This window comes from Pedococcus sp. P3_C7, assembly GCF_056402615.1.
Genome location: NZ_JBFUHC010000014.1, coordinates 1 through 53,978 on the forward strand (window position 1 = coordinate 1; position 53,978 = coordinate 53,978).

The 53,978-nt window shown below is 69.9% G+C and carries 63 protein-coding genes and 1 tRNA gene (1 of these 64 running past the window's edge); 39 read left to right on the forward strand and 25 right to left on the reverse strand.

The features are described from left to right. Positions 1-155: 155 nt before the first annotated feature. A tRNA-Lys gene (locus tag AC1DS4_RS18445) sits at positions 156-228 on the reverse strand. A 102-nt stretch (positions 229-330) separates the two neighbouring features. Next, positions 331-717 (reverse strand): hypothetical protein, encoded by a 387-nt coding sequence (locus AC1DS4_RS18450; RefSeq protein WP_477633648.1) that lies wholly within the window; start codon positions 715-717, stop codon positions 331-333. A gap of 110 nt (positions 718-827) precedes the next feature. On the opposite strand from AC1DS4_RS18450, the gene AC1DS4_RS18455 reads away from it, so the two are divergent. From AC1DS4_RS18455 to AC1DS4_RS18480, 6 genes are all read left to right on the forward strand, one after another. Further along, the gene (locus tag AC1DS4_RS18455) at positions 828-1,190 is read left to right on the forward strand and encodes a TFIIB-type zinc ribbon-containing protein (RefSeq protein ID WP_477633647.1); all 363 of its coding nucleotides are present in this window, start codon (positions 828-830) and stop codon (positions 1,188-1,190) included. 41 nt (positions 1,191-1,231) lie between these two features. Further along, complete coding sequence (locus AC1DS4_RS18460; RefSeq protein ID WP_477633646.1) at positions 1,232-1,879, forward strand: hypothetical protein; 648 nt, start codon at positions 1,232-1,234, stop codon at positions 1,877-1,879. A 566-nt stretch (positions 1,880-2,445) separates the two neighbouring features. Continuing rightward, entirely contained in the window at positions 2,446-2,664 is a 219-nt protein-coding gene (locus AC1DS4_RS18465) for a hypothetical protein (protein WP_477614001.1), read from the forward strand. A gap of 109 nt (positions 2,665-2,773) precedes the next feature. After that, positions 2,774-3,400, forward strand: coding sequence for a DUF47 domain-containing protein (locus AC1DS4_RS18470; protein ID WP_477614000.1), 627 nt, complete (start codon positions 2,774-2,776; stop codon positions 3,398-3,400). 8 nt (positions 3,401-3,408) lie between these two features. Further along, positions 3,409-4,401, forward strand: coding sequence for an inorganic phosphate transporter (locus AC1DS4_RS18475; RefSeq protein ID WP_477613999.1), 993 nt, complete (start codon positions 3,409-3,411; stop codon positions 4,399-4,401). A 651-nt stretch (positions 4,402-5,052) separates the two neighbouring features. After that, on the forward strand, positions 5,053-5,820 hold the full coding sequence (locus tag AC1DS4_RS18480) for a hypothetical protein (protein ID WP_477646099.1): 768 nt from the start codon (positions 5,053-5,055) through the stop codon (positions 5,818-5,820). Between the two features lie 345 nt (positions 5,821-6,165). Here AC1DS4_RS18480 and pstB read toward each other — a convergent pair whose 3' ends face one another. From pstB to mshD, 7 genes are all read right to left on the reverse strand, one after another. Continuing rightward, on the reverse strand, positions 6,166-6,942 hold the full coding sequence (pstB, locus tag AC1DS4_RS18485) for a phosphate ABC transporter ATP-binding protein PstB (protein WP_477613997.1): 777 nt from the start codon (positions 6,940-6,942) through the stop codon (positions 6,166-6,168). Between the two features lie 75 nt (positions 6,943-7,017). Next, positions 7,018-7,938, reverse strand: a complete 921-nt coding sequence (gene pstA / locus AC1DS4_RS18490) for a phosphate ABC transporter permease PstA (RefSeq protein ID WP_477613996.1) — start codon at positions 7,936-7,938, stop codon at positions 7,018-7,020. Further along, entirely contained in the window at positions 7,935-8,948 is a 1,014-nt protein-coding gene (gene pstC, locus AC1DS4_RS18495; protein WP_477633644.1) for a phosphate ABC transporter permease subunit PstC, read from the reverse strand. Before pstC ends, pstA begins: the two co-directional genes overlap by 4 nt. A 153-nt stretch (positions 8,949-9,101) precedes the next feature. Next, complete coding sequence (gene pstS / locus AC1DS4_RS18500) at positions 9,102-10,223, reverse strand: phosphate ABC transporter substrate-binding protein PstS (protein WP_477613994.1); 1,122 nt, start codon at positions 10,221-10,223, stop codon at positions 9,102-9,104. Between the two features lie 197 nt (positions 10,224-10,420). After that, on the reverse strand, positions 10,421-11,389 hold the full coding sequence (locus AC1DS4_RS18505) for an NUDIX hydrolase (RefSeq protein ID WP_477633643.1): 969 nt from the start codon (positions 11,387-11,389) through the stop codon (positions 10,421-10,423). After that, positions 11,386-13,647 (reverse strand): RNA degradosome polyphosphate kinase, encoded by a 2,262-nt coding sequence (locus AC1DS4_RS18510; RefSeq protein WP_477613992.1) that lies wholly within the window; start codon positions 13,645-13,647, stop codon positions 11,386-11,388. Before AC1DS4_RS18510 ends, AC1DS4_RS18505 begins: the two co-directional genes overlap by 4 nt. Continuing rightward, complete coding sequence (gene mshD, locus AC1DS4_RS18515; protein WP_477633642.1) at positions 13,644-14,627, reverse strand: mycothiol synthase; 984 nt, start codon at positions 14,625-14,627, stop codon at positions 13,644-13,646. The genes AC1DS4_RS18510 and mshD overlap by 4 nt, the downstream gene beginning before the upstream one ends. 99 nt (positions 14,628-14,726) lie before the next feature. Here mshD and AC1DS4_RS18520 point away from each other — a divergent pair, with 99 nt between their 5' ends. Continuing rightward, on the forward strand, positions 14,727-16,634 hold the full coding sequence (locus AC1DS4_RS18520) for a bifunctional metallophosphatase/5'-nucleotidase (RefSeq protein ID WP_477624449.1): 1,908 nt from the start codon (positions 14,727-14,729) through the stop codon (positions 16,632-16,634). On the opposite strand, the gene AC1DS4_RS18525 is transcribed toward AC1DS4_RS18520, so the two are convergent. Then, positions 16,621-17,325 (reverse strand): winged helix-turn-helix domain-containing protein, encoded by a 705-nt coding sequence (locus AC1DS4_RS18525; RefSeq protein ID WP_477646100.1) that lies wholly within the window; start codon positions 17,323-17,325, stop codon positions 16,621-16,623. The genes AC1DS4_RS18520 and AC1DS4_RS18525 overlap by 14 nt on opposite strands. A 120-nt stretch (positions 17,326-17,445) precedes the next feature. On the opposite strand from AC1DS4_RS18525, the gene AC1DS4_RS18530 reads away from it, so the two are divergent. Beyond that, complete coding sequence (locus AC1DS4_RS18530) at positions 17,446-17,766, forward strand: MoaD/ThiS family protein (RefSeq protein ID WP_477624448.1); 321 nt, start codon at positions 17,446-17,448, stop codon at positions 17,764-17,766. Positions 17,767-17,773: 7 nt separating this feature from the next. Further along, positions 17,774-18,637 (forward strand): hypothetical protein, encoded by an 864-nt coding sequence (locus AC1DS4_RS18535; RefSeq protein ID WP_477633641.1) that lies wholly within the window; start codon positions 17,774-17,776, stop codon positions 18,635-18,637. A 203-nt stretch (positions 18,638-18,840) separates the two neighbouring features. On the opposite strand, the gene AC1DS4_RS18540 is transcribed toward AC1DS4_RS18535, so the two are convergent. After that, positions 18,841-19,209, reverse strand: coding sequence for a DsrE family protein (locus AC1DS4_RS18540; RefSeq protein ID WP_477613986.1), 369 nt, complete (start codon positions 19,207-19,209; stop codon positions 18,841-18,843). Between the two features lie 122 nt (positions 19,210-19,331). Between AC1DS4_RS18540 and AC1DS4_RS18545 the strand changes: the two genes are divergently transcribed. Genes AC1DS4_RS18545 through AC1DS4_RS18555 form a run of 3 tightly spaced genes read left to right on the forward strand, consistent with a single transcriptional unit; the run spans position 19,332 to position 21,370 of the window. Beyond that, the gene (locus tag AC1DS4_RS18545) at positions 19,332-19,829 is read left to right on the forward strand and encodes a heme-binding beta-barrel domain-containing protein (RefSeq protein ID WP_477624446.1); all 498 of its coding nucleotides are present in this window, start codon (positions 19,332-19,334) and stop codon (positions 19,827-19,829) included. A 9-nt stretch (positions 19,830-19,838) separates the two neighbouring features. Next, the gene (locus AC1DS4_RS18550) at positions 19,839-20,426 is read left to right on the forward strand and encodes an arsenate reductase/protein-tyrosine-phosphatase family protein (protein WP_477624445.1); all 588 of its coding nucleotides are present in this window, start codon (positions 19,839-19,841) and stop codon (positions 20,424-20,426) included. Then, positions 20,426-21,370: a hypothetical protein gene (locus tag AC1DS4_RS18555; protein WP_477624444.1), complete on the forward strand. Its 945-nt coding sequence runs from the start codon at positions 20,426-20,428 to the stop codon at positions 21,368-21,370. Before AC1DS4_RS18550 ends, AC1DS4_RS18555 begins: the two co-directional genes overlap by 1 nt. A gap of 15 nt (positions 21,371-21,385) precedes the next feature. Here AC1DS4_RS18555 and AC1DS4_RS18560 read toward each other — a convergent pair whose 3' ends face one another. Then, positions 21,386-22,408: an LCP family protein gene (locus tag AC1DS4_RS18560; RefSeq protein WP_477624443.1), complete on the reverse strand. Its 1,023-nt coding sequence runs from the start codon at positions 22,406-22,408 to the stop codon at positions 21,386-21,388. Between the two features lie 81 nt (positions 22,409-22,489). Here AC1DS4_RS18560 and AC1DS4_RS18565 point away from each other — a divergent pair, with 81 nt between their 5' ends. Beyond that, positions 22,490-22,906: a Fur family transcriptional regulator gene (locus tag AC1DS4_RS18565; protein WP_477624442.1), complete on the forward strand. Its 417-nt coding sequence runs from the start codon at positions 22,490-22,492 to the stop codon at positions 22,904-22,906. Next, positions 22,891-23,949 carry a CAF17-like 4Fe-4S cluster assembly/insertion protein YgfZ gene (gene ygfZ / locus AC1DS4_RS18570; RefSeq protein WP_477613980.1) on the forward strand — a complete coding sequence of 353 codons (1,059 nt, stop codon included), beginning with the start codon at positions 22,891-22,893 and terminating at the stop codon, positions 23,947-23,949. The genes AC1DS4_RS18565 and ygfZ overlap by 16 nt, the downstream gene beginning before the upstream one ends. 56 nt (positions 23,950-24,005) lie before the next feature. Here the strand turns inward: ygfZ and AC1DS4_RS18575 are convergent, their stop codons facing one another. Beyond that, positions 24,006-25,424, reverse strand: coding sequence for a tyrosine-protein kinase domain-containing protein (locus tag AC1DS4_RS18575; protein ID WP_477624441.1), 1,419 nt, complete (start codon positions 25,422-25,424; stop codon positions 24,006-24,008). 154 nt (positions 25,425-25,578) lie between these two features. Here AC1DS4_RS18575 and AC1DS4_RS18580 point away from each other — a divergent pair, with 154 nt between their 5' ends. The 7 genes from AC1DS4_RS18580 to AC1DS4_RS18610 all read left to right on the forward strand — a co-directional run bounded on the left by AC1DS4_RS18580 (position 25,579) and on the right by AC1DS4_RS18610 (position 30,036). Further along, entirely contained in the window at positions 25,579-26,418 is an 840-nt protein-coding gene (locus AC1DS4_RS18580; RefSeq protein ID WP_477613978.1) for a beta-keto acid cleavage family enzyme, read from the forward strand. Positions 26,419-26,575: 157 nt separating this feature from the next. After that, positions 26,576-26,998, forward strand: coding sequence for a helix-turn-helix domain-containing protein (locus AC1DS4_RS18585; RefSeq protein ID WP_477624440.1), 423 nt, complete (start codon positions 26,576-26,578; stop codon positions 26,996-26,998). Position 26,999: 1 nt separating this feature from the next. Continuing rightward, a complete protein-coding gene (locus AC1DS4_RS18590) occupies positions 27,000-27,698 on the forward strand; it encodes a hypothetical protein (protein ID WP_477613976.1) in 699 nt (232 codons plus the stop codon). A gap of 190 nt (positions 27,699-27,888) precedes the next feature. Further along, a complete protein-coding gene (locus AC1DS4_RS18595) occupies positions 27,889-28,869 on the forward strand; it encodes an asparaginase (RefSeq protein WP_477624439.1) in 981 nt (326 codons plus the stop codon). 6 nt (positions 28,870-28,875) lie between these two features. Further along, on the forward strand, positions 28,876-29,301 hold the full coding sequence (gene dtd, locus AC1DS4_RS18600) for a D-aminoacyl-tRNA deacylase (protein WP_477624438.1): 426 nt from the start codon (positions 28,876-28,878) through the stop codon (positions 29,299-29,301). A 16-nt stretch (positions 29,302-29,317) separates the two neighbouring features. Then, positions 29,318-29,656: a DUF2516 family protein gene (locus AC1DS4_RS18605; RefSeq protein ID WP_477624437.1), complete on the forward strand. Its 339-nt coding sequence runs from the start codon at positions 29,318-29,320 to the stop codon at positions 29,654-29,656. Next, on the forward strand, positions 29,653-30,036 hold the full coding sequence (locus tag AC1DS4_RS18610) for a phosphomannose isomerase type II C-terminal cupin domain (RefSeq protein WP_477624436.1): 384 nt from the start codon (positions 29,653-29,655) through the stop codon (positions 30,034-30,036). Before AC1DS4_RS18605 ends, AC1DS4_RS18610 begins: the two co-directional genes overlap by 4 nt. Here AC1DS4_RS18610 and AC1DS4_RS18615 read toward each other — a convergent pair. Beyond that, on the reverse strand, positions 30,018-30,821 hold the full coding sequence (locus AC1DS4_RS18615) for a class I SAM-dependent methyltransferase (RefSeq protein WP_477624620.1): 804 nt from the start codon (positions 30,819-30,821) through the stop codon (positions 30,018-30,020). The two genes, AC1DS4_RS18610 and AC1DS4_RS18615, sit on opposite strands and share 19 nt — an antisense overlap. 45 nt (positions 30,822-30,866) lie before the next feature. Here AC1DS4_RS18615 and AC1DS4_RS18620 point away from each other — a divergent pair, with 45 nt between their 5' ends. From AC1DS4_RS18620 to AC1DS4_RS18635, 4 genes are all read left to right on the forward strand, one after another. After that, a complete protein-coding gene (locus tag AC1DS4_RS18620) occupies positions 30,867-31,658 on the forward strand; it encodes a hypothetical protein (protein WP_477624435.1) in 792 nt (263 codons plus the stop codon). Between the two features lie 62 nt (positions 31,659-31,720). Continuing rightward, entirely contained in the window at positions 31,721-33,034 is a 1,314-nt protein-coding gene (gene mshA, locus AC1DS4_RS18625; protein ID WP_477633640.1) for a D-inositol-3-phosphate glycosyltransferase, read from the forward strand. Next, positions 33,031-33,519, forward strand: a complete 489-nt coding sequence (locus AC1DS4_RS18630; RefSeq protein ID WP_477633639.1) for a YbjN domain-containing protein — start codon at positions 33,031-33,033, stop codon at positions 33,517-33,519. The genes mshA and AC1DS4_RS18630 overlap by 4 nt, the downstream gene beginning before the upstream one ends. Before the next feature lie 33 nt (positions 33,520-33,552). Beyond that, complete coding sequence (locus AC1DS4_RS18635) at positions 33,553-34,287, forward strand: phosphoglyceromutase (protein ID WP_477624433.1); 735 nt, start codon at positions 33,553-33,555, stop codon at positions 34,285-34,287. A gap of 60 nt (positions 34,288-34,347) precedes the next feature. Here AC1DS4_RS18635 and phoU read toward each other — a convergent pair whose 3' ends face one another. After that, positions 34,348-35,037 carry a phosphate signaling complex protein PhoU gene (gene phoU / locus AC1DS4_RS18640; protein ID WP_477618378.1) on the reverse strand — a complete coding sequence of 230 codons (690 nt, stop codon included), beginning with the start codon at positions 35,035-35,037 and terminating at the stop codon, positions 34,348-34,350. Positions 35,038-35,206: 169 nt separating this feature from the next. On the opposite strand from phoU, the gene AC1DS4_RS18645 reads away from it, so the two are divergent. Together AC1DS4_RS18645 and AC1DS4_RS18650 are read left to right on the forward strand one after the other, a co-directional pair. After that, positions 35,207-36,409, forward strand: coding sequence for a sensor histidine kinase (locus AC1DS4_RS18645; protein ID WP_477613966.1), 1,203 nt, complete (start codon positions 35,207-35,209; stop codon positions 36,407-36,409). Then, complete coding sequence (locus AC1DS4_RS18650) at positions 36,406-37,089, forward strand: winged helix-turn-helix domain-containing protein (RefSeq protein ID WP_477633638.1); 684 nt, start codon at positions 36,406-36,408, stop codon at positions 37,087-37,089. Before AC1DS4_RS18645 ends, AC1DS4_RS18650 begins: the two co-directional genes overlap by 4 nt. A 1-nt stretch (position 37,090) precedes the next feature. On the opposite strand, the gene AC1DS4_RS18655 is transcribed toward AC1DS4_RS18650, so the two are convergent. After that, positions 37,091-37,642 carry a hypothetical protein gene (locus AC1DS4_RS18655; protein ID WP_477624432.1) on the reverse strand — a complete coding sequence of 184 codons (552 nt, stop codon included), beginning with the start codon at positions 37,640-37,642 and terminating at the stop codon, positions 37,091-37,093. Positions 37,643-37,861: 219 nt separating this feature from the next. Here AC1DS4_RS18655 and AC1DS4_RS18660 point away from each other — a divergent pair, with 219 nt between their 5' ends. Then, positions 37,862-38,344: a CarD family transcriptional regulator gene (locus AC1DS4_RS18660; RefSeq protein ID WP_056922091.1), complete on the forward strand. Its 483-nt coding sequence runs from the start codon at positions 37,862-37,864 to the stop codon at positions 38,342-38,344. Continuing rightward, positions 38,341-39,012: a 2-C-methyl-D-erythritol 4-phosphate cytidylyltransferase gene (gene ispD, locus AC1DS4_RS18665; RefSeq protein WP_477614605.1), complete on the forward strand. Its 672-nt coding sequence runs from the start codon at positions 38,341-38,343 to the stop codon at positions 39,010-39,012. The genes AC1DS4_RS18660 and ispD overlap by 4 nt, the downstream gene beginning before the upstream one ends. On the opposite strand, the gene AC1DS4_RS18670 is transcribed toward ispD, so the two are convergent. Beyond that, the gene (locus AC1DS4_RS18670) at positions 39,009-39,602 is read right to left on the reverse strand and encodes a GNAT family N-acetyltransferase (protein WP_477633637.1); all 594 of its coding nucleotides are present in this window, start codon (positions 39,600-39,602) and stop codon (positions 39,009-39,011) included. The two genes, ispD and AC1DS4_RS18670, sit on opposite strands and share 4 nt — an antisense overlap. Before the next feature lie 74 nt (positions 39,603-39,676). On the opposite strand from AC1DS4_RS18670, the gene ispF reads away from it, so the two are divergent. Genes ispF through AC1DS4_RS18685 form a run of 3 tightly spaced genes read left to right on the forward strand, consistent with a single transcriptional unit; the run spans position 39,677 to position 41,959 of the window. After that, positions 39,677-40,180 carry a 2-C-methyl-D-erythritol 2,4-cyclodiphosphate synthase gene (gene ispF / locus AC1DS4_RS18675; RefSeq protein WP_477633636.1) on the forward strand — a complete coding sequence of 168 codons (504 nt, stop codon included), beginning with the start codon at positions 39,677-39,679 and terminating at the stop codon, positions 40,178-40,180. Positions 40,181-40,190: 10 nt separating this feature from the next. Next, positions 40,191-41,276: an S-(hydroxymethyl)mycothiol dehydrogenase gene (locus AC1DS4_RS18680; RefSeq protein WP_477633635.1), complete on the forward strand. Its 1,086-nt coding sequence runs from the start codon at positions 40,191-40,193 to the stop codon at positions 41,274-41,276. Next, entirely contained in the window at positions 41,276-41,959 is a 684-nt protein-coding gene (locus AC1DS4_RS18685) for an MBL fold metallo-hydrolase (protein ID WP_477624428.1), read from the forward strand. Before AC1DS4_RS18680 ends, AC1DS4_RS18685 begins: the two co-directional genes overlap by 1 nt. Here AC1DS4_RS18685 and AC1DS4_RS18690 read toward each other — a convergent pair. Then, entirely contained in the window at positions 41,907-42,293 is a 387-nt protein-coding gene (locus AC1DS4_RS18690; protein ID WP_477624427.1) for a hypothetical protein, read from the reverse strand. The two genes, AC1DS4_RS18685 and AC1DS4_RS18690, sit on opposite strands and share 53 nt — an antisense overlap. An 80-nt stretch (positions 42,294-42,373) precedes the next feature. Between AC1DS4_RS18690 and cysS the strand changes: the two genes are divergently transcribed. The 5 genes from cysS (at position 42,374) to AC1DS4_RS18715 (ending at position 46,136) form a co-directional block, all read left to right on the forward strand. Continuing rightward, positions 42,374-43,813, forward strand: a complete 1,440-nt coding sequence (gene cysS, locus AC1DS4_RS18695; protein WP_477633634.1) for a cysteine--tRNA ligase — start codon at positions 42,374-42,376, stop codon at positions 43,811-43,813. An 11-nt stretch (positions 43,814-43,824) separates the two neighbouring features. Then, the gene (gene rlmB, locus AC1DS4_RS18700; protein ID WP_477613957.1) at positions 43,825-44,817 is read left to right on the forward strand and encodes a 23S rRNA (guanosine(2251)-2'-O)-methyltransferase RlmB; all 993 of its coding nucleotides are present in this window, start codon (positions 43,825-43,827) and stop codon (positions 44,815-44,817) included. Between the two features lie 87 nt (positions 44,818-44,904). Continuing rightward, positions 44,905-45,213 carry a CD225/dispanin family protein gene (locus tag AC1DS4_RS18705; RefSeq protein ID WP_477633633.1) on the forward strand — a complete coding sequence of 103 codons (309 nt, stop codon included), beginning with the start codon at positions 44,905-44,907 and terminating at the stop codon, positions 45,211-45,213. A 21-nt stretch (positions 45,214-45,234) separates the two neighbouring features. Then, positions 45,235-45,678 carry a DUF2752 domain-containing protein gene (locus tag AC1DS4_RS18710; protein WP_477633632.1) on the forward strand — a complete coding sequence of 148 codons (444 nt, stop codon included), beginning with the start codon at positions 45,235-45,237 and terminating at the stop codon, positions 45,676-45,678. 137 nt (positions 45,679-45,815) lie between these two features. Next, entirely contained in the window at positions 45,816-46,136 is a 321-nt protein-coding gene (locus AC1DS4_RS18715; protein WP_477613954.1) for a CD225/dispanin family protein, read from the forward strand. A gap of 48 nt (positions 46,137-46,184) precedes the next feature. Here the strand turns inward: AC1DS4_RS18715 and AC1DS4_RS18720 are convergent, their stop codons facing one another. From AC1DS4_RS18720 to AC1DS4_RS18730, 3 genes are read right to left on the reverse strand one after another with little or no spacing between them, the layout of a single operon-like run. Beyond that, on the reverse strand, positions 46,185-46,805 hold the full coding sequence (locus AC1DS4_RS18720) for an RDD family protein (RefSeq protein ID WP_477633631.1): 621 nt from the start codon (positions 46,803-46,805) through the stop codon (positions 46,185-46,187). 59 nt (positions 46,806-46,864) lie between these two features. Then, the gene (locus tag AC1DS4_RS18725) at positions 46,865-48,154 is read right to left on the reverse strand and encodes a DUF4032 domain-containing protein (protein ID WP_477613952.1); all 1,290 of its coding nucleotides are present in this window, start codon (positions 48,152-48,154) and stop codon (positions 46,865-46,867) included. 33 nt (positions 48,155-48,187) lie between these two features. Continuing rightward, positions 48,188-49,336, reverse strand: a complete 1,149-nt coding sequence (locus tag AC1DS4_RS18730) for an ABC transporter ATP-binding protein (protein WP_477646101.1) — start codon at positions 49,334-49,336, stop codon at positions 48,188-48,190. A gap of 270 nt (positions 49,337-49,606) precedes the next feature. Between AC1DS4_RS18730 and AC1DS4_RS18735 the strand changes: the two genes are divergently transcribed. Then, on the forward strand, positions 49,607-50,620 hold the full coding sequence (locus tag AC1DS4_RS18735; protein ID WP_477633630.1) for a LacI family DNA-binding transcriptional regulator: 1,014 nt from the start codon (positions 49,607-49,609) through the stop codon (positions 50,618-50,620). 178 nt (positions 50,621-50,798) lie between these two features. Here AC1DS4_RS18735 and AC1DS4_RS18740 read toward each other — a convergent pair whose 3' ends face one another. Both AC1DS4_RS18740 and AC1DS4_RS18745 read right to left on the reverse strand, forming a co-directional pair. Next, complete coding sequence (locus tag AC1DS4_RS18740; RefSeq protein ID WP_477633629.1) at positions 50,799-51,581, reverse strand: hypothetical protein; 783 nt, start codon at positions 51,579-51,581, stop codon at positions 50,799-50,801. Between the two features lie 95 nt (positions 51,582-51,676). Further along, positions 51,677-52,081, reverse strand: a complete 405-nt coding sequence (locus AC1DS4_RS18745) for a DUF6318 family protein (RefSeq protein ID WP_477633628.1) — start codon at positions 52,079-52,081, stop codon at positions 51,677-51,679. On the opposite strand from AC1DS4_RS18745, the gene AC1DS4_RS18750 reads away from it, so the two are divergent. Then, positions 52,074-52,274, forward strand: a complete 201-nt coding sequence (locus AC1DS4_RS18750; protein WP_477633627.1) for a hypothetical protein — start codon at positions 52,074-52,076, stop codon at positions 52,272-52,274. The two genes, AC1DS4_RS18745 and AC1DS4_RS18750, sit on opposite strands and share 8 nt — an antisense overlap. An 89-nt stretch (positions 52,275-52,363) precedes the next feature. Here the strand turns inward: AC1DS4_RS18750 and otsB are convergent, their stop codons facing one another. Beyond that, positions 52,364-53,134 carry a trehalose-phosphatase gene (gene otsB, locus AC1DS4_RS18755; protein ID WP_477633626.1) on the reverse strand — a complete coding sequence of 257 codons (771 nt, stop codon included), beginning with the start codon at positions 53,132-53,134 and terminating at the stop codon, positions 52,364-52,366. Further along, positions 53,131-53,978, reverse strand: partial view of an alpha,alpha-trehalose-phosphate synthase (UDP-forming) gene (locus AC1DS4_RS18760; protein WP_477633625.1) — the 3' portion only. 667 nt of this gene lie beyond the right edge of the window; 848 of the gene's 1,515 nt are visible here — the last part of the coding sequence; its start codon lies beyond the right edge, outside the window; the stop codon is at positions 53,131-53,133. The genes otsB and AC1DS4_RS18760 overlap by 4 nt, the downstream gene beginning before the upstream one ends.

The following is a 53,978-nucleotide window of genomic DNA, read 5'->3' on the forward strand; positions in this document are numbered from 1 at the left end:
GAACCGCCTTGTACCGCTGCTCAGCCACGCTCATCTCCCTCATCAAGGGAGTGTCAAGGATCAGCCGAAGTAGGTGTCAACCATCAACCGAAACACTGTCAGGCATCAACCGAAGCCCAAACGTCAAGCATCAGGCGAAGTCGTACAGGCACCGGTGGGCCCCGTGGGACTCGAACCCACAACCTACGGATTAAAAGTCCGCAGCTCTAACCATTGAGCTAGAGGCCCTGGCTGCCGGTTGGCGACCGCAGGTCAGCGTAGCCAACGAGGCGCAGGAGTTCCCACTCCGTTCAACGGGCTCTGTCGGTCAAGGATCAACGGATCAGGCGTTCAACGGCTCTCGGCGAGACAGGTCTCGTAGGAGATGGACCTCGGACAGCCGCGCCAGTCCGACCCGATCACCCCCGCGAGTGCCAGCACCGCCACGAGGCTGATCACGACGGCATACCCGGCGGTGCGCAGGCTGCGCAGGAGCGCGGAGCGGACGAGCAGGGCGGCGAGCAGGCAGGCTGCGGCCAGCAGCAGCAGCTGGCGGGTGCCCGCCGGGTCCGTAGACCGCCCGAAGCCGCCGCCCGAGCACCCGGAGATCCCGCACATCCCGAGCCAGGCCATCAACCCGAAGAACGCGAAACCGGCCACCCCTGCGGCGATCACGAGTACCGACACGACGGTGCGGACCACACGAGCCGGCCGCGGACTCGGGGACTTGGGGGGCACGTTCCCACTGTGTCGCAACCAGCCGTTGCATCGTGGGACCCGGCAAGGAACCAACCCCAGTCAGGCCCGGGCGCCCGGAACCCCGTCCCACCCCGAGCCGTTGGCCCGACATGAACACCCTTACCTGTCCCAAGTGTGGTTCCGACATGCGCAGCTACGAGCGCAACCGGGTCCACGTCGACCAGTGCACGGGATGTGGCGGCCTGTTCCTCGACCGTGGGGAGCTCGAGGCCCTGGTCGCCGCGGAGAACGCGTGGCACCAATCCCCTCCGCAAGCACCTCCCGCGGCGGCAGCGCCGACCCCGCAGCAGCCGCCGGTGCCACAGCCCCCACAGCAGCAGGGGGCGTGGCAACAGCAGCCGGCTCAGAGCTACCAGGCGCCCTACCGCTCGATGTCCAAGGCGCCGTACGGCGGACCCGGCGGCTACGGCCAGCGGCGCAAGAAGTCGTTCCTCAGCGAGCTCTTCGACTGAGCGAGGCCGCCCAGCGAGCATCACCTGAGACAATGGGCGCGATGAAAAACGAGCCCAGTGGCCGACCCGGTCCGCGCCGCCCAGCCTTCTTCAGCCCCATGGCGATGGGGGCGCAGGGCGGCACGGTCCCCGACCCCGCGCAGGTCACCGAGATCGCCCACGAGACGGCCGCGGTCCTGGTGGGCACCGGCCGCGCCAACGACGACCCCGCTCTGACCGCGCGGCTCGTAGCCCTCGTCGACGAGCTGGGGTTGGTCACCGTCGCAGAGCTCTGGGCCGACCGTCCCGCGCGGAGCCTGCCCGGTGCCCTCTGGCGGCTCTACGCCTTGCGAGAGTGGGTGCAGCGCAGCCCGGGTGAGGCCAGCGCCGACTACGCAGCAGGGATCCGCTTCACCGACGTCAACCACGCGGTGGCGGGCGTCGCCGAGCCGCCCGGACCCGCCGAGCTCCGCGAGCTCAGCGACGCGATCCTGCGAGGAGTCTTCGCGGGCGACTTCGCCGTTGCGCTGCAACGGGCGGCGGCGTTCTGTCGCGTCGTGGCCGCGGGCCGCGCCGACCGTGCGGACACGACCGACGCCCAGGACCGCGAGGCCGCCGCCCAGCAGACCCGCCGGGCCGCGTCGATGCTCTCGACCGCCGAGGATCTCGAGGCCGGAGCCCGCCTGTGGCGGGCCGGCGAACTCATCTGAACGGCCCCTTGTGTCGCGGTAAACACGCCGCAGATGGAACAACTCCAGAGCCTCCGGGGTTACAGTCGGACGTGCGTCGGGCCGCGGTAGCCCCGGGTCCCAACTGAAGCCGCTACGAGCGGCCGCGCGCCGTGAGGCGCTCCCGGCCCGACGCACAAATGTTCATCTCCCGGCCATGTCTGGCCACTGATCCACAAGCCTTGGTATGCCGCGTGCGCGCCCCCTCGCTCAGCTGTCCTGGGCCGGCGGTCGACCACCCGGGCAGACCCCCTGGTGAGCCTGTGCGTCCTCTCTCGAGACCCGTCGCGAACGGCGACCCGGACCGCTCCAGCCGCACACGCGGCATACGGCATGACTGAACGAACCCCGGTCCTCGACATCGCGAGGTTCGACCGGGGGGGCACCGCCGAGATCGGGGGTCATGGCCACCATCATCAGGCATAGCCGGATGGGACTAGTCGTGATGGTGTCCGGTATGGCCCATCTGGGTGGTTCCGGGGCATCGCGGGTCAAGAGATAGCAAACTAGATGCGCTGTTCGGCGTTGCCTCGGTTAGCGTTTCATCCATGACCAAGGAACCGCGGGCCGGTGCTGACCTGACCGACGACGCGCTTCAGGACGAGATCGAGCTGGTGGGCGACCTGGTCGTCGCCGCAACTGCCAGTGACGAGCCGCTCACCGAGGACGAGATCGACCGGGCCCTCGGCATCGAGCGCGGGCACCCGACGTCGTCCGACGACGCACCGAGCTCCCCGCACCGGGTCTGGAAGCGTCAGAACGCCTGATCGTCTGCGCGGTACCGACCGGCGACGATCAGCGCCCAGTTGCGCTTTCTCGCGTCCTTGCCCGTAGCATCGTCCACGGCCATCCCCCCTTGCGTGACCGGAGAGAACCGTGGGCTTTCGCCTCACCCCCCAGGAGAACAGTTTTTACGATCTGTTCGCCAAGTCCGCTTCCTACCTCGTCCTCGGCTCGCGTGAGCTGACGACGCTGTTGGGCGTTCCACACGCCGAGCGCGAAGCCGTCGCGACGAAGATGCGGGAGATCGAGCACGCCGCCGACGAGGCGACCCACGAGATCATCCGCAAGGTGAACAGCTCGTTCATCACGCCGTTCGACCGTGAGGACATCCACGGCCTCGCGTCGACGCTGGACGACTGCATGGACATGATGGACGCCGCGGTCGACCTGATCGTGCTCTACCGCATCGGTGACCTCCCGGCCGGCGTGTCCGACCAGGTCGAGGTCCTCTCGCGGATGTCGGAGCTCACGGCTGACGCCATGCCTCGGTTGCGCTCGATGAAGGACCTTTCCGGCTACTGGATCGAGATCAACCGCCTCGAGAACCAGGCCGACCAGATCTACCGCCGGCTGCTCGCCGGACTGTTCAACGGTGACTTCGGTGGCGACACCCTCACGATCATGAAGCTCAAGGAGGTCGTCGAGGAGCTCGAGGCCGCCGCTGACGCGTTCGAGAAGGTGGCTCACAAGGTCGAGAGCATCGCGGTCAAGGAGTCCTGAGCCTCCCCATGGACTGGCTTCCGATCGGAATCGTCATCGCCTTGGCGATGGGCTTCAACTACACCAACGGTTTTCACGACGCGGCCAATGCGATCGCGACCTCGGTCTCGACCCGCGCCCTGACGCCGCGGGTCGCGCTGCTCATGGCCGCAGTGGCCAACCTCTTCGGTGCGTTCTTCGGCAAGAAGATCGCGGACACCGTCGGCAAGGGCATCATCGAGGCGCCCTCGGGCAACCCCGGTCTGGTGATCTGCGCGGCCGCCCTGATCGGCGCCATCGGGTGGAACCTGCTGACCTGGTGGTACGGCCTGCCGTCGTCCTCGTCCCACGCCCTGATCGGCGGCCTGGGTGGTGCCGCCCTGGCTGCGGGTGCTGACGTCAAGTGGACCGGCATCTTCCACAAGGTCATCATCCCGATGATCGCCTCGCCCCTCGTCGGGATCATGCTCGGCTACATCGTCATGGCCACGATCATGTGGCTGTTCCGCCGAGCCCACCCGGGTCGCGTCTCGCGTGGCTTCAGGTATGCGCAGACTGCGTCCGCGGCGGCCATGGCCTTCGGCCACGGCCTCCAGGACGCGTCCAAGACCGCCGGTGTTGTCGTCCTCGCGCTGACCGTTGGTGGCCACTACAACGGCAAGGGCATCCCGCTGTGGGTGCTGCTCATGAGCGCCATCGTGATCTCCCTGGGCACGTATGCCGGTGGGTGGCGGATCATGCGTACCCTCGGCCGCCGGATCATCCACCTCGACCCGCCGCAGGGTTTCGCAGCGGAGACGACGGCGGCCTCGATCCTCTACGTTGCGGGCATGGCGTTCGGCGCCCCGATCTCGACCACCCACACCATCACCTCGGCGATCATGGGCGTCGGCGCGACCAAGCGGCTGTCGGCTGTGCGGTGGGGCGTGGCCGGCAACATCGTCGGCGCCTGGATCCTGACCTTCCCCGGCGCCGGCCTGGTCGCCGCCGCCAGCTGCCTCCTGATCAACCTCTTCGTCTGACCGCCCCCGCTCCTGGCCACGGGTGCTGGGGGTAGGACGGGTTCGGCGCTACTCGGCGCTGCTCGGCGCTGCTCGGCCCTGCTCGGCCCTGGTCTGCTCGCACTTGTTGCGATCTGGTGGTCACCCCGGTCCGGTTTGGGGGGTGCCGTGACCATCGGACGGCAACAAGTCGGGGGCAGCGCGAGGCCACGGCGGGCAGCGCGGGGCGAGTTCGGCCGGCGCCCGACCACCGTGGCCGCGACGCCGCGCCCGCATCGGTCGTGCTGGTCCACAGGGTCAGGGTCGACGCGGGCTGTTTCCACAGGCCCAAGGTCAGGCATGGTCCGCGACAGCCTCGCCACCCACGATCGAAGGATGAGGACAACCCCTGAAGCAGCGTGGCAGTCCCTGCCCCAACCCTTCCTGGCCAGGGAGGCGTTAGCCGCCGGCCTGAGCAGCACCAGCATCGCCGGGGCAGTCAGACGGCGTCAGATCATTCCTGTCGCGCCCAGCCTGTACGCCGTCCGCGAGCCCTGGCTCGAACTCGACCCCCAAGAGCTTCATCGGGCCATGTCCCGTGCCGCGAGCGCGTCCGTCAAGGGTGGGGTGCTGAGCCACCAGAGCGCTGCCCTTGTGCACGGGCTCCCACAGCCCTTGGGCCCACTTGGTGCCGTGAGCCTGACAGTGCCCGAGTCCGAGCGCACTGCCGCCCGAGATGACTGGAGGCGCCTGCTGGATGGCGACCTCCCTTCCGATCACGTCACCGAGGTTTCGGGCCTTCCCGTGACGACGGTCGACCGCACTGTCATCGACTGCCTTCGCCAGCTGCGGCTCCGCGACGCCTTGGCGATCGCCGATGGAGCGCTGCGCAACGGGACGACCAGTCCTGACGCACTGCGGGCGATGCGGGCCTTCCAGACGAGGTGGCCGGGCGTCACGAAGGCCGACGCCGGGATTGCCATGGCGGATGCGCGTCGCGAGAGCTGGCTCGAGTCAGCCTCCGTCGCCACAGCGCACCAGTTGGGCTTCTCGGTGCCGATGAGCCAGGTATGGATCCACCACCTGGATGGACGACTCATAGGCAGGGTCGACTTCCTGTGGGCACTGGCTGGCGTGATCGGCGAGGCGGACGGCCGCGGCAAGTACCTGGGTGCCTACGGCTCGGACACCTGGGACGCCGACGAAGCCGCGACCCACATGCTCGCCGAGCGGGAACGCGAACGCGAGCTCGAGTCAGTGGGTTTCGCGGTGGCGAGGTGGGACACAAGCGACGTCCTGGGTGGCGGTTCTGGCTTGGCTCAGGTCTTGCGATCCGCTCGTCGTCGGGCAGATCCGAGCCGGATCCGCTGTCTTTGGAGGCAGGACCCTGAGGACGACCTGCGTCTCTGGAGTGCGGAGACCATGCGGATGGGCGGAGATGACGGCCCCTACGCCGCCTAACTCCGGGCGACTTGTTGCGCGCCGGTGGTCACGAGGGGGCCGATTGCGGCGTTGGTGACGATTAGCGCGCAACAGGTCGCAGCGCTAGGGGAGTTGTTGCCGGCAGGTGGTCACGAGTGGGCCGTTTGCAGCGATGGTGACGATCTGCGCGCAACAAGTCGCAGCGCCGGGGGACTTGTTGCGCGCCGGTGGTCACGAGGGGGCCGATTGCGGGGCTGGTGACGATCTGCGCGCAACAAGTCGCAGCGCCGGGGGACTTGTTGCCGACCGGTGGTCACGAGGGGGCCGATTGCGGCGTTGGTGACGATTAGCGCGCAACAGGTCGCAGCGCGGCAGGCGCAGGGTTCAGCCGAAGCGACCGCTGATGTAGTCCTCCGTGGCCTTCACCCCGGGGTTGTTGAAGATCTTCTGGGTGTCGGCGACCTCGACCAGCTTGCCGGGCTTGCCAGTGGCCGCGAGGTTGAAGAAGGCGGTCTGGTCGGAGACCCGTGCTGCCTGCTGCATGTTGTGGGTGACGATCACGATCGTGTACTGGCTCTTCAGCTCCGAGATCAGGTCCTCGATGGCCAGGGTCGAGATCGGATCGAGCGCCGAGCAGGGCTCGTCCATCAGCAGCACCTGCGGCTCGACCGCGATGGCCCGGGCGATGCACAGCCGCTGCTGCTGGCCACCGGACAGTCCGGCGCCGGGCTTGGCCAGCCGGTCCTTGACCTCGTTCCACAGGTTGGCCCCGTTGAGCGACTTCTCCACGACCTCGTCGAGCTTGGCCTTCCCGCGGACGCCGTTCAGCCGGAGCCCGGCCGCGACGTTGTCGTAGATCGACATCGTGGGGAACGGGTTGGGTCGCTGGAACACCATCCCGACCGTCCGGCGCACCGCCACGGGGTCGACGCCCGATGCGTACAGGTCCTGGTCGTCGAGCATGACCTTGCCCTCGACGCGACCGCCGGGGATCACCTCGTGCATCCGGTTGAGGGTGCGCAGGAACGTGGACTTCCCGCAGCCCGACGGCCCGATGAACGCGGTCACCGAGCGTGGCTCCACGGTCATCGTGACGCCCTCGACGGCCTTGAACGCGCCGTAGTAGACGTTCAGGTCACTGACGTCGATTCGCTTGGCCATGGTCTGTTCTTTCGTCCTTCGGATCGAGTATGCCGGGTGGCCGGCACGGTCGCGGAGCGGGGTTTCGCGGGTGGCTTACTTCTTGACGGAGCCGAGCCGGGCGATGACACGGCCGGCCAGGTTGAGGATCAGGATCAGCAGGATCAGGGTGAGCGCGGCAGCCCAGACGCGGTCGACCGCGGGCTGCAGGCTCTCGGTGCGGTCCTGGTTGATCATCGTGGGGAGCGTCGGCATGAGGCCGCTGAACAGGTCCGTGGCGATGGACTTGGAGTAGGGCCCGAGGATCAGCAGCGGTGCGGTCTCACCCATGACCCGGGCCAGTCCCAGCAGCACGCCGGTGATGATGCCCGAGAAGGCGGTGGGCAGGACGACCCGCACGATCGTCTTCCACTTGGGCACTCCCAGGGCGTACGCCGCCTCACGCAGCTCGTTCGGCACGAGCTTGAGCATCTCCTCGGTGGAGCGCACCACGACCGGCACCATCAGCAGCACGAGAGCCAGGCAGACCGCGAAGCCGACCCGCTGGAATCCGAACGTCGTCACCCAGAGCGCATAGACGAACAGGCCGGCGACGATCGAGGGCACACCGGTCAGGATGTCGACCATGAAGGACACGGCCTTCGCCAGTCGGCCTCGGCCGTACTCGACGAGGTAGATCGCGGTCATCACGCCGATCGGCACGGAGATGGCCGCGGTCGTGAGGCCCTGGATCAGGGTGCCCTGGATGGCGTGGATGGCGCCGCCACCTTCGCGGCGGGCCGTGATGCCCTTCTGGGAGTTCGTCCACCACTGGGCGTCCAGGAGCAGGTGGGCGCCCTTGCTGACGACGGTCCACAGGATCCACAGCAGCGGCACGAGGGCGAGCAGGAACGCGCCCCACATCACCACCCGCGCCAGCTGGTCCCGGATCTCGCGCCCGCGGGCCGGGTGGCCGAGGGCCGGGATCGTGGAGCCGTTGGACGCCTGGTCGGGCCGCACGGTGTCGACGGTGCTCATTCGATGAACGCCTTCCTGCGCTCGATCACGATGCGGGCGATCGCGTTGACGATGAAGGTCAGCACGAACAGCACCAGCCCGGCCGCGATGAACGCGCCGGTCTTCGCGGGGGAGTCGAACTCCCCGGCGTTGTTGGCGATGCGCGACGCGAACGTCTCGCCGCCGTTGAACAGCGACCAGGTCCAGCCAGTTCCGGCGGCCAGGGTCGAGAGGATGATCGTGACGGCGATGGTCTCGCCGAGGGCGCGGCCGAGGGCCAGCATGGCGGCCGAGATGACGCCGGCCTTGCCGAACGGCAGCACCGCGACGCGGATCATCTCCCACTTGGTCGCGCCGAGGGCCAGCGCGCCTTCCGTGTGGGTCACGGGCGTCTGGGCGAACACCTCGCGCGACAGCGCCGTGACGATCGGGAGCACCATGATCGCCAGGACGATGCCGACGAACAGGATCGTGCTCCCGCCGCTGATGCCCGCGTCGGAGAAGAGAGGGAACCAGCCCAGCGTGTCCTTGAGGAAGTTCTGGACCGGCTCGAACACCGGGCCGAAGGTCTTCAGGCCCCAGATGCCGTAGACGATCGAGGGCACCGCGGCGAGCAGGTCCACGAGGTTCGCCGCCGGCCGCGAGAGCCACCTCGGCGCGTACTGCGTGATGAACAGCGCCACCGCCACCCCGACCGGCACCGCGATGAGCATGCCGATGGTCGAGACGGCAATGGTGGTCCACAGCAGCTCGACGATCCCGAACTTCAGGTTCGACGCGTTGTCGACCGACCACTCGCTCGAGGTGAGGAAGTTGACCTTGTCGTCGGCGATCGCCGGGATGGCCTGCCAGAGCAGGAACACCCCGACCAGCGACACCAGGCCGATGACGAGGATCCCGGCGCCCTTGGCCGCACCCCCGAAGAGACGGTCGCCGAGCCGTCCGGTGCCGGCGCCATCGCCGCTCAGGGTGGGTCGGCCGTCGGGTCCGGGCAGCTCGTCAGCGATCGAAACGCCGGTTACGGAGCTCACGTTGCGCCTCTCGGTGCGTGTGGTCGTGGTCGTGGTGCGTGCGGTCGTGGTGGTGCGTGCCTTCGCACAGTCCACCAGACGTTCGTCCATCCATCAGAACGGGTATGCCGGGGAGCTGGCAACCAGCCAGCCCCCCGGCATACCCGGTGTGGGTCAGGACAGCGCTGCGATCGCGGTGTCGACCTTGGTGCGGACCTCGTCGGGGAGCGGCGCGTAGCCGATCTCCTCGAGGGACTTCTGCGTGTCGGCGGAGGCGAAGTGCGTCAGGAAGGCCTTGGTGAGGGCCGTCTTGGCGGCGTCCTTGCCCTTGGAGCAGACGATCTCGTAGGTCACCAGCAGGATCGGGTAGGCCCCGGCCTCCTTGGTGGCGTAGTCCAGCTTGAGGCGCAGGTCGTTGCCTTCGCCGTCGGCCTTCGCGGCGGACACGGCCTTGCCCACGGAGGCACCGCTGAGCTCGACCGGGCCGGCGCCGTTGTCGATCTGGGCGATGCCCAGCTTGTTGTCCTTGGCGTAGGACCACTCGGCGTAGGTGATGCCACCCTCGGTGGCCTTGACGGCACCGGCGACACCGGCGGACTTCTCCTTGCCCTCACCCTTGCCCAGCCACTTCTTGCCGGGCTCGGAGGTCCAGGCAGCCGGGGCTGCGGCCTTGAGGTACTTGGTGAAGTTCTCGGTCGTGCCCGACTCGTCAGAGCGGAAGAACACCTTGATCGGCTCGCTCGGCAGGGTCACGCCCGCGTTGAGCTTGGCGATCGACGCGTCGTTCCACGTCGTGACCTTGCCGCTGAAGATGTTGGCGGCGACCTCGGGGGTCAGGACGAGCTTGTCGACGCCCTTGACGTTGTAGGAGACCGCGATGGGGCCGGTGACCATCGGCAGGTTCCAGGCGGGGGAGCCGCAGAACTTCGCCGCGGCGTCGGCCTCGATGACCCCGTCCTTCTCAACGGTCTTGAGCGCGGAGTCGGAGCCGGCGAAGTCGACCTGGCCCGCGATGAACTGCTTGATGCCCGCGCCGGAACCGGTCGGGTTGTAGTTGACGGTGGTGCCGGCGCACTCGTCCTGGAACGACGCGATGGCCTCTTCGATGGCGTTCTTCTGAGCCGAGGAGCCCTCGCCGTTCAGGGTGCCGCTCTTGGGGCAGGCCGACGTGGTGGTGGAGCTCGAGTCCGACGAACCGCCGGAGCTGCCGGCGTTGTTGTCGGAGCCGCACGCGGTCAGCGCGATCGAGCTGACCAAGGCGACGCTGGCCACCAGGCCAAGACGCTGAATCTTCACGGTGTTCAAACCTTTCCACAGGGGAAAATCAGGGGCGGGCATTCGTACCCGACGCCCCGAAGGTAGGCAGGGCGAGTGACGCAGCGGCCCGTGGAGGGTGAACGGACGGTGAACACCAGTCAGACATTCGAGGTCGCCCCACCGACCCCCCGGGATGCAGTGGGTGAACGAGAGGTCAGGAGTGCGTCAGCACGGGCTCAGCCGCGGGCGTGGTGCGGCGGAAGGTGGCGCTCGACGGCCACCACGCGCGCGGCCGCTCCGGTACCCACGAGGTGGGCGACGAGGACCTCCCCCTTGGCCATCTTGTCGCGGGCCGCAGCCCTCAGCGCTGCCCGGACCAGGTCGGCCTCCGGCTCGTCGGGAGCAACCTGGGCGAGCAGCAGACCGAGCAGCGCCGGGAGCACCGGTCCGTGGCTGCACAGCGCTGCGGGGGCACCCCGCTCGACCAGCCGCTCGAGGTGCCGGAGGGCGCGAGCCGGCTCCGCGGCATACCCCTCCTCGCTGAGGCCGTCCTTGGTGCGCATCGGCGCCCCGAGCCGCGCCGCGAAGGGGCGCAGGGTGTCGGCGCAGCGCACCGAGGGCGAGCTGACCAACCGCTTGACGCCGTATGCCGCGAGCAGCGGTGCGATGCCCGCCGCGCGTTCCTGCCCGGTGGCGTCGAGGGGACGCAGCTGGTCGTCCTGCGCCCACGAGCCGCGTCCCACCGCATGGGCGTGACGCACGAGGGCCAACGGCCAGGTGGTCAGGGTCCCGACGTTGTCGGCCCGCACCACCGCGCGCAGCTGGTCACGGTCGCGGGCGTAGTCGAGGCGGTCAGACGCGGCGACCACGTCCAGCCAGCGCACCTCGTCGATCTCGTTCACCAACGGCCCGGCGGGGCTGGTGGCCTCGGCTGCCCAGTAGCGGACCTCCTTGGTCGCCGGCTGGCCGGTCGCGTCGAGCACGGTGTACTCCGCGCCGGGCAGCGGCCGACCCAGCCCGACGGCCAGCGACGTCTCCTCGAGGGTCTCTCGCACGGCGGCGACCGGCCACTCCTCGCCCGGGTCGAGCTTGCCCTTGGCCCACGACCAGTCGTCGTACTTCGGTCGGTGCACCAGCGCGACCTCGAGCTGACCGCGTCGGCGGCGCCACGGGACGGTGCCCGCGGCAGGGATCGGGGCGGTCAACGCCGGCGGGCCTTGCGGCGACGCTTGGCGTGCATCTCGATCATGGCGCTCTGCAGGTCGGCGAGTGGCTCGCCGTCCTCGTCGAAGTTCACCCGCGTCCACCGGCCGTCGCCGGTCAGCCGCCAGTGTGCGTAGGTGTCGCTCATGCCGCGGGCCATCAGCGACTGCAGGTCGGCGATGTGCTGGGGGTCCGCGAGGCGCACCAGCGCCTCGACCCTGCGGTCGAGGTTGCGGTGCATCATGTCGGCGCTGCCGATGTAGACCTCGGGTTCCCCACCACCGCCGAACAGGAACACCCGTGAGTGCTCGAGGAAGCGCCCGAGGACGGAGTGCACCCTGATGGTCTCGGAGAGCCCCGGCACGCCCGGGCGCAGCGAGCAGATGCCGCGCACCCAGATGTCGACGACCACCCCGGCCTGCGAGGCGCGGTAGAGCGCGTCGATGAGCTGCTCGTCGACGATCGAGTTGAGCTTCAGCTGGACCAGGCCCCCGCGCCCTGCCTCCACGTGGTCGATCTCGGCGTCGATGCGTTCGAGCAGCCCGGACCGGACGGACCTCGGTGCCACCAGCAGCCGCTTGAACTTGCTGCGGGGGGCGAAGCCGGACAGCTGGTTGAACAGGCGCGCCAGGTCGTCGCCCACCTGCGGGTCGGAGGTCAGCAGGCCGAAGTCCTCGTAGAGGCGGGCGGTCTTGCCGTTGTAGTTGCCGGTGCCGATGTGGCAGTAGCGGCGCAGGCTGCCGTCCTGCTCCTGGCGCACCACCATGCAGAGCTTGGCGTGGGTCTTGAGCCCGACCATGCCGTAGACGACGTGGACGCCCGCGTGCTCGAGCTTGCGGGCCCAGGAGATGTTGTTCTTCTCGTCGAAGCGCGCCTTGATCTCGACGATGGCCAGCACCTGCTTGCCGGACTCGGCGGCGTCGATGAGGGCGTCGATGATGGGGGAGTCGCCGCTCGTGCGATAGAGGGTCTGCTTGATGGCGAGCACGTTGGGGTCGTTCGCCGCCTGCTCGATGAAGGCCTGGACCGAGGTCGAGAAGGAGTCATAGGGGTGTTGAAGCAGCACGTCCTTGTCGCGGACGATCGGCAGGATCTCCGACGGCTTGGAGCTCTCGGCGGGCGCGAGGTCGGGGTGCATCTGCCCACGGAACGGCGGGTAGCGCAGGTCCGAGCGCTCGAGGTCCGCGACGAGGTTGAGCCCGCGCAGGTCGAGGGGAGCCGGGAGCCGGTAGACCTCGCTGTCCGTGACACCGAGCTCACGGACCAGCATGTCGAGCACGTGGTCGTCGATGGTCTCGTCCACCTCCAGACGGACCGGTGGCCCGAACCGGCGACGGGTGAGCTCCTTCTCCAGGGCGGTGAGGAGGTTCTCGGCGTCGTCCTCCTCGACCTCGAGGTCCTCGTTGCGGGTCACCCGGAAGGTGAAGTGCTCCCGCACCTCCATGCCGGGGAAGAGCATGTCGAGGTGGGAGGCGATGACGTCCTCGAGCGGCACGAACCGAGTGCTGAACAGGTCCGACGTCGACGGTTCGCCGGCCTCGGGCTCGATGTGCAGCAGCCGGGGCAGCAGGGGTGGGACCTTCACGCGGGCGAAGTGCTCCTTGCCCGTCTTGGGGTTGATCAGCACCACCGCGAGGTTGAGCGACAGCCCCGAGATGTAGGGGAACGGGTGGGCCGGGTCGACCGCCAAGGGGGTGAGGACCGGGAAGACGCGGTCCGTGAACAGGCCCGAGTGGAGTGTCTGCTCGGTCTCGCTCAGCTCGTCCCACCGGACGATCGAGATGCCCTCCTCCTCGAGGGCGGGTTGCACCTTTTCCTTGTAGACGAGGGTCTGCATAGCCTGCAGCTCGTGCGCGACGAGCGAGATCTGCTCGAGGACCTCACGGGGCTCGAGACCTGAGGCTGAGCGCACGGCCAGGCCGGTGGCGATGCGACGCTTGAGCCCGGCCACCCGGACCATGAAGAACTCGTCGAGGTTCGACGTGAAGATCGCCAGGAACCGCGCGCGCTCGAGCAGCGGCACCGACTCGTCGGCGGCCAGCTGGAGGACGCGTTCGTTGAACTGAAGCCACGAGATCTCGCGGTCGAGGAACCGGTCGGCAGGCAGGCCGCTGTCGTCCTGGCCCCCCGCGGCGTGGACGACCCGCATGAAGCGCCCGTTGGACGCCCGCGGCTGCGCGCTGGCGATCGACACCTCGTGGCCGGACTCATCGCCGTCGAAGATCTCGGGCTCGTCCGCGGGGCGGGTCGTCACACTCATGGCGTCATCCTGACAGTGCCGGGTGAACGCGCCGGCTGAACAGCGCGCGAATACATCACGTCGACCATGATGCTGCGAAAACCGAGCCCCGTGTAGGTGCGTATCGCGGCCTGGTTGTCACCGTCGACGTAGAGGACCACCTCGGGAAGTCCCAGCCCCGCGAGGTGGGCCAGCCCCAGCGCCGTCACCGGCCGCCCGAGACCTCGTCCCTGGTATGCCGGGTGCACGCCGACCACGTACACCTCACCTGCCGGTCGGGCCGGGTCGACGGACGAGCGCTCGTCCGGGTCGACCTTGGTCCAGTGGAAGGCTGCGACCGCCCCTGCGGACGGATCCCTGGTGGCGGCGTCGGCCTCGATGAGGATGAACCCGGCCGCGTCGAACCACGGGAGCGCCATCCGTTCCCGGAGGTCGGCCAGCGTCAGGCGCCCCTGCTCGGGGTGGTGCGCGAAGGCCGCGGCGTTGGTCGCCAGCCAGTCCTCCTCGTCGCGGCCGGCCTCGAAGGACCGTGCCGTGAAACCGGGCGGCAGCGCGCTCGCCGCGGGCTCGAGGTCTGCCTCCGTGAGCGGTCGGGCCATCTTGTGCAGCTCACGGACCGCCGTGAGCTGCGCGCTGGCAGCAAGGGCCCGAGCGGCCGGCAGCTGGCCGTGGGCCCACAGCCGGGCCCCGGGTGCAGTCTCGAGGACCGCGTCCACGAGGGCGCGACCGATGCCCTGACGCCGGAAGTCGGGGTCGACGACGAGCTCACCCGAGCCGTCGTCCCCGGCGGCGGAGTCGAGCTGGGCGTACCCCGCAAGCTGCCGACCGGCATCCCCGAGCAGGTGGCGGACCCGGCCACTCGGTGTGGCGAGGGACAGGAGCGACTGCTCCGACAGGGGAGCGACGCCGTCAAGAGCGGCGGCACGTCGCTGCAGGTCATGAACCTGGGCGACTTGGCTGGGGGTCAAGGTGTCGGCGAGGCGGACGGGAGTCAAGGGCACGTAAAACATTGCACCATGCATCTTCCCTCGCCAAAGATCCGCGGTTAGCGTGCACAGGTCCGGCTACCGCCGGTTTTCCTCCCGCACAAGGACGCACACATGACCTCATCCCGCACCCGACGCCTATCCAGCGTCGTGGCCGTGGCCGCCCTCGCGGCCACCGGTGCGGCCTTCACGGGAGGCAGCACGTCCGCTGCCCCCAACGGGCCGACCATCGACATCCAGCTGCTGTCGTTCAACGACTTCCACGGGAACCTCGAGCCCCCGTCGGGCTCCGGCGGCCGGACCATCACCTCGGACACCTACACCGAGACGTCGAGCACCAACCCGAACACCGGCGTGACCACCTACGCGGTGACCCCCACGACGGTGAACGCCGGTGGAGTCGAGTACCTCGCGGGACACCTCAAGGCCATGCGTCAGGGACACCCGTACACCGCGACCGTCGCAGCGGGCGACATCGTCGGAGCCTCGCCGCTCCTGTCGGCCGCGTTCCACGACGAGCCGAGCATCGAGGCAATGAACAGCCTGGGCCTCGACGTCACCGCCGTGGGCAACCACGAGTTCGACGAGGGGTACAAGGAGCTGCAGCGACTGGCCAACGGTGGCTGCCTCGACGACGGCGCCGGCGCGGCCAACCAGGACTCCTGCCCCGGTGGCAAGAGCTTCGCGGGTGCGTCCTTCCCGATCCTCGCGGCCAACGTCCGCTACAAGGCGACCGGCCAGACGATCCTGCCGGCCACGTGGGTCAAGAACTTCAAGGGAGCCAAGATCGGCTTCATCGGCATGACCCTCAAGGACACGCCGAACATCGTGACCGCGTCGGGCATCGAGGGACTGGAGTTCACCGACGAGGTGGACACCGCTAACGCGTTGGTCCCCCAGCTCGAGGCGCAGGGCGTCAAGGCGATCGTCGTCCTCATCCACCAGGGTGGCGTCCCCCTGCGGACCGCGACCTATCCCGGTGGGCCCCACACCAACCCGGCCAGCGGTCTGGAGAACCGGTTCGACTCGGCCTGCCCCACGGGCACCAGCACGGGCCTGAACCCCAACACCAGCGCGAGCCCGATCATCCCGATCGCGAGGGCGCTGTCCCCGCAGATCGACATGATCGTCAGCGGCCACACCCACACGCCGTACGTCTGCAGCATCCCCGACCCGGCAGGGCAGCCGCGCCTGGTGACGTCGGCGTCCTCGTTCGGCCGTCTCGTGACCGAGACGACGCTGACCTTCGACCGTCGCACCCAGGACATCGTGCGCAGCTCGGTGGCCGGCAGCAACGTCATCGTCACCCGCGATCCGGCCCTCAAGGACGCGGCGGAGACCAAGATCATCGCCGACTACAAGACCCTCATCGCCCCCATCGCGAGCAAGGTTCTCGGTTCGATCAGCACGGACATCACGACGTCGGCGAGCTCCGCGGGCGAGTCCAAGCTCGGGGACCTCATCGCCGACGCCCAGCTGGCCGACCCGTCGACCATCACCGGTGGCCAGACCCCGGTGATCGCCTTCATGAACCCGGGTGGCATCCGCACCAACCTCACCTACGCGAACAAGTCGTGGAACGAGGCCCCCGGTGAGGTGACCTACGACGAGGCCTTCCAGGTGCAGCCGTTCAACAACTACCTCGTCTCGGTGTCGCTCACGGGCGCACAGATCAAGGAGATCCTGCGCGAGCAGTGGGGTGGTGGTGCGACGACCTCGCCCAACACCGTTGCCAGGCCGGTCATCCTGCAGGTGTCGGCGGGCTTCGCCTACAGCTACAGCGACACCCCCACGGGCCGAGTTCTCGGGCCGGTGACCCTGGGTGGTGCCGAGATCAGTGACACGGCCAGCTACCGCGTCGTGACGAACAACTTCGTCGCGGACGGTGGAGACGGCCTTCCCGGCTTCCGGGTCGGCACCGGCAGGTTCTTCGGCGGCCTCGACATCGACGCCTTCGCGAACTACCTGCAGGCGCACTCGCCGTACAGCCCGGTCGCGGACGCCCGGATCACGAAGAACTGAGCACGACGTACTGACGCGGCAACGCGGCATACGCACTGACGCGGCAACGCGGCATACGGCAACGACGAAGGCGCCCCACCCGGGAACGGGGGGGGGCCCGCAGCCGGCGGATGTGGACGTCGACGGTGCGGGTGCCCCCGTAGTAGTCGTAGCCCCAGACCTCCTGGAGCAGCTGGGCCCGGCTGAACACGCGACCCGGGTGCTGGGCGAGGTACTTGAGGAGCTCGAACTCCTTGTAGGTCAGGTCGAGCAGCCGTCCACGGACACGGGCGGAGTAGGTCGCCTCGTCGATCGTGACGTCGCCCGAGGTGATCTGGACGTCCTCGGGCTCCTGGGTGTCCACGAGTCGGCCTGCCGCCAGCCGAAGCCGCGCCTCGACCTCGGCGGGGCCGGCGGACTCGAGCAGGACCTCGTCGACCCCCCACTCGGCCGTGATGCCCGCCAGGCCGCCCTCGGTGAGGATGGCGATGAGGGGCACGGACATCCCCGTGGCACGGAGGACGCGGCACAGGGAGCGGGCCACCGCCAGGTCGCGGCGGGCGTCCAGCAGGACGGCATCGCAGGGTGGGGCGTCGACCAGCGCGGTCGGCTCGGCCGGGATGATGCGCACGTGGTGGGTGAGCAGACCCAGTGCCGGAAGCACCTCGGCGCTGGGCGCCAAGGCGTTCGTCAGCAGCAACAGACGGGCCATGCCTTGAAAGGATACGGGCGAGGGCCCCCCGGCGGGCCTGTGCACACATGGTGAGACCCTTGTCTCACGGAAAGAGCTCACGAGAAGAGCTCGACGGAGTCGCCTGAGAGGAGCGTGGGTATGCCGCGTGACGACGATGCGCCGACGGTCACCGTCGGCTCGACCGAGGTTGGCAGTGCCACGGTCCGCAGTGCCACGGTCGGCAGTGCCACGGTCCGCTACTGGGCCGGTGCCCGGGCTGCGGCCGGCGTGGAGACCGACCTCGTGCGTGACTGCGCAACGATCGCCGAGGCCGTGGCGGCGGTCGACGCGCTCCACCCCGGGCTGGCGCCGGTGACGGCAGTCAGCACGCTGCTCCTCGACGGCCGGGCGGCGCACCGCGACGACCCCCTCCCGGACGGTTCGGTGCTGGAGGTACTGCCTCCCTTCGCCGGGGGGTGATGCGAAGATGCCCCTTGTGTCCGACGTCCCCGAGCAGGCGCCCAACAACCCTGCCGTCCCGCTGACCCGGCGCGAGCGTCGAGCGCATGCCCAGACCGCCCCGCCTGCGCTGCCGCGACAAGCCCTGCTCCCGCGACCGCTGTCGATCGCGGCGACGGTGGCCTTTGCGGCCCTGGTGGCCCTCACCGGCTATGCGAGCCCCCAGTTCGTGGCGCTCGCCGTGGCGTTGGCCGGGTTGGTGCTCGCCTGGGGATGGCCGCTGCTGCTCAGCCTGCCGAGTCCCCGCGGCACCAGCGCCGTCCTGGCCATCGGCACGCTGCTCATGACGGGGACCGCCCTGCTGACGCGCCACGACCCGTACCTCGAGTGGATGCCGGCCGCGCTCGCTGTCGCGGTCATCGTCGCCTTCCTGCACCAGCTGATGCGCCGTGACGGCCGCCCGCGCCTGACCGAGTCGGTGGCCGCCACGATCTCGGGACTGGCGATCATCTCGGCGGGCACCACGCTCGCCCCCATTCCGCACGTCCTGGCGGGAGAGCCGGCCCTCGCGGCGGCGATGGCCGGACTGGGAGTCGGTGCCCTCGCCGATCCCTGCGTCTCTATCGCCCGACTGCGGCAGTGGGCGCTCTTCATCGCGATGCTGCTCGGGGGTGGCGCAGCGGTCGTCGTCTCCCTCGTGGCGGGTGACCCGATGCCGGGGCCGGCAGCACTGCTCGGCCTGCTCGCGGCCGCCATCTCTCACGCGGCGCGGCGGGTGCTGGCTCCACTGCCGGCGACGGCCATGCCACGGGCCCAGCTCGCCGTGGCTGCCGCGTCATCCCTGCTCGTCGGCGTGGTCGCCTACCTCGTGGTCCGCTACTTCGTCGCCTGAGCACCGCACTTCCGGCGAGGGTGCCCCACGGCGGGCGCGGGCGCCGCGACTTGTTGCCGCCTGGTGGTCACCCAGGGCCCGGATCGGGGGTCTGGTGACCGCCGGGGAGCAACAAGTCGCAGGGCGTGGCGACCCTTCCCGCGCTGGGAGGTGGGCACGCGGCATACCCAGGCCGTGGGTCTGGCGTCGGGCGCTCGCTGCGGTCAGTAGACGAGGGCCTGGGCCCCGGGCGCGGTGACCTCCTCGACGAACGCCGCCGCCCCACGGATGAGCACGCCGGGCACGAGGTCGGCGTCGCTGAGGTCGCGCCGCGCCGCGCACTGGCCGCACACGGTGACCGTCCCGGCTGCCACCACGGCGTCGCGGAGGTCCGCCAGAGGGGCGGCGTGGGCCAGCTCGACCGCCTCCGCCCGACCGGGCACGCCCATCCACGACGCGTCCCCCGTGAGCCACAGACTGACGTCCACCCCGCTGGCCACGGCGGTGGCGGCGACGGTGAATGCCTGGTTGAGGCGTTCGAGCGACTCGGTGCCACAGGTGACCTTGATGACGAGCGTGCGCGGGTCTGTCATGGTCCACAGGCTACGATCTGGCGCGTGCACACGTTCTACATCTCCCTGCTCGCCCTCACGGCCGTGGTGATCACCTGGTTTGCGGGATTCGTCGTCTACCGCCTGGTCAAGACGCCGCGCTGATGCAGTTCACCCTCGACCCCGACCTCCCGCGCGAGCTCGCGCCCCTGGCCTGGCTGATCGGCCGCTGGGAGGGCGCCGGCGTCGTCGGCTACCCCACGATCGAGTCGGCCAACTTCGGGCAGGAGATCGAGGTGAAGCACGACGGCCGCCCGTTCCTGGAGTGGCACAGCCGCACCTGGCTGCTCAACGAGGCGGGCGACAAGGTGCGACCGCTGGCGACCGAGCTCGGCTTCTGGCGGCCCTTCCCCGACGGCGAGGTCGAGTTCCTCCTGACCCACCCGACGGGCATCGTCGAGCTCTACTACGGCAAGGCCGAGCCGGCCAAGATCGAGCTGCGCACCGATGGAGTGCTGCGCAGCCCCCAGGCCAAGGAGTACAACGCCGCCACCCGGCTGTACGGCCTCGTCAACTCCAACCTCATGTGGGCGATGGACATGGCCGCCGTCGGTCAGCCGCTCCAGAGCCACCTGTCCGCCGAGCTCAAGCGCGTCGGCTAGGGCCCACCGATGTCGTCGACACCAGCGCGGATCCTCACGGTCTGCACCGGCAACATCTGCCGGTCACCGTTCCTCGAACGCGCGCTGCAGGCGGAGCTGGACCGATCGTGGGGCCCCGGCGCCGTCGAGGTGTCCAGCGGTGGCACCGGCGCGCTGCCCGGCCACGCGATGGAGGACCAGGCGCGGGCGCACCTGGAGAGCCAGGGGTATGCCGCGAACGGTTTCCTCGCTCGCGACCTCACGCAGTCGATGGTCGCGGAGGCCGACATCGTGCTCACCGCCACCCGCGCTCACCGGGGCAAGGTGGCCATGCTGCACCCCAAGGCGCTGCGCTACGTCTTCGCCTTCCGTGAGTTCGCCGACCTGGTCTCGGGGCTGGAGGACTCGGTCGTGCAGATCCCGTCCGACTCGGCCAGGGAGCACATCGTCCGTGTCGTCGCCCTGGCAGCAGGCCAGCGGGGGATGCGGGCGCCGCTGCGTGACGCCGAGGCCGACATCGTCGACCCGTACCGCCGCCCCCCGCAGGTCTTCGAGGACATGACCGGCCAGATCATGGGCTCGCTGCCCGCGGTGGCCCGAGCCCTCGGGAGGCCGTGATGCCCCGCCTGGGTGAACGAGCCGGCATCGTCGGGTTGGGCGCCTTCCTGGTCGTGGACGTGCTGCTGGTGGCCTTCGCGATCAACAGCACGCGTCAGCCGGTCGACCAGGGTGGCTCCACCATCAACGCCGGCGTGGTCGGCTCGGCGTCATCCTCCAAGACGAGTACGTCCACGGGCGGCACGACCACGTCGGACCCGAGCACGCCCAGCGTCGAGGTCGCCCCGTTGACGCAGGGGGTCGTGGCGTTCGACAAGAACAGCGCCTTCCGCTTCACGACGGGCACCTGCAAGTCGGGCGGCTCCAAGCTCGAGCTGACCCGCAACGCCGGAGCGACCTGGGGCCCCCGGTCGGTCCCCTATGACGCCATCGTCCGCGTCCGCGTGCGACCCGACGGTTCGGCCTTCGTCGTCGGCGCCGACTCCGCCACCGACTGCACCCCGGCCATTCGCCACGCAGGTGCCCTCGACGCGGACTTCGGGGACTCGGTGGTCGTGAAGGATGCGTGGTTCCGAGACCCCAGGGCGGTCGCCTCGATCGGTCTGCCCACGGGCGGCACGGGCAAACCGTGTGGCTCCGGCCCCGTGATCGACCTTGCGGTGGTGGACAGCGGCGCCGCAGCCCTGTGCCCGGACGGACGGGTGAGGGTGAGCACCTCCGGCGGGCGCTGGGACACGTCGGCCACCGTTGCCGGTGCGCTCGCCCTGGCGCTCAACGCCAAGGGCCGCGCGTTCGTCGCGCTCCCCGGTGCGGACTCGTGCAGCGGCGTCGCGGTCGTCGACGCCGCCAAGCCCACCTCGGCCCTGGGCTGTGCTGAGGCAGACCTCACCAAGGTCGAGCCGGGAACCGTCGCGCTGTCGGTGACGTCCGGCTCCGGCTGGCTCCTCGTGGGAGACGCCGTCTACCTCGCCGGCGGCGACCTCGCGACCTGGAAGAAGAGCTGACGACCGCTGACGCCGCTACGGCGTGTGGGTGACGTCCTGGTAGGTGCCCATCGCGTCGTTCTGCAGCGCCTCGCCGAGGGCCTGCATCCCCGGCTCGTCGACGATGTCGATGGACGCACCGGCGGGTGAGGTGCCGAAACCGGTGAACGGCGCCGTCACGAACGCGATGTCCGAACCACGCAGGTTGCGCAGGGACAAGGCCTCGCTGCGCATCTTGCTCACCGTGAAGGCGTCGTCGACCGTGAGGTTCGCCGTGCCCGCTTCCACGAACTGCGCCAACCTGACCGGGTTGGTCAGGACGCTCTTGCTCAGGGACTTGAGCATCAGGGCCTTGATGAAGGCCTGCTGGCGTCGGCCGCGCGAGATGTCGCCCTCGCTGAGATCCTTGCGCTCGCGGACGAAGGCGAGCGCCTCCGCACCAGTCATCTGCTGGTAGCCCTTGGTGAACGTGTAGCCGTCCGAGCTGCTCGACTCCTCGACGTACACGTTGACGCCGCCCACGGCATCGGTCATGTTCTTGAAGCCCTCGAAGCCCACCAGGGTGACGTGGTCGATCGGCACCCCGACGAGGCCCTGGAGCGTCTGGACCAGCAGCGGCGCACCCCCGTAGGCGAAGGCCGCGTTGATCTTGTCCTTGCCGTGGCCGGGGACGCTGACGTAGAGGTCGCGCGGGAAGTGCACCAGCGTGACGGTCTTGCGGTCACTCGCGACGTGCATGAGCACGATGACGTCGGAACGGGCGCCGGCCAGCCCTGCGCGGGCGTCGGACCCGATGAACAGGATGTTCTGCGCCTGCTTCGCCGCGGGCTTCTTCGTCGGGGCGGGCGCGGCACCGCTGACTCCCGGTGTCGGGAGCAGGGACTCGTGCTGGACGTTTGCGGTCACCGTGTGGTTGAGGAAGAGCAGGTACGCCGCGATGCCCCCGACCACGATCAGGACCACGAGCGCCAGGATGACGGCCAGGGTCCGCCGAAGGCGCGATCGCTTCTGGGGCGCCTTCGGGGGCGTGGACTGGGTCTCTTCGAATTGGTCGAGCACCCGCACAGTGTAGGTAGCGCCCGAGCGCACTCGTGACAGAACTCGCCCGAGGGGCCCGTCACAGAACCGTAGAGTGGGATGGTGCAGGACGTCGGCGAGCGGTTGCGGGCCCAGGGGCGGCGGATGACGCCGCAGCGGCAGCGGGTGCTCGACGCCGTCGCCCAGCTGGGGCACGCCACGCCCGAGGACGTCGTCGCCCAGGTGGCCCGCGACGGGGGTCCGGCCCTGGCGCCGTCGACCGTCTACCGCGCCCTGGACGCCCTCGAGTCGCTGCGGGTCGTGGGACACACCCACCTCGACCACCGGGCGCCGAGCTACCACCTCGCAGACCACGCCGACCACATCCACCTCGTCTGCCGCACCTGCGGCCGCGTGCAGGAGTGCCCCAAGGAGTACGCCGAGGGCTTCGCGGGGAATGTTCTGGCCGGTTCCGGCTTTGTTGCTGACGTGACACACATGGCGATCCACGGAGAGTGCGGCACATGCGCGACGCGCTAGGGACGACCACCGAGCCCGGTATGCCGGCGGTGACGCCCTCCGTGCTGCTCGGCCACGGCGGTGCCGTGGAGGGTGACGGTCCCGATGCAGGGGTCGCCGCCCACTACGGCGATCCCCTCCGAGAGCAGCGCCTCCTGTCCGAGGGGCTGGCCGTCGTCGACCTGTCCCACAGGGGGGTCGTCACCGTGACCGGACCCGACCGGTTGTCCTGGCTCCACTCGATCACCAGCCAGCAGCTGACGGGCCTGGGGCCGCGGCAGTCACGCGAGGCGCTGGTGCTGACACCCAAGGGCCACGTAGAGCACAACCTCCACCTCGTCGACGACGGTGAGACGACGTGGATCACCACCGAGCCCGGTCGGTCGGCGGCCCTGGTCGGCTGGCTGGACTCGATGCGCTTCATGCTCAGGGTCGAGGTGGCCGACGTGACGTCCGAGTGGGCCGTCCTCGGCGAGCCGTCAGGGCTGGAGTCCCAGCCCGGGGAGCGCCTGGCCTGGCGAGACCCCTGGCCCGACCTCGTGGGTGACACCGCGGCATACGGACCGGTCGAGGGGCACCCGGCACTCGGGCGCACCTGGCGTGAGGTCCTGGTCGAGCGGCCGGGACTGGCAGAGGCGGTCGCCGACCGCGACCTCGCCGGCACGTGGGCATGCGAGGCGCTGCGCGTCGCGGCCTGGCGTCCGCGCCTGGGCTTCGAGACCGACCACCGCACCATCGCCCACGAGGTGGACTGGCTCCGCACGGCGGTGCACCTGCACAAGGGCTGCTACCGAGGCCAGGAGACGGTGGCTCGCGTGCACAACCTCGGTCGCCCACCGCGGCGACTGGTCTTCCTGCACCTCGACGGGTCGGGGCACACGCTGCCCGATCGCGGCGCAGCGGTGATGGCCGGTGACCGTCAGGTGGGTCAGCTGACCTCGGTGGCCAGGCACTTCGAGGACGGCCCGGTCGGACTGGCGCTGGTGAAGCGGAACACCCCGGTGGACGACGTCCTCGACATCGACGGCGTCAGCGCCAGCCAGGTCGTGGTCGTCGCGCCCTAGTCGCTTGGCCGCGCGCTGGTCGTGCGGTAGGCGCCCGAGCAGGCGACGGTGAAGGATCAGACCTTGACGGCGTGGGCGTGGCGGTCGCGGGTGCGTTCCTTGCGACTGCGCGCCTGGGTGAGTGGTGCGTAGCCCTCGCCGTAGTAGTAGCTCTCGGCGTTCGCGCCACGGGTCGGGATCCTGTTGACCACGAGGCCCAGGACGTTGCCGTTGACCGCGTGGACGGACATCAGGGCCCGGGTCAGCTGCTCACTGTTGACGACTCCGCAGCCGACCACGAGCACGACCCCCCCGGTGAGGGTGCTCAGCACGGTGGCGTCAGTGACGGGCAGGACCGGCGGGGCGTCGATGATGACGTAGTCGAACATCTCCTCGAGCCGGCTGATGGTGCGCGACATCGTCTCCGACCCGAGCAGCTCACTGGGGTTGGGCGGGATCTGACCGGCGCCGAGGACCTGGACACCCGTGTCGCCGAACGGCTGGAGCACGTCCACCAGGTCGGCCTGGCCGATGAGGACGTTGGTCAGGCCGACGGAACCCTCCAAACCCATGTAGTTCAGCAGCCGCGGTCGACGCAGGTCCGCCTCGATGATGCAGACCCGGGCGCCTGCGGCAGCCATGCTGATGGCGAGGTTGGCCGTCGTCGTCGTCTTGCCCTCGGCGGGGAGCGAGGAGGTGAACACGATCGAGCGAGGGTGGTTGGCGGCGTCGACGAACTGCAGGTTCGTGCGCAGGGCCCGGAAGGCCTCGGCGCGGGGTCCGTGCGGGTCGGACTGCACGATGAGCGGGTTCTTGGGGCCCTCCGGATCGTAGGTGATCCCGCCGATGATCGTCTCGTCGACCGCGTCAGTCACGTCGCGTTCGCTCTTGATGGAGGTGTCGAAGGTGTCGCGGAGCAGGGCGACGCCGAGTCCGACGAGCAGACCCAGGACCACGCCGAGGCCGATGTTGCGCACCGGGTTCGGGCTGATCGGGCTCACGGGCACCGACGGCGGCCGGACGACCGACACCTTGACCGGGCTCACGGAGTCGTCGTTGACGCGCTCGAGCTCAAGGATGCTGGTCGAGAACTGCTTCCCCACGGCGCTGGCGATTCGCGCGGCCTGCTCGGGGTTGCCGTCCGACACGAGCACGTCGATCAGGACGGTGTCGAGGGGGACGCTGGCCGTGATGCGGGAGCCGAGCTGGTCGGCAGTGCCGGAAAGTCCGAGGCTCTTGATGACCGGATCGAGCACGGTCGGCGTCGTGATCAGGTCTGAGTAGGACTTGACGCGCTGCTGGGTGAACGTGTTGCCCTGCAGCAGCTGGGTGGAGTCCTGACCGCCCGAGGTGGACACGAACAGCTGGGTGCGCGCCTGGTACGTCTTGGGGCTCCACAGGGTGAGCAACGCAGCCAGGCCCACCATCAGGAGAGTCACGGCAGCGATGGCACGCCAGCGCTTGCGCACGACCCGGTAGTAGTCGTGAAGGTCCACGGTCCTGCTTTCACTGTCGGGGCGCGGTCGATGGGCCCCGGTTGGTTTCGGCTGTGAGCGCCGACAGTCTCCCACACAACGCCTGAGGAGCCGGGTTTCCGCTGCTGGAGCGGCCGTGGTGATGGCGCTGGGCGTGGCTGCCATGATGGCGCCCATGGCTCCCACGACCGGCACCCTGATCACCGTCGCGCCCACCGGTGCGGAACTCGCCAAGGCCGACTTCCCACAGCTGCCCACGACGCTCGACGAGCTCGTCGAGACGGCCGTGGCGTGTGAGCGGGCGGGTGCCTCGATGATCCACCTGCACATCCGTGACGGCGAGCACCGACCGACGCTGGACCCAGGTCACCTGAAGGCCGCCGTGGAGGCACTCCGGGAGCGGACCTCGCTGGTCATCCAGCTGTCGACCGGGGGCAGCGTGCACGACCCGCTCGACCAGCGGCTCACGGTCCTGGACGCAGAGCCCGACTCCTGCTCGCTCACCTGCGGCACCACGAACTTCGGCGACGACGTCTTCCTCAACCCCTACGGCTTCATGTCCGACCTCTACGTGCAGGCCCAGGAGCGCGAGGTGGTCCCGGAGTTCGAGCTGTTCGACCTGGGCCACGTCGCGTCGCTGGCCCGCCTCATCGACACCCACGGCCTCCCGTTCGGCGGCAAGGTGCACGTGGACTTCGTGACCGGTGTGCCCGGAGGTATGCCGGGTACACCTGCTGCGCTGTTGGCCGGCGTGGCGATGCTCCCGCCCGAGGTCACCTCCTGGTCCGCGACGGGGATCGGTCGCAGCCACCTGCCCGTCGCGGCAGCGGCCCTCGCGGCCGGCGGCCACCTGCGGGTGGGGATGGAGGACAACGTGGTCTTCGCCCGCGGCATACCCGTCGAGCACAACTCCCAGCTCGTGGAGCGGGCCGCGCACCTCGCAGAGGTGATGCAGCGCCCCGCGCTGTCGACCGAGGACGCGCGCCTCATGCTGGGCGTGAAGGACCGCCGCTGAGACCGGCACCCGAGTCCCCGACTTGTTGCCAGCCGGTCGTCACGGAGCCGCCGCAGGCACTGGTTGGTGACGATCTCCGCGCAGGAAGTCACCCTGTGATGGGGAACACGCTGCCTCCAGTTTGCATTCTGCTAACTGGAGCAAGCACACTGGGGGCATGAGCCGAATCCCGTTGCCGCTCCCCGGCAACAACCTGGGTGACTACCTGCGCGAGCAGCGTCAGTCCGCCCGGCTCTCGCTGCGCCAGCTCTCCGAGCTCGCCGGTGTGTCCAACCCCTACCTCTCGCAGATCGAGCGGGGCCTGAAGAAGCCCAGCGCCGAGATCCTCCAGCAGCTCGCCAAGGGCCTCGAGGTGTCGGCGGAGTCGCTCTACGTCCGGGCCGGGATCCTCGACGAGCGCCACGGCGACGCCCATGCGACGCCCGGCGCCGAGTTCGACACCAGGGCCGTCATCGGCGCCGACCCGCAGCTCACCGACCGTCAGAAGGCCGCGCTGCTCGACATCTACGACTCGTTCGTGGGCGTCGGCAGCAAGCCCGGCACCACCCGTACCAAGACCCCTCGTAACAAAGGAGCATGACATGGCATTCGTTGCCGACATCCGCAAGACCGTCACCGACACCACTCCCGTCTTCGCCGCGGTCGGCCTGGCCGACCTCGCCGTCGAGAAGGTGCGCGACGCCCGCGTCAAGGCCACCGTCAAGGCCACCGGCGTCCGTGTCGACCTCGACCCCGCCGCTCTGCAGACCAAGGCCCAGGTCCGCGTGACCGAGGTTGCCGAGCAGGCCCAGGAGCTCCCGGCCCTGGCCCTCAACCGCAGCCTCGAGCTGGCCGGCAAGGCGCAGGAGACCTACGAGACCGTCGCTGCCCGTGGCGAGAAGCTCGTCAAGCGCGTCCGCACCCAGAAGTCGACCAAGGACCTGCTCGCGCAGGCCGAGGCAACCTTCGCCCTGGGCAAGGGTGCCGTCACGACCGTGCGCAAGTCCGCCACGGACATCCAGCGCTCGGCCAAGGCCACGCTGACCACCGGTCGCAAGGAGGCCGCTGTCGCCGCCGACGCCATCGCCGACTCCATCGTCGTCGAGGCCACGGAGGCCGGCACCGCGGTGAAGCAGTCCGCCACCCGCACGCGTACCGCCGCCAAGCGCACCGCGACCACCACGAAGAAGGCCGCCGCCAAGAGCACGTCCGCCACCAAGGGCGCGACCACCAGCGCGAAGAAGACGGCCACCGCCACCAAGAAGGCTGCCACCACGGCCGCCACGAAGGTCGGCGACTGACCAACCCCCCAGCCAATCGGCCCTCTCCCGTGATCCGGGAGGGGGCCGTTTGCCTGTCCCGGCTGAGGCGCTCCACCCCGGAACGGTGACCTTCACCCCGGAACCGTTCCGGGGTGAAGCACGCCCTTGTCCCTTGACCCGATAAAGGTGGGGCGGGGGAGGTGGGGTGGGCGGTGGCTAGGCTCGCCGGGTGAGCACGCCGCAGACAGCCACCCCACCCGCCCTCGACGACGCGCCGGTCCTTGCCCACTACGTGCGCGGAGGTTTCGTCGAGTCCGCGCACCGCGCCTCCGTGGTCGCCACCGCCCCGGACGGCAGCCACCTGCTGGCACTCGGTGCAGTCGACGACCCGATCTTCCCGAGGTCGTCGAACAAGCCGATCCAGACCCTGGCCATGGTGCGTGCAGGTCTGCGTGTGCCGCCCGAGCACCTCGCCCTCGCGTCCGCCAGCCACTCCGGCGAGGAGTTCCACGTGGAGGCCGTGCGCGAGATGCTCGCCGCTGCGGGACTGACCGAGGCCGCCCTCCAGAACACGCCGGACTACCCGGTCAACGAGGCGGCGCGCGAGGCGGTGATCCGTTCAGGCGGGGCCAAGACGCCCATCATGCAGAACTGCTCGGGCAAGCATGCGGCGATGCTGGCCACGTGTGTCGTCAACGGCTGGGACACCAAGACATACCGCGACCCGAATCACCCACTGCAGCAAGCGATTTCGCGGACACTCGCCGAGCTGACGGGTGACGAGATCACGGCAGTGGCCGTCGACGGCTGTGGCGCGCCGGTGATGGCCGTGACGCTTGCGGGGCTCGCCCGGGCCTTCGGCCGGATGGCCGCTGCCGACCCGGCGACGCACGAGGGCGAGGTCGCCGACGCCATCCGCGCCAACCCGGCATACCTCGGGGGCAGTGACCGTGACGTGACCGCCCTCATCGAGGCCACCCCCGGCCTGATCGCCAAGGACGGTGCCGAGTCCGTGTATGCCGTGGGGCTGGCTGACGGGCGCGGCGTGGCCGTCAAGGTCGCCGACGGCTACCCCCGGGCGAAGCCGGTCATCCTGGCCGCCGCGCTGCGGCGGCTCGGCGTCGAGTCGCTCGCCCTGGCCCAGCTCGAGAACTCTCCCGTGCTCGGGCACGGCGAGGTCGTCGGCGGCATCGTCGCCGTCAACATCTGAGGCGACGTGCGCGCCGTCCTGCAGCGGGTGACGAGCGCCTCCGTCTCGGTCGAGGGCGAGGTCGTGGGAGCAGTCGACCGGCCGGGGCTGGTGGCGCTGGTCGGTGTGACCCACGACGACGGGCCCGACCAGGTCGAGGCGCTGGCCCGCAAGATCAGCGAGCTGCGGATCCTGCGCGACGAGCGTTCGGTGCTCGACGAGGGAGCGCCGGTGCTGGTCGTCAGCCAGTTCACGCTGTACGCCGACATGCGAAAGGGGCGGCGGCCGTCGTGGAACAACGCGGCGCCGGGCCCGGTCGCGGAGCCGCTCGTGGACGCTGTCGTCGCGGCCCTCCGTGCTCGAGGGGTGGAGGTTGCCACCGGCCGGTTTGGGGCCATGATGGAGGTCACCCTCGTCAATGACGGTCCAGTCACCCTGGTCGTGGACGTCTGACCCTTAGGCTGTGCACATGTTCTCCGCGCTCGGTTCCGCACAGGGCATCGTGATCCTGCTGCTCAGTCTCGCGGCCTTCGCGGCCGAAGTCTTCGCGTTGGTCGACGCCCTGCGCCACCGCCCGGACGCGTTCATCGCGGCAGGCAAGCGCACCAAGAAGTTCTGGACCATCGTCACGGGTGTCGCGGTCCTGCTCGGGTTCATCTCGGTGGCGAACTCGATCACCCTGTTCTCGGTCGGGCTCATCGCCATCGTCGGGGCGGGCATCTACCTCGCCGACGTGCGTCCAGCGCTGCAGCAGGTCAGCGGCAGCGGCCGCGGAGGGCAGCACATGGGGCCGTACGGACCGTGGTGACCCGAGACATGTCGGCCCTGCCCGACCCGCGCGACGGCATCTTCACGGTGGAGCGGCCATGGGGGAACTTCCAGCAGTTCGTCGCCAACGAGCCCGTCACCGTCAAGATCATCACGGTCGACCCGGGCCACCGGCTGTCGCTGCAGACCCACGACCACCGGGGGGAGTTCTGGCAGGTCCTGGACGTCCCGATCGAGGTCACCGTCGGGGACCGCACGTGGACTGCCGCGCCCGGCGAGCCGGTCTGGGTGCCGTGCAACGCGGTGCACCGGATGGCCAACAAGGGCGACCAGCCGGGCCGTCTGCTCGAGATCGCCTTCGGTGACTTCGACGAGGCCGACATCATCCGCCTCGAGGACGACTACGCCCGCGACGCCTGACCCGCGGGGGCGACGGCCGACCAGTCGACGGTGACCTCGCCGAGGCGCCACCTCGCCGGCCCGTCCTGGACCGGCCAGCCGTCCTCGCTCACGGCGTCCACCGTCGCCAGGAAGCGTTGCCGAACGCCGAAGCTCGCGTGGTGGGCCGCGTGGCTCCACGCCCTGTCCAGCGCCTGGAGCCACCCGTGGACCGGCTCCCCTTCGACGTTGCGGTGGATGAGCGACTTGGGCAGCCGCTCGGCGATGTCGGAGGGGCGGTCGAGCCCCCGCAGTCGCCACGACAGGCTCAACGACACTGGGCCGGTCCGATCGACGGCGATCCACGCACTGCGTCGACCGAGCTCGTCACACGTGCCGTCGACGAGCAGGCCGTCGGGGGAGAGCCGTTGCTGGACGGTCGCCCACGCCTCGGCCACCTCTGTCTCGTCGTACTGCCGCAGCACGTTGAACGCGCGGACGATGGTCGCCTGACGCCCGTCGATCGGTACCTCGAAACCACCGTGTCGGAACGAGAGCCCCTCACGCTCGAGGGGCCGGCCCAGCGCCACCCGCTCAGGCTCGATCTCGATCCCCACGACCTGGACATCAGGACGCACCCGCTGGAGGCGGTCGTGCAGCTCGACAGCCGTCACCGGGGAGGCGCCGTACCCGAGGTCCACCACGACCGGCATACCGACGGCCCGCCGCAGGCGCCAGGCCTGGGGGCCGGCCAACCAGCGGTCGACCCGACGCAACCGGTTGGGGTTGGTGGTGCCGCGGGTGATGGTGCCCACCGGTCGCTGCACAGCCACGCGCGCAGCCTACGCGGCGACGCACCCTAGGCTGGGCAGGTGCGAGGCCGGGAGCGTGACATCAGCCGCAGCATGGTCGCGCTGGTGGCTTCGCTCGCCGCCCTCGCGCTGCTCGGCCTCGTCACCAACGTGCCCGGCTGGCTGGGCCACGGCGAAGGCTTCGTCGACGTCGCGCCGGGCCTGCTGACGGTCGACGCCGAGGCCAAGGGGGTGGCGACCCTGGGTGGCGGCGTGACCGTGTCGCTCTACTCCGACGGACTGCGGATCAACCGCGAGAACGACCTGCTGCTCCAGACCGTGATCGGGGGGGCGATGCTGTCGGCCGTCGAGGGGAGTGCCACGACCGACGCAGCCGGGACGAAGGAGCGGGTCACCCGCAGCTACGACAACCTGACCATCACCGAGCTGGTCTTCCTGCCGGGCCGGGCGACGTACTTCGGCAGGCTCAGCGACGGGTCGCGCTCCCTGCCCGTGACGCTGCGGATCGAGTCGGCCGGCGGGCTGATCAGGGTCGGCGCCTCGGTCAACGGTGCCGACGGAGTCGTCTGGCACCTCGACCGCGAACCCCTGACGGTCGGCATCCGTCCCGGCCTCCCCGCCGTGAACCTTCGCGACTCGGCGGCCTGGATCGACCCGGGAGCGGTCGAGGGGCGGGCGGTCTTCACGACCCTGCTGCGGACCGACATCGGGGTCGGCCCGCAGCGGGTGGCTCGAGGCGTCGACATCCGCGCGGCCGGGCGCACCGACATCCATGTCTGGTCCGACTCGTGCTCGTTGTCGGTGTCGTCCCAGGCCCGTCCGGCGCCGCAGCCGTCTCGATCGCGCGGCTGAGCACGGCGCCGGGCTGACCACCGGCGTCGTGGGCCCCAGCGGCTGCGTGGCAGACTCGCAACATGGGCTGCTGCGAACGCATCGACCGCGTCGCGATGCTGAGCGTCCACACCTCCCCGCTGGAGCAACCGGGCACCGGTGACGCGGGCGGGATGAACGTCTACGTCGTCGAGGTGGCGCACCAGCTGGCCAGGCGCGGCGTCGAGGTCGAGATCTTCACCAGGACCACGACGGCTGACCTGCCCCCCACGGTCGAGATGGAGCCGGGCGTCACCGTCCGTCACGTCACCGCGGGTCCCTACGAAGGGCTCGGCAAGGACGACCTCCCCGGGCAGCTGTGTGCCTTCGCCGCCGGCGTGATGCGCACCGGAGCCCACGAGGCCGAGGGTCACTACAGCCTGGTCCACTCGCACTACTGGCTGTCCGGCCAGGTGGGGTGGCTGGCCGCCGACCGCTGGCAGGTGCCGCTCGTCCACACCATGCACACCATGGCGCGGGTCAAGAACCTCCACCTCGCCGACGGTGACACCCCCGAGCCCCCTGGTCGCGAGATCGGTGAGGTCCAGGTCGTGGAGGCGGCGGACCGCCTCATCGCCAACACCCTGGGCGAGCGCCACGAGCTGATCGACCTGTATGCCGCGGAGCCCGACAAGGTGGTCGTGGTGCCTCCGGGCGTGGACCTGTCGCTGTTCTCGCCGGGTGACCCTCGCGCGGCGCGTGCCGCCGTGGGCCTGCCGCAGGACGCCAAGGTGCTGCTCTTCGTCGGACGGATCCAGCCCCTCAAGGCGCCCGAGGTGCTCATCAAGGCGGCGGCCGAGCTCCTGGCGCGGCACCCGCACTGGTCCGGCGAGCTGGTCGTCGCCGTGCTCGGCGGTCCGTCCGGTTCCGGCCTGGCGCACCCGCGAGGGCTGCAGGAGCTGGCCGAGGGACTCGGCATCAGCGCGCAGGTGCGGTTCGTGCCGCCGGTGCCCAGGACCGACCTGGCTGACTGGTACCGCGCCGCGGACCTCGTGGCGGTGCCGTCGCACTCGGAGTCCTTCGGGCTGGTCGCCGTCGAGGCGGAGGCGTGCGGGACCCCGGTCGTCGCTGCCGATGTCGGCGGTCTGCCCACTGCGGTCGGGGATGCCGGGATCCTGGTCGGCGGCCACGACCCCCACACGTGGTCCCTGGCCCTCGAGTCCCTGCTGCTGGACCCGCAGCGAAGAGAAGACCTGAGCCGCAAGGCGGTGCAGCACGCGGCGCTGTTCGGCTGGGACCGCACGACCGAGCGGCTCTACGAGGTCTACGTCGAAGCGTGTCGGGCCAAGAGCTACTCCAACGACACTCCCTCGCCCAACGGCTCACTGGCCGGGGTGCCTGCGGCGGTGGTCCCGTGAGCCAGCTGGTGTCCGCGATCGAGGGATACCTCGCTGGGGCCGAGATCGAGTGGGAGCAGGGTGCCCGCGAGGGTGAGTTCGTCCTCACGCTGCCGGGCGAGCAGAAGCTCAAGACCGTCGTCTCACTGGTGGCGGGGGCTGACGCCCTCTCGGTGTCGGCCTTCGTCATTCGCAACCCGGACGAGAACCACGAGACCTTCTACCGCTACCTGTTGCGCAAGAACCTGCGCCTTCCGGGGCTCGCCTACTCGGTCGACAAGTCCGGCGACGTCTACGTGACCGGACGCGTCCCCGCGGGCGGGGTCGACGCGGCATACCTCGACCAGGTCCTGGGAGTCGTGCTGGAAGCCGCGGACGCGCACTTCAACGAGCTGCTCGCGATCGGCTTCCTCACGAGCATGCAGAAGGAGTGGGACTGGCGGGTGTCGCGGGGGGAGTCCCTGCGCAACCTCGAGGCGTTCCGCCACCTGCTGGAGCACGACTGAGCGGTGGCGCGTTGCCTCGCTAGGCTGGCCCGCATGGCATACACCCTCATCCTGCTGCGCCACGGGCACTCCGACTGGAACGCCAAGAACCTCTTCACCGGCTGGGTCGACGTCGACCTGAACGACCAGGGTCGCGAGGAGGCCGTCAACGGTGGAAACCTGTTGAAGGACAAGGGAGTTCTGCCCACCGTCGTGCACACGTCGGTGCTTCGGCGCGCCATCAACACGGCCAACCTCGCACTCGACGCAGCGGACCGGCACTGGATCCCGGTCCGGCGCGACTGGCGGCTCAACGAGCGCCACTACGGCGCGCTCCAGGGGCTCGACAAGGCGGCCACGCGCGACAAGTACGGCGACGAGCAGTTCATGCTGTGGCGGCGGTCGTTCGACACGCCGCCGCCGCCGATCGAGGCCGGGTCCGAGTTCGACCAGAGCGGCGACCCGCGCTACGCCGGCATCGACGTGCCGCGGACCGAGTGCCTCAAGGACGTCATCGAGCGGTTCATGCCCTACTGGGAGGGGCCGATCCAGGACGACCTGCGGGCCGGTGAGACGGTGCTGGTCACGGCCCACGGCAACAGCCTGCGCGGACTGGTCAAGCACCTCGACGGCATCAGCGACGAGGACATCGCCGCCCTGAACATCCCGACCGGCCAGCCGCTCGTCTACACCCTGGGTGAGGACTTCATGCCGACCAAGCCGGGGGAGTACCTCGACCCCGAGGCCGCCGCCGAGGCCGCCGCAGCCGTCGCCAACCAGGGCCGCTAGCGCGCGGCCGTTTTGCCGCGCGAGGTGAGTGGCGCGCGAGGTGAGTGCCGCGCCAGGTGGTTACTGCGGACCGGTCGCGCGGTCTTCCTGCTCCTCGTGGTCCTCGGCGACGTCCCACTCACCGGTGACGAGGTAGACGACGCGGTGGGCGACCGACACGGCGTGGTCGGCGAAGCGCTCGTAGTAGCGACCCACGAGGGTCATGTCGACGGCCGCCTCGGTGCCGTGCTTCCACGTCCCGTCGATGAGGTGGCTGAACAGCGTGCGGTGCAGCTCGTCCATCGCGTCGTCGTCGCGCTCGAGCGTCTTGGCGTCCTCGACGTCCTTGGCAGCGATGACCTGCCCGCACTTGGCGACGATGCGCTCGGCCACCTGGCCCATCTGCAGGATCGTCGCTCGGATGTCGGCCGGCACGGCGGAGTCGGGGTAGCGCAGCCGCGCGACCTTGGCCACGTGCCGGGCGAGGTCTCCCATTCGCTCGAGGTCGGCGCTCATCCGCATGCTGGTGACGACCATGCGCAGGTCTGTGGCGACCGGCTGCTGTCGGGCCAGGAGGTCGATCGAGAGCGCGTCGAGGTCCTCGCGCATGCGATCCAGCTCCTTGTCGGCCTTGATGACCGATTCGGCCAGCTGGATGTCGGCGTCGAGCAGGGCCGTCGTGGCCCGGGCCATGGCGGACCCGGCCAGACGCGTCATCTCGACCAGCTGGTCGGAGATGGTGTCCAGGTCCTCGTGAAAGGCGTTGCGCATTGCTTCCCTAGGGGTGTTGGGCACGGGTGGGCGTGGTGAGGTGTGCGAGCCGAGGCTCCCACGGGGCAGTGAACGATCGGGTGACCTCAGGTGAACATCTGGGTACGGCCGTGCGTTGGGGTGTCGTTTCGTGCTCGGAAGGGGATGTTCCGCACCGTACATTGATGGGGTGGATGCGACCAGCGCTGCCGTCTTGGCCGGGTTCGCCGGGCTGCTGACCGGCGCCCTTGCCGTCATCGCCGTGCGCTACTCCGAGCGACAGCAGACCAGTGTGCCGCCGACGGTTCCGGTCACGCCGTTGCCGTCGGGGGTGGCCGACGTCCTCGCGGTGCTGCGCTCCAGCGCCATCGTCGTCGACTCGGCCGACGAGGTCATCAACAACTCACCGTCCGCCGCGGCCTACGGCCTGGTCAAGGGCAAGGAGCTGGTCCACCGCGAGCTGCGCCACCTGGCCAGGCAGGTCCGCCGCGACGGCGTCATCCGTGAGTCCCAGCTCGAGCTGGCCCGCGGCCCGCTCGGCCAGGCCCGCTCGATCATGCACGCCCGGGTGGCCCCGCTGGGCAGCAGCCACGTGCTGCTGCTGGTCGAGGACCACACCCAGGCCCAGCGCGTCGAGGAGGTCAGGCGCGACTTCGTGGCCAACGTGAGCCACGAGCTCAAGACCCCGGTGGGCGGGCTGGGCCTGCTGGCCGAGGCGATCCAGGACGCCAAGGACGACCCCGAGGCGGTCGAGCGGTTTGCCTCGCGGATGCAGGTCGAGAGCCATCGGCTGGCCCAGCTCGTCAAGGAGATCGTCGACCTGTCGCGCCTGCAGGTGGCCGACACCCTCCACGAACCCCGGCTCGTCGACGTGACGGCAGCCGTGCACGAGGCGATCGACTACTCGCGCGTCGGCGCCGACGCCAAGCAGATCGACATCGCGGAGGCCTGCGCTGCCGACCTCAAGGTCTTCGGCGACGAGGCCCTGCTCGTCACCGCTGTCCGCAACCTCATCGGCAACGCCGTCGCCTACTCCGAGCCCGGAACCCGGGTCGCCGTCGCCGGTCGCCTCGCGGGCGAGATGGTCGAGATCACCGTCACCGACCAGGGGCAGGGCATTCCGGCGAGCGAGCAGACGCGCATCTTCGAGCGCTTCTACCGCGTCGACGACGCGCGCTCCCGCGCCACCGGCGGGACGGGTCTCGGCCTGGCCATCGTCAAGCACATCTGCGCCAACCACGGCGGCGACGTCGACGTGTGGAGCGAGGAAGGGCGCGGGTCGACCTTCACCATCCGCCTACCCGCCGCGGTCGACCGGACCGGGTCCTCGCGCCCATCGCCCAGCCCTTCAGCAGAGCAGCCGCACCCGACCCGAGGAGACACCCCGGCATGACGCGCATCCTGGTCGTCGAGGACGAGATCTCGTTCTCGGACCCCCTGTCCTACCTGCTCCGCAAGGAGGGCTACGAGGTCGCCGTCGCCGAGACCGGACCCGAGGCGCTCGCCGACTTCGACCGGGCCGGTGCCGACCTCGTGCTCCTGGACCTGATGCTCCCGGGCCTGTCCGGCACCGAGGTATGCCGCGCGATCCGGTCGCGCTCGAACGTCCCCGTCATCATGCTCACCGCCAAGGACAGTGAGATCGACAAGGTCGTGGGTCTCGAGATCGGTGCGGACGACTACGTGACCAAGCCCTACTCGTCCCGCGAGCTGCTGGCCCGGATCAAGGCAGTGCTGCGCAGGCTGTCCGAGCCCGAGGACCTGCTGCCCGCCACGATCGAGGCCGGTCCGGTGCGCATGGACGTCGAGCGGCACATCGTCACCGTCTCGGGGGAGCCGACCCAGCTCCCGCTGAAGGAGTTCGAGCTGCTCGAGATGCTGCTGCGCAACACCGGCCGCGTGCTCACGCGCATGCAGCTCATCGACCGCGTCTGGGGCAGTGACTACGTCGGCGACACCAAGACGCTCGACGTCCACGTGAAGCGCTTGCGCGCCAAGATCGAACCCGACCCGGCCGACCCCCGGCACATCGTGACGGTGCGCGGACTGGGCTACAAGTTCGAGTCCGCCTGAGTCAGGGAGTCGCCGTCGCCGTGGGGGTGGCCGCGACGGGTGGGTTGGTCGGGGCGAGCGAGGCGTAGTACCCGCTGGCCGACAGCACCGGCACCACCACGACGACGGCGGGTGCGCTCGGCGACTGCACGCTGAGCGTGACGACGTCGCCGGGGCTGACCGGCACGCCCGGCAGCTGCACCTGGGTCGCGTCGGAGAGGCGACGTTCGGAGTGGGCCGGCGCCTCGGCATACACGGGCTGGCCCTGCGGCAGGGCGAACGCGATGCGCTGCGCCTCGCTGCTGTTGTTGCTGACCGACGCCGACAGCACGCCGGCCTTGTCCTTGCCGCCGCTGACGACGACGAGGTCGCGCAGCTGCACGGCGCCGAGGTCAACGGGGACACCGTCGGCCGCGACGTAGGGGACGTCGGTCTGCATCGGCGACTGCGTCTGGCAGGCCGAGAGCGCGAGGGCGGCACCGGCCACCGCGACCGGGAGCAGGCGTCGCAGCAAAGGGCGCGGACTGGTGGAACGGCCTCCGGAACGGCGGGCCAGCGGGGTTCGGCGGGTCACGGGAGACAGCCTACCGGCCGGGTGCCGGCCGCGCGCCGACCCTCTGCACCCGAGTGCGCACCCGTGCGCGTTGCACGGAAGTGACCATTCTGTCAAGACCGAATTCGTTGCCCCGCAAGGCCTTTGCGCGCCCCTGACCTGCGCAAACGCATTCTGGCTGGCTTTCCCGACGTCGGCGTGGCGTGATATTCTGAGAGTCGCGAAAGGGGAAAACAGCACATGGTTTTCAAGGTCGGCGAGACGGTCGTGTACCCCCACCACGGGGCTGCACTCATCGAAGAAATCAATACCCGCACGATCAAGGGCGAGGAGAAGATCTACCTCAAGCTCAAGGTGGCCCAGGGCGACCTGACGATCGAGGTTCCCGCAGACAACTGCGAGGACATCGGCGTCCGGGACGTCGTCGGACAGGAAGGGCTCGACAAGGTCTTCGCAGTCCTCCGCGCTCCCCACACCGAAGAGCCGACCAACTGGTCGCGCCGCTACAAGGCCAACCTCGAGAAGCTCGCCTCCGGCGATGTCATCAAGGTGGCCGAGGTCGTTCGCGACCTGTGGCGTCGTGACAAGGACCGTGGCCTGTCGGCCGGCGAGAAGCGCATGCTCGCCAAGGCTCGTCAGATCCTCGTCTCCGAGCTCGCGCTCGCCGAGAAGACCAACGAGGACAAGGCCGAGGCAATCCTCGACGAGGTGCTCGCCTCCTGAGCGTTGCCGTCGTCCTCGTCGCTGGAGGGCAAGGCACCCGGCTCGGCGCCACCCAGCCCAAGGCCTTCGTGGTCGTGGCGGGTATGCCGTTGCTCGAGCACGCCGTCCAGCGCGCCCTGACGGCGCCTGAGGTTTCACACGTAGTCGTGGTCGCGCCCGCTTCCCACCTGAGGGAGGCGGGCGCGATCGCGTCCCGGAGCAGCCGGCCCGACGACGTGGACGTGGTCGCCGGTGGCGCCGAGCGGACGGACTCCGTGGCAGCAGGTCTCGCGGCGCTGCGCCCCGACGACGGCATCGTGCTGGTCCACGACGCGGCCCGCGCCCTCGCGCCGGCCAGCTTGTTCTCCCGCCTGGTGCACGAGGTGCGGTCGGGGCACCCGGCCGTCGTCCCCGGCATACCCGTCACGGACACCGTCAAAGTGGTCGACGCGGCTGGTCGCGTCACCGCAACGCCTGACCGCACCCAGCTGCGGGCGATCCAGACACCCCAGGCGTTCCTGCGTGAGGTGCTGGTGCACGCCCACTCCTCAGGTGGGCAGGCGACCGACGACGCAGCCCTGGTCGAGCGGATGGGCGGCCACGTGCGCGTGGTCGACGGAGACCGGCTCGCCTTCAAGATCACGACGCCGGACGACTTGGCCCTGGCAGAACGCCACGTCGCGGACTAGGGCGTCAGGGCAGCCACGAACTCGTCCCACGGGGTCATCGGCCCAGCAAGGGCAGGCGCGTGGAGCGTGCTGATCCAGCCGTCGACGAGCCGGCCGCGCTCGATCAACAGATCGGGCACGAAGGCCGGCACCGGGAACCCCGCGCGCCAGACCGCCTTGGCGCTGCCCCAGTTGCCGGCGTGCGCCTCCCAGCGGACGGTCTGCCAGCCGAGGGTGTCGAAGGCGTGGACGACCACGAGCCGGACCGCCTCGGACATCACGCCCCGCCCCCGGAACGCCGGGTGGGTGACGTAGCCGAGATCGCCTGCACCGTCGTCCACGGGCAGCACCCGGAGGTCGATCGTCCCGGCATAGCGGCCCTCGACCTCGATGCCCCACGAGATGAGGACGGGTGAGGGTTCGAGCAGGCCCGAGAGGTAGTCCAGCGCCATCTCGCGGGTGTACTCCAGCGGGATCGTCGTGAAGCGCTTGGTCAGCGGGTCGACGCACCGTTCGTAGATCGCGTCGAGGTCGTCCGACGAGTGCGGCCGAAGGGTCACCAGGTCGCCGGCGAGGACGGGGACGGCCAGCGCCTGCGTCGGGGTGCTCATGCGCGGCAACGCTAACGGCTCGGGCGTGCCCGGCTCACCTCGTTATCCGGATCCCGGGAGTCCCGGGTGGTTGGATGGACGCCATGGGGACCACCGGTATGCCGCGCACGGGCGTGGGCGTGGACGTGCACGCCTTCGCGCCCGAGGGCTCGGGTCGCGAGCTGTGGCTGGGCGGCCTGCTGTGGCCGGGCGTCACCGGGCTCGAGGGGCACTCCGACGCGGACGTCGCCTGTCACGCGGCGTGCGACGCGCTGTTCTCGGCCGCCGGCCTCGGTGACCTCGGGGTGCACTTCGGCACCGACCGCCCTGAGCTCGCGGGGGCTTCGGGGTTGACCCTGTTGGGCGAGGCGGCCCGGCTCGTGCGCGAGGCGGGTTTCGAGATCGGCAACGTCGCCGTCCAGGTGATCGGCAACCGTCCGAAGATCGGGACGCGCCGTGCGGAGGCGCAGGAAGCCATGACAGGGTGCGCACTGGCACCGGTGTCGCTGAGCGGGACGACCACCGATGGCCTGGGGCTCACCGGTCGCGACGAGGGAATCGCCGCGATCGCGACTGCCCTCGTCCGCCCCACCAACTGAGGAGCCCCGCATGCCGCAGACCGTCAAGGGCGTCATCGCCCGCAGCAAGGGCGCCGACGTCGAGCTCGTCGACATCGTCGTCCCCGACCCCGGACCCGGCGAGGCCGTGGTCCAGGTCCACTCCTGCGGGGTCTGCCACACCGACCTGCACTACCGCGAGGGCGGCATCAACGACGAGTTCCCGTTCCTGCTCGGGCACGAGGCGGCGGGCGTCGTGGAGTCCGTCGGCGAGGGCGTCACCGAGGTCGCGCCGGGTGACTTCGTGATCCTCAACTGGCGCGCGGTGTGTGGGCAGTGCCGGGCCTGCGCCAAGGGCAAGCCCTGGTACTGCTTCAACACCCACAACGCCACGCAGAAGATGACTCTCGAGGACGGCACCGCGCTCAGCCCTGCGCTAGGCATCGGCGCCTTCATCGAGAAGACCCTGGTCGCCGCCGGGCAGTGCACCAAGGTCGACGCCGAGGCCGACGCGGCGGCCGTGGGCCTGCTCGGGTGCGGGGTGATGGCCGGATTCGGTGCCGCCGTCAACACCGGTGGCGTGGGTCGCGGCGACTCGATCGCCGTCATCGGGTGCGGTGGCGTCGGCAACGCCGCCATCGCCGGGGCCTCCGTGGTCGGTGCGACGACGATCATCGCCGTGGACGTCGACGACCGAAAGCTCGAGACTGCCAGGACCTTCGGCGCCACCCACACCGTCAACGGCAGGGACGAGGACGTCGTCGAGCGGATCCGTGAGCTGACGGGCGGGTTCGGCGCGGACGTGGTCGTCGAGGCGGTCGGCCGCCCGGAGACCTACGAGCAGGCCTTCTATGCCCGCGACCTGGCCGGCACGGTGGTGCTCGTCGGCGTCCCCACCCCCGACAAGCAGGTCACCCTGCCCATGATCGAGATCTTCGGCCGCGGTGGTGCGCTCAAGTCCAGCTGGTACGGCGACTGCCTGCCCAGCCGTGACTTCCCGATGCTGGTGGACCTCTACCGGCAGGGCCGGTTCGACCTCGACGCGTTCGTGTCGGAGCGCATCGCCCTCGGCGACGTAGAGGGTGCCTTCGACAAGATGGAACGCGGCGAGGTCCTCCGCTCGGTGGTGGTCCTCTGATGGCCGCGGCTGACGACCAGGACCCGGGTATGCCGGTCATCTCGCCCTCCGCGGGTGGCGTCCGCGTCGATCGGATCGTCACCTCCGGGACGTTCGAGCTGGACGGAGGCAGCTGGGAGGTGGACAACAACGTCTGGGTGGTCGGTGACGACAAGGAGTGCGTCATCATCGACGCGGCCCACGACGGCAGGAAGATCGTGAAGTCGATCGACCTCCAGCGCAGGGTCACCGCCGTCATCTCCACCCACGCCCACAACGACCACATCAACGCCGTCGCCGAGGTGTGCGACGGCACACGCGCCCCGGCATACCTGCATCCTGCGGACCGGATGCTCTGGGACCAGGTCTATCCCGTCACCCCCGACCGCGAGCTGGCTGACGGCCAGGTGATCACGGTCGGCGACGTCGACCTGCACGTGATCCACACGCCGGGCCACACTCCGGGGTCGTGCTCGCTCTACGCGCCGGCGCTCGACGTGGTCTTCACCGGCGACACCCTCTTCAATGGTGGACCCGGCGCGACAGGGCGGTCCTACAGCGACTTCCCGACCATCATCGAGTCGATCCGCGACCGGCTGCTCACGCTGCCTGACGAGACGGTGGTGCTGACCGGACACGGCGACTCGACCGTCATCGGGGCGGAGGCTCCGCACCTGCAGGAGTGGCTCGACCGCGGTCACTGACGACGGGTGCCAGCCCGGGTGCCCCTCGCCCGACCAGGACGGCGGCCACGAGCAGTGCCAGGCCGGCCACCGAGATGAGCCACTCCGCGAGGGTGAAGATCTCCATCCGTCGAACTCGGTAGTACATCGGGAGGGAGCTGTGTAGCAGCCACTGCGTGGTGACGATCGAGCAGACCCTCTCGATGGCGAGGAGCCCGAAGCCGCGCCCGCCCCACCGGGCCCAGCGCTCGCCGCCCCCGCGCTTGCGCACGACGTAGGCCGCGCCGAGCAGGCCGACGATGGTGAGCTCCGTCAGGACACTCACCCCCTCGATGCCGAACAGTCCCAACAGCACGACCAAACCCCCTGGTGCTCGATGTGGGGGCTCAACCTAGCGTTTCGGTGGGTGGTGCCCGCGCAGGTAGCCTTGCGCGCGTGAGTCTTCGCCTGTACGACACCGCCGCGCGCGAGCTGCGCGACTTCACCCCCCTGGTTCCCGGGCGGGTGGGCATCTACATCTGCGGGCTCACGACCCAGGGCGCACCCCACATCGGTCACGTGCGGTTCGCCGTGGCGTTCGACGTGCTGCGCCGGTGGCTCGAGGGTCGCCACGGCTACGACGTGACGCTCGTCCGCAACGTCACGGACATCGACGACAAGATCCTCGCCAAGTCCGCCGACGCGGGGGAGCAGTGGTTCGCGCTGTCCTACCGCAACGAGGTGGCGACGGCCGCTGCGCTCGACTCGCTCGGGGTGCTGGCCCCGACCTACGAGCCGCGCGCCACCGGCCACATTCCCGAGATGGTCGCCCTGATGGAGACCCTCGTGGACAAGGGCCACGCCTACGCCGCGACGGACGACAGCGGCGACGTCTACTTCGACGTCAAGAGCTTCCCCGAGTACGGCTCCCTGACGCACCAGAAGATCGACGACATGGAGGCCGCGGAGGACGCCGACCCCCGGGGCAAGCGTGACCCCCGTGACTTCGCCCTCTGGAAGGGACGCAAGGAGTCCGAGCCGGTCACCGCGTCCTGGGCCACTCCGTTCGGCACCGGTCGCCCGGGCTGGCACCTCGAGTGCTCGGCCATGGCACGGAAGTACCTCGGCGACTCCTTCGACATCCACGGTGGTGGCGTCGACCTCCGCTTCCCGCACCACGAGAACGAGCAGGCCCAGTCGCACGCCGCCGGCCTCGGGTTCGCGACCTACTGGCTGCACAACGCCTGGGTCACCGTGGGTGGCGAAAAGATGAGCAAGTCGCTCGGCAACAGCCTGATCGTCTCCGAGGTCACCAAGGTCGCCCGCCCGCTGGCGCTGCGTTACTACCTCACGGCGGCCCACTACCGGTCCACGATCGAGTACCACGAGGGCTCGCTGCGCGAGGCCGAGGCGGCCGTCGAGCGCATCGAGGGCTTCCTCGCCCGCGCCTTGCGCGCCCTCCCCGAGGGAACGTCCACCGCGCCGGACCACACCACCGTGCCTGAGGCGTATGCCGCGGCGATGGACGACGACCTGAACGTCTCGGGCGCGCTCGCCGTGGTCCACGACACCGTCCGGGCGGGCAACACCGCCATCGACGACGGTGACGACGAGGCGTTGGCGACCGCGTTCGGCGCCGTCGTGGCCATGACCGACCTGCTCGGCATCAACCCGCTCGACCCGCACTGGGGCGGCGGCAGCGATGCCGGTGCCGGAGACGCCCACCATGCGCTCGACGCACTGGTCCGCGTGCAGCTGGACGCCCGCGCGGCGGCCCGGGCGGCGCGCGACTTCGCCACGGCGGACGCGATCCGCGACCAGCTGGGCGCGGCCGGCATCGTCATCGAAGACACGGCGTCGGGAGCGAACTGGTCGCTCGCCCGCCGCGAGAGCTGAGAGGAACACCCATGGCTGGCAACTCCCAGCGACGTGGCGCCGTTCGCAAGGGCGCGTCGAAGAAGGGGCCCCAGGTCGGTTCCGGCGGTCAACGTCGTCGCGGCCTCGAGGGCAGGGGCCCGACGCCCAAGGCCGAGGAGCGTCCCAAGCACAAGGCCAACCGGATGGCCACCGCCGCCGAGAAGCGAGCGGGCGGATCCAGGTCGGGCGGGCCCAAGCCGGGCGCTCGACCCAGCGCCAGCCGCGGTGGATCCCGCCGGGGCAAGGTCTCGAGCGAGATCGTCGCCGGGCGCAACTCGGTCGTCGAGGCGTTGCGTGCCGAGGTGCCCGTGACCACGATGTACGTCGCCGGCCGGATCGACTCCGACGACCGGGTCCGGGAAGCCCTCAAGATCGCCACCGCCAGGGGCATCGCGATCCTGGAGACCCCGCGCGGCGAGCTGGACCGGCTCACCGACGGTGCGGTCCATCAGGGCCTGGCCCTGCAGGTCCCGCCGTACGAGTACGCGCACCCCCACGACTTCATCGACCCGGAAGCACCCGGCATACCCCTCGTGGTTGCCCTCGACGGCATCACCGACCCCCGCAACCTCGGCGCGATCATCCGCTCGGTGGCGGCGTTCGGCGGCCACGGCGTGGTCGTGCCCGAGCGTCGCTCGGTCGGCATGACCGCCAGCGCCTGGAAGACGTCGGCGGGTGCCGCAGCCCGAGTCCCCGTGGCGCTGGCCGCCAACCTGACGCGCGCGCTGGAGGAGTACCGCAAGGCGGGCTTCTTCATCCTCGGGCTCGACATGGAGGGCGACGTCCAGCTGCCCGACCTCGAGCTCGCGACCGAGCCGATCGTCATCGTGACCGGGTCGGAGGGCAAGGGGCTGTCCCGCCTGGTCAGGGAGAACTGCGACCAGATCGTGTCCATCCCCATGTCCTCGGCCGTCGAGTCCCTCAACGCAGGCATCGCCACGGGAGTCGCGCTGTACGAAGTCGCACGACGTCGGGCGATCTGACCACACGAAACGGGACGAATCCGCTAGCGTTTCGCCCTGTCGCGCCCATGGGGGAGCGGCGCTCGAACACTCGAAGGGACCAACCGCATGTCTGACTACGGCACCCCGCCGCCTCCTCCGCCCGCGCCCGGCTTCAGCCAGGCGACCGCCGGGGGCACGCCGCCGCCGAACTACCTCGTGTGGGCGATCCTGTCCACCATCTTCTGTTGCCTCCCGCTGGGCATCGCCTCGATCGTCTTCGCGGCCCAGGTCAACGGCAAGTGGCAGGCGGGCGATGCCGCCGGCGCCCGCGCCTCGTCCGAGAAGGCGAAGCGTTTCGCCATGATCGCGGCTGTCGTCGGCATCGTCGTCAACGGCCTCTACTTCGCCTTCGTCCTGCCGAACCTGAACAAGTAGGTCTCGGTCTCCGAGGCAGCCATGACCGCCGTGGTACCGCAGCGCCCCGCACCACCCGTCGCCGCACGGGGGCTCGGGGCGCTGCGTGTGCCCGGCCTGGCCCTGGCCGCGGCCGCGGCCGTGACCACCCTCGTTGCGGTGGTCGACCCCAACCAGCCGGGTCACTACCCGACGTGCCCCTTCCTGGCGGTGACCGGCTACTACTGCCCGGGGTGCGGCTCGCTGCGCGCCCTGCACGACCTCGCCCACGGTGACGTTGCGGGCGCCTTGGCCCGCAACCCCCTGATGGTGCTCGCCGCGGGCGGCCTCCTCGTGGCCTTCGTCCTCTGGGCGCGGCGGCTGTGGCGCGGACTGCCGCGGACCTGGGTGGCGCCTCCCCGGCTCCTGTACGCGTTGCTGACGCTGGTGCTGGCGTTCTGGGTGCTGCGCAACGTGCCCGGCTGGACCTGGCTGTCGCCCGTCTGAGCGGGCCCGCCGATCCGTCCGTTTGGCCCTTCCCTAGCTGACTCCCGGCGCGAGTCGGGTTGCGTCCGCTAGCGTTTCGCCCTGTCGCGCCCATTGGGGGGAGCGGCGCCCGCACACCCCGAAGGGACGCAATCGCAATGTCTGACTACGGCAACCCGCCGCCTCCGCCGGCCGCGACCGGCTACAACCCCGCTGGAGTGGCTGGCGCCCCGCCGCCGAACTACCTGGTCTGGGCGATCCTGTCGACCATCCTGTGCTGCCTGCCGCTCGGGGTCGCGTCCATCGTCTACGCGGCCCAGGTCAACAGCAAGTGGCAGGCGGGCGATGTCGCCGGCGCAGCCGACGCCTCGGAAAAGGCCAGGAAGTTCGCGATGTGGTCGGCGATCGCTGGCGTGGCGGGCGCCCTGGTGTGGCTCTTCTTCGTGGTCGTGGTCGCCGCCATGAGCAACGGTTCCTGACTCTCAGCCAGGAGCCACCTGGTCATAGGTGCCGGTGGACCTGGTCAGTCAGCCCTTGGGCGTCTCGACCACGACGGTGCTGAGGATCTTGTCCGCGAACGTCTGTCGCTTGTCGTCCCAGAGCGGCCAGAGGTAGCCGACGTAGGCGAACCCGTCCAGCGTGTGCGCCAGGTCCCGCACGAACGCCATCCCGGCGCCGATCGGCTGTCCCGTGCCCTCGTCGACCAGCCTGATGCCCATCACCTTCTTGCCCACGCTCTGTCCCGTGCGGCCCTGCTTGAAGGCGCGGTTCCAGATCTGGATGCCGAGCATCAGGAGCAGGCCCGCGAGCACGAGCAGGCCTCCGCCGACCATCAGGCCCGGGTTGCCCTCCGTGGTCGGCGCGTAGTCCGAGTGCCTGCTGTCGGACCCGCCTGAGTCCGGCGCGCCGACGACGAACAGGATGAGCCCCACGACGTAGGGCACCAGGCCGAGCAGCTGGAGCAGGCTGTCAAGGAGCATGGCCGCCACCCGGGTGCCCCAGCCGGCGAGCGGCCCCCAGGGCGAGCCGACCCCGTATGCCGTCTGGCCGGCATACCCGTGGGGTGCGCCGTAGGCGGGCGCCTGAGTCCATGGCTGCGCCGGCTGGGGCGGGAGCGGTGCGGTTGGCTGGTCGGGCTGGTCGGGCACTGTTCCCCCTGCGGTCGGCGCACGTCGTTGGTCGTGCGGGCGCCGTCACCCTAGCGGTGCTAGGCCTGGTGCCGAGGCGAAGGGCGCGGGTCGTCGTCGACGGTGTCGTCGAACATCGCCACCACCGGCATCTCGACGGTGTCGACGCCCACCACGGTCGCCTCGTCGGGCTTGCTCGGAAGCACCGTCGACACGTAGTCGCGGATCGCGTCCTCGATCGGCATGTCGCGCCCGGCCCGCTCGGAGAGGTACCAGCGGTGCTCAAGGACCTCGTGGAACAGCTCAGCGGGTTCGAGCTTGCCGGCCAGGTCGCGGGGGACGGTGCGGGTGATGGGTTCATAGATCTTGGCCAGCCAGTCGTGCGCGACGATCTCCTCGTCGTCGTTCTGGCGGTCGGTGTCCGCGCGGTAGGAGTCGAGGTCGTTGAGCAGCCGACGAGCCTGGTTCTCCTCGACGTCGAGGCCGGTGAGCCGCAGCAGGCGCCGCGAGTGGTGGCCGGCGTCGACGACCTTGGGCTGGATCTGGATCGTCGTCCCCCCGATGTCGGTCGAGATCGAGAGCTCGTCGACGTCGAAGCCGAGCTCGTTGAGGCGGCGGATCCTCTCGTCGACGCGCCACCGGTCCCCACTCTCGAACCGCTCGAGGCCCGTGAGCTCGGCCCACAGGTCGCCATAGCGGGTGACGATGCGGTTGGACGTGTCGACCGGGTCGACGCCGGCCTCGAGGAAGCCGCCGGCCTCGAGGTCCATCAGCTCGCCGGCGATGTTGACGCGAGCGATGTCGAGGTCGTGCTCGCGCTGCCCTGAGGTCAGCGTCTGGTGCAGCTCACCGGTCTCCGCGTCGACGAGGTATGCCGCGAACGCGCCGGCATCGCGGCGGAACAGCGTGTTGGACAACGACACGTCGCCCCACCAGAAGCCGACGAGGTGCAGCCGGACCAGCAGCACGGCCAACGCGTCGATCAGTCGGGTCGAGGTATCAGGGCGCAGCGACTGGCTGAACAGGGCGCGGTAGGGCAGCGAGAACTGGAGGTGCCGGGTGATGAGGCAGGCGTCGAGGGGTTCGCCGTCGGTGTCCTCCCGTCCGCTGACGACGCCGAACGGCACGACACACGGCAGGTCGAGCTTCCCCAGCATCCGCAGCATCTGGTACTCGCGCGCCGCGATGTCGGCCTTGATCTCCTTGACGGCCAGGACCCGTCCCGAGAGCTTGACGAACCGCACCACGTGCCGCGAGATGCCGCGGGGAAGGGCAGCGAGGTGCTCCTCCGGCCAGGTCTCGAGGGGGAGCTCCCAGGGGAGGTCCAGCAGGGCCGGGTCAGGTCGTGCCGCGGTGATCTGTAGTGCCACGTCCTCAGCCTCGCTCTGGTGTCGTGGGCAGCGTCAACATCGTTCCACACAGGTGAGATCCACGCCTGTGGCCATGAATCGTCGGGCCATGAATCGTCGGGCCAGAAACCGAGGTGGGCCGCCCCCCCCCCCCGGGGCCCGCCCCCCCTTCTTGGGGGGCTTGCGGCCGTCGACACGGGCGATGAACGGCTTCTCCGGTGCGTCGCTGTCCTCGTCGGCCTCGATGTGCTGGTGCACCTTGGCGGACCCGTAGATGTAGGCGTCCGCGCCGAGCTCCTCGACCACGTCGACGGTGACGGGAATGCCGCCGCCGGACTCGGTGGTCAGCTCGAGGTCCTCGGGTCGCACGCCCATCGTGATCGACTTGCCGTGCGCCTTCGCCAGGACCTCGCGGTCGACCGGCATCACGCTGCCACTGACCTTGACGCCGCCGTCAGCGACATCGACGTCGAGCAGGTTCATGGCCGGCGAGCCGATGAAGCCGGCGACGAAGACGTTGTTCGGGTGGTCGTACATGCGGCGCGGGGTGTCGCACTGCATGAGGAGGCCGTCCTTGAGGACCGCGACGCGGTCACCCATCGTCATGGCCTCGACCTGGTCGTGGGTGACGTAGACGGTGGTGACACCGAGTCGGCGCTGCAGCGAGGCGATCTGGGTGCGCGTCTGGACGCGGAGCTTGGCGTCGAGGTTCGACAGCGGCTCGTCCATGAGGAACACCTGGGGGGAGCGCACGATCGCGCGACCCATCGCGACGCGCTGGCGCTGGCCACCGGAGAGGGCCTTCGGCTTGCGCTCGAGGTACTGCTCGAGGTCGAGGATCTTGGCGGCCTCTTCGACGCGCTTGCGGATCTGACCCTTGTCGACGCCGGCGATCTTGAGCGCGAAGCCCATGTTGTCGGCCACCGTCATGTGGGGGTAGAGCGCGTAGTTCTGGAACACCATCGCGACGTCGCGGTCCTTGGGGGACAGGTTGGTGACGTCACGGTCACCGATCCAGATCTTGCCGGCGTTGACCTCTTCGAGGCCCGCGAGCATGCGCAGGGAGGTGGACTTGCCACATCCGGAGGGACCGACCAGGACGAGGAACTCGCCGTCCTCGATGTCGATGTTGAGCTTGTCAACCGAGGGCTTGTCGTTGCCCGGGTAGAGCCGGGTTGCCTCGTCGAACTTGACTGTTGCCATGGCTTCGTTGCCTTTCCTTCACCGGCAGGAACGTGCCGGACGATCCGTTGTAAAGGGTGCTGCCGCCGCTGACGTCGGTGTCCGCGGTGGCCTCAGTCTGGCCCAGCAGGGGGCGTTGCGCCAGTGCTGGTCCGGCCGGCGGGCGGGTGGATGAAAACGTTTGCGCAGGCGACAGGTATGCCACGGAGCCGCAGCGCGCACGCGGCATACCTGAAAGTTCTTGCAGGGTGTCGGCGGTCAAGCCTGCAAGTTCTTGCTACCGTCGCGGCCATGAAGGCGAGACTGGCTGACATCGCGGCGCATGCCGACGTCAGCGAGGCGACCGTCAGCAGGGTGCTCAACGGCAAGCCCGGGGTGGCCGAGTCCACCCGCGAGGCCGTGCTCACCTCGCTGGACATCCTGGGTTACGACCGCCCGTCGCGGCTGCGGCGCAAGACCGCCGACCTCGTCGGGCTGATCGTCCCGGAGCTGACCAACCCGATCTTCCCGGCGTTCGCGCAGATCATCGAGACGGCGCTCGCCCGGCACCAGTTCACGCCGGTGCTGTGCACGCAGACCCCGGGCGGGGTGCACGAGGACGAGTACGTGCAGATGCTGCTGGACCGTGGCGTCGCCGGGATCATCTACGTCTCGGGCCAGCACGCCGACGTCACGACCGATCCCGAGCGGTACATCACCCTGCGCGAGCGCGAGCTGCCGATCGTGCTGGTCAACGGCTACTGCGAGGGCATCGACGCGCCCTTCATCTCCAACGACGACGTCGCCTCGATGGAGCTCGCGCTGACCCACCTCGTCCAGCTCGGCCACACCCAGATCGGGCTGGCCGTCGGGCCGGAGCGCTTCGTCCCGGTCATCCGCAAGATCGACGGGTTCCGCGCGTCGATGAGGAACCTGCTCGGTCGCGACGACGTCGACGAGCTCATCGAGCGGACCATGTTCTCCGTCGAAGGTGGCGACACCGCCGGGGCGCGGCTGATCGAGAAGGGCTGCACGGCCGTCGTCTGCGGCTCGGACCTGATGGCCCTGGGCGCGATCCGGGCGGCACGGCGGGCTGGCAAGCAGGTGCCGGCGGACTTCTCGGTGGTGGGGTACGACGACTCGCCCCTCATCGCGTTCACCGACCCGCCGCTGACGACCGTGCGCCAGAGCGTCCAGGCGATGGCCGAGGCCGCCGTCGGAGCCCTGCTCGACGAGATCGCCGGGGAGCCCTCTCCGCGAGCCGAGTACGTGTTCCGGCCCGAGCTCGTGGTGCGCGCCTCCACCGGCGCCGCGCCAACCCGCTGACCGCTGCTGCGACTTGTTGCGTCCTGGTGGTCACGGGAGGCCTGGGATCGGGGGTCGGTGACGATCTGCCGGCAACACGTCGGKGTGGGTTGGACTTGTTGCGTCCTGGTGGTCACGGGAGGCCTGGGATCGGGGGTCGGTGACGATCTGCCGGCAACACGTAGGCACTGGGCGCCGGTCAGCGGGTGTAGAGCCTCGCCTTGGCTGTCTTCACGTGAAGGGTCTCGGGGGTGCCCTGGATCGTCACGTCGCCAGGGATATCGATCCACTCGCCACCGTTGACGCGGAACTCGCCCGTGTACGTGGCATCGGCCCGGACCGTGAAGTCGCCGGACTTCGCGTACGACTTGGTGATGTCGCCCTCCGGATAGGGACCTCCCAGAGAGGTGGTTGGTCCGCTCGTCGTGCCATCACCGTAGACGTAGGTGATGCTCTTGGCGCGCGGCCGGATCTCCACCCGGAAGCCCGCCATCCGCGCCCGGTCCGCGTGGTCGATCTCGCCCGGTTCGTAGCCGGCGTCCGGCCACCGGGTCTCGAAGTACGTCGGCAGGGTCACCAGGGTCACGTTGCCCTTGGGCTGGACCTCCAACGTCGGCCTCGCGAACGCGGTGTCGTGGAACGCCGCGAGGACCATCGCCATCGTCACCACCGGCCGCGCGCCCGGCGCGTCCTCGGGGAAGCACGTGATCCCGTACTGCACCCACGGCCCAGTCGCACTCCCCGCAGCGTCAACGGTGCGACGGAACAACCGCACACTCGGCCCGAGCCCCTGCTGATCGGTGTTTCCGGCGCAGTACTGGGCTGCGGCCGTGCACAGGTCGTCGGGGTTCGCGGAGTCCGGACTGTTGGTCCCACAGTTCGCGACGGAGCCGTATTCGTAGAGGGTCGGAGCCTTGGCAGCCTTCGCCGCAGCTGCATCCGCCTTGATCCGCCGCAGCTCTGCTCGATCGTAGGCGTTCACTCGCGCTCCGCCCTGGATTGTCCCGCCTCCAAAGGCGGCAGAGGCGGGCAGCGCACCAAGGAGGATGAGGAACAGAGACAAGAGGCCAGCTCGGCTTACGCGACGTCGTAAAGAATCCACTGATCCCCCTTCCAGGTGAGGGCGACAGTTCGCGTGAGCTTTTGGTATGGATCCGTCAGGACGACAGCGCCCTGGGCATCGATGACGTCGACCTTCTTTTGGGTCATCTGCACATGGATGTGGGTCTGGTCCTTGAACCCGCCGACTGAAACGACGGACTGGATGCTGATGGGACTCGACCGGTACCGCTGTCTCTTCGCCACCAGTTCGGTGGCCGTCTTCTGAAGGTCCTTGCAGGACAGGCAACCCGGGTCGCTGAGCGGCGGGATCAGGCTGGCATCGGGCTTGGTCCAGGCAAGGGCAGCCTGCTCGAGGAAGAAGCGCACGAAAGTCTCGGCGCCTTCCGGGGTGTGCGCCCTTGCCGCCGCCGGGATGTCCACGGCAGCAGTCGTGGGAGGCGAGCTCATCGTCGCCGACCTGCTCGGCGGTGAGCTCGTCGCACTCGTCGACGTCGTCGAACCTCCAACCGGCGGGTCGTCGCCCCCAGACGAACACCCCACCAAGGCCAGCGCCACGCCAAGGCCGGACGTGGCATACGCACGCACAGAACCCACGGTTGATCCCCCTCAGTAGCCCCCGCTACCCGATCGCACGCGACTCTACGCAAACAGATGACAACTGGCCCAGCGCCATCCACAGCGCGGACACCCGCCGAGACCGCCCTACCGCGCGGAGCGTCGGTCGAACACCAGCCGCAGGACCTCGGCGGCGTCCTCGGGGGAGTCGACGCGGAACCGCGCAGCGGTCTCGCCGGGACCGACCTTGACGGTGAGGTCGTCCGGCCCGAGCGCCCGGAACGCGTCCTCGTCGGTCACGTCGTCGCCGACGTAGGTGACGACGTCCGCTCCCACCTCGTCGCGCAGCGCCACCAGCGCGGTGCCCTTGTCCGCTCGCACCACACTCACCTCCACCACGTGCTTGCCGTGCAGCACGTGCAGTCCGGTATGCCGGGTGGTGACCTCGAGCGCCGCCGCCTCGGCATCGCGCGCGGCGGACTCGTCGGCCATCCGGCGGGTGTGGAGGACCACGGCGGTCGGCTTGAACTCGAGCGAGACACCGGGGGGCAGTCCGACGCACAGGTCCTTGAGGTCGTCGGTGACCCGGTGGAGCGCCTGTGCTTCGTCGTCGCTCAGGCCGCGACCGACCTCGGAGCTGGTCTCCGCCCCGTGGCTGCCGATCCGCACCACGGCGCTGTCGGCCAGGCCGGTGAGCTGAGTCAGGGTCGAGAGGTCGCGCCCGGACACCACCGCGGCATACGTGGAGGGAAGGGCCGCCAGGCCCTCGAGGCTCTCGATCGTGCCCGGTAGGGCGCGCGAGGCCATCGGGTCGTGGACGAGGGGCGCGAGCACGCCGTCGAAGTCAGACGCGACGAGCACTGTTGTCGCAGAAGCGAACTCGTCGATTGCCTCCGTCAGTTCCGGGGGCAGGCTCACGGGATGGATTCTTCGGCATTGCGCAGGTCGCGCGCCTTGCGGTCGGCCGTGGCGTGCTCGTCGTCGGCCTTCTGCTCCTTCGTGGTGCGCTGCGGTCGATCCGGGGCGACGGCGAGGGCTTCGAGGAACCGGGAAGCCCACCGCTGCACGTCGTGGTCGGCGACGCGGCGACGCATCGACCGCATCAGGCGCCGCTTCTCCTTCTCGGGCGTCTCGATCGCCCGCATGATCGTCTGCTTCAGTCCCTCGATGTCGTGTGGGTTGCAGACGAACGCCTGGTGCAGCTCGTGGAAGGCCCCCGTGAACTCCGAGAGCACCAGCGCACCGCCCTCGTCGTGGCGGCAGGTGACGTACTCCTTGGCGACGAGGTTCATGCCGTCGCGCAGCGGCGTCACGAGGACGACGTCGGCGGCGAGGTACAGCGCTGCCATCTCCTGCCGCGGGTAGGAGTGGTGGAGGTACTGGACCGCAGGCGAACCGATGCGACTGTGCTCTCCGTTGAGGCGTCCGACCTCGCCCTCGATCTCGTGCCGCAGCTCGCGGTACGCAGCCACCCGCTCGCGGCTCGGCGTGGCCACTTGCACAAAGACCTCGTTGGGCGGCGAGACCTGGCCCTCCTCGAGGAGCTCCCCGTAGGCCTTGATCCGGTGCCCGATGCCCTTGGTGTAGTCGAGTCGGTCCACGCCGAGGAGCAGCGTGCGGGGGTTGCCGAGCGACTCGCGGATCTCCTTGGCGCGCTGCTGGGTCTCGGGCTGTTTGGCGACCGCCTCGAGCCCGACGTAGTCGATGGAGATCGGGACGGCGCTGGCCCGCACCCGCCGGCTGTCGTCGGCGCGCGAGACCG

Excerpts from the sequence above, each read along its gene's own strand:
- AC1DS4_RS18455 (WP_477633647.1), top strand. The coding sequence starts at position 828 with ATGAACACCCTTACCTGTCCCAAGTGTGGTTCCGACATGCGCAGCTAC.
- AC1DS4_RS18460 (WP_477633646.1), top strand. The coding sequence starts at position 1,232 with ATGAAAAACGAGCCCAGTGGCCGACCCGGTCCGCGCCGCCCAGCCTTC.
- AC1DS4_RS18465 (WP_477614001.1), top strand. The coding sequence starts at position 2,446 with ATGACCAAGGAACCGCGGGCCGGTGCTGACCTGACCGACGACGCGCTT.
- AC1DS4_RS18475 (WP_477613999.1), top strand. The coding sequence starts at position 3,409 with ATGGACTGGCTTCCGATCGGAATCGTCATCGCCTTGGCGATGGGCTTC.
- pstB (WP_477613997.1), bottom strand. The coding sequence starts at position 6,942 with ATGGCCAAGCGAATCGACGTCAGTGACCTGAACGTCTACTACGGCGCG.
- pstA (WP_477613996.1), bottom strand. The coding sequence starts at position 7,938 with ATGAGCACCGTCGACACCGTGCGGCCCGACCAGGCGTCCAACGGCTCC.
- AC1DS4_RS18510 (WP_477613992.1), bottom strand. The coding sequence starts at position 13,647 with ATGAGTGTGACGACCCGCCCCGCGGACGAGCCCGAGATCTTCGACGGC.
- AC1DS4_RS18520 (WP_477624449.1), top strand. The coding sequence starts at position 14,727 with ATGACCTCATCCCGCACCCGACGCCTATCCAGCGTCGTGGCCGTGGCC.
- AC1DS4_RS18525 (WP_477646100.1), bottom strand. The coding sequence starts at position 17,325 with ATGGCCCGTCTGTTGCTGCTGACGAACGCCTTGGCGCCCAGCGCCGAG.
- AC1DS4_RS18530 (WP_477624448.1), top strand. The coding sequence starts at position 17,446 with ATGCCGCGTGACGACGATGCGCCGACGGTCACCGTCGGCTCGACCGAG.
- AC1DS4_RS18535 (WP_477633641.1), top strand. The coding sequence starts at position 17,774 with ATGCCCCTTGTGTCCGACGTCCCCGAGCAGGCGCCCAACAACCCTGCC.
- AC1DS4_RS18540 (WP_477613986.1), bottom strand. The coding sequence starts at position 19,209 with ATGACAGACCCGCGCACGCTCGTCATCAAGGTCACCTGTGGCACCGAG.
- AC1DS4_RS18545 (WP_477624446.1), top strand. The coding sequence starts at position 19,332 with ATGCAGTTCACCCTCGACCCCGACCTCCCGCGCGAGCTCGCGCCCCTG.
- AC1DS4_RS18550 (WP_477624445.1), top strand. The coding sequence starts at position 19,839 with ATGTCGTCGACACCAGCGCGGATCCTCACGGTCTGCACCGGCAACATC.
- AC1DS4_RS18555 (WP_477624444.1), top strand. The coding sequence starts at position 20,426 with ATGCCCCGCCTGGGTGAACGAGCCGGCATCGTCGGGTTGGGCGCCTTC.
- ygfZ (WP_477613980.1), top strand. The coding sequence starts at position 22,891 with ATGCGCGACGCGCTAGGGACGACCACCGAGCCCGGTATGCCGGCGGTG.
- AC1DS4_RS18580 (WP_477613978.1), top strand. The coding sequence starts at position 25,579 with ATGGCTCCCACGACCGGCACCCTGATCACCGTCGCGCCCACCGGTGCG.
- AC1DS4_RS18585 (WP_477624440.1), top strand. The coding sequence starts at position 26,576 with ATGAGCCGAATCCCGTTGCCGCTCCCCGGCAACAACCTGGGTGACTAC.
- AC1DS4_RS18590 (WP_477613976.1), top strand. The coding sequence starts at position 27,000 with ATGGCATTCGTTGCCGACATCCGCAAGACCGTCACCGACACCACTCCC.
- AC1DS4_RS18605 (WP_477624437.1), top strand. The coding sequence starts at position 29,318 with ATGTTCTCCGCGCTCGGTTCCGCACAGGGCATCGTGATCCTGCTGCTC.
- mshA (WP_477633640.1), top strand. The coding sequence starts at position 31,721 with ATGGGCTGCTGCGAACGCATCGACCGCGTCGCGATGCTGAGCGTCCAC.
- AC1DS4_RS18635 (WP_477624433.1), top strand. The coding sequence starts at position 33,553 with ATGGCATACACCCTCATCCTGCTGCGCCACGGGCACTCCGACTGGAAC.
- phoU (WP_477618378.1), bottom strand. The coding sequence starts at position 35,037 with ATGCGCAACGCCTTTCACGAGGACCTGGACACCATCTCCGACCAGCTG.
- AC1DS4_RS18650 (WP_477633638.1), top strand. The coding sequence starts at position 36,406 with ATGACGCGCATCCTGGTCGTCGAGGACGAGATCTCGTTCTCGGACCCC.
- AC1DS4_RS18660 (WP_056922091.1), top strand. The coding sequence starts at position 37,862 with ATGGTTTTCAAGGTCGGCGAGACGGTCGTGTACCCCCACCACGGGGCT.
- AC1DS4_RS18670 (WP_477633637.1), bottom strand. The coding sequence starts at position 39,602 with ATGAGCACCCCGACGCAGGCGCTGGCCGTCCCCGTCCTCGCCGGCGAC.
- ispF (WP_477633636.1), top strand. The coding sequence starts at position 39,677 with ATGGACGCCATGGGGACCACCGGTATGCCGCGCACGGGCGTGGGCGTG.
- AC1DS4_RS18680 (WP_477633635.1), top strand. The coding sequence starts at position 40,191 with ATGCCGCAGACCGTCAAGGGCGTCATCGCCCGCAGCAAGGGCGCCGAC.
- AC1DS4_RS18685 (WP_477624428.1), top strand. The coding sequence starts at position 41,276 with ATGGCCGCGGCTGACGACCAGGACCCGGGTATGCCGGTCATCTCGCCC.
- rlmB (WP_477613957.1), top strand. The coding sequence starts at position 43,825 with ATGGCTGGCAACTCCCAGCGACGTGGCGCCGTTCGCAAGGGCGCGTCG.
- AC1DS4_RS18705 (WP_477633633.1), top strand. The coding sequence starts at position 44,905 with ATGTCTGACTACGGCACCCCGCCGCCTCCTCCGCCCGCGCCCGGCTTC.
- AC1DS4_RS18710 (WP_477633632.1), top strand. The coding sequence starts at position 45,235 with ATGACCGCCGTGGTACCGCAGCGCCCCGCACCACCCGTCGCCGCACGG.
- AC1DS4_RS18715 (WP_477613954.1), top strand. The coding sequence starts at position 45,816 with ATGTCTGACTACGGCAACCCGCCGCCTCCGCCGGCCGCGACCGGCTAC.
- AC1DS4_RS18730 (WP_477646101.1), bottom strand. The coding sequence starts at position 49,336 with ATGGCAACAGTCAAGTTCGACGAGGCAACCCGGCTCTACCCGGGCAAC.
- AC1DS4_RS18735 (WP_477633630.1), top strand. The coding sequence starts at position 49,607 with ATGAAGGCGAGACTGGCTGACATCGCGGCGCATGCCGACGTCAGCGAG.
- AC1DS4_RS18750 (WP_477633627.1), top strand. The coding sequence starts at position 52,074 with ATGTCCACGGCAGCAGTCGTGGGAGGCGAGCTCATCGTCGCCGACCTG.